The organism is Alistipes sp. An116 (genome assembly GCF_002161005.1).
GTDB lineage: Bacteria > Bacteroidota > Bacteroidia > Bacteroidales > Rikenellaceae > Alistipes > Alistipes megaguti.
In genome coordinates this window covers 1-57,671 of sequence record NZ_NFLR01000016.1, presented here as the reverse complement: position 1 = coordinate 57,671, position 57,671 = coordinate 1, and the positions used below count along the sequence as shown (strand labels likewise).

Genomic DNA, 57,671 nt, shown 5'->3' with positions numbered 1-57,671 from the left:
CTTCTCGTTCATCTCCTTGTTGAGTTCGTCGCCCTTGATCGTGTAGAAGACACCCAGGTAGTAGTTACCCTCGAAGAGATCGGGCTTCAGCTCAACGACCTTCTCGAACGATTCGATGCTCTTGTCGTAGTCCTTCAGAGCGTAGAAGATACGGCCGCGGCCGAACCACAGGTCGACATTGGTCGGGTTGTCGGCAATGGCCTTGTCGATCAGTGCCACCAGGTCGGCGGGATCGCCCACACCCTCTTCCGAGGTGTAGAGCTGCATCAGGCCGTCGAGGATCCGCTCATTCTTCGGGAACTTCTCGATACCGGTCAGCAGAGCCTGCTTGGCCTTCATGATATTCTCCTTGTCGGCCTCGCGCTGACCATAGTAGCAGTGGAAGAGGTAATAGTAGATGTTACCCTCCTCATCGGCATAATTCTTCTCGATGGCCTCCTGGAGATATTTGCCGCCACGGACGAACGATTGGGGATTGTTCGAACCGTCGACCGTCAGCAGATAGCCGGCATAGTAGAGCAGTGCGGGGTCGGCCTCGCCGTAGGCGGGATTCGACTGAGCCTCGTAAGCCGTAGCATAGGCGTTGGCGGCGCCCACATAATCCCCGGCATCAAGACCGGCATTGCCGACCTGCGAGCAGAAGTCGCTGATCTGCTTCAGACCCTCCTTGACCTTGCCGGCACTCTTGGGGTCGAGTTCATAAGCCTTGTTGTAGGCTTCGATGGCCTTTTCGGGGGCATCCTTGATCACCCAACGGGTCTGCTTCCACGTAGCGACCTTGTTGTCCTTGATGTAGGCCGTGAACCAGGGATAGACCCATGCGGTATACTCCACACCGTTGAGCGTCTCCTGAGCGGTCGACTTGGGGTCTCCGACCGTCAGTTTGAGCATCGTAGCCTCCATGTTGACGAAGAGGTTCTTCGTCGGCTCGGCGGCCACCTCATAGAAAGCCTTACCGCGGTTGATCCACGTTGCGGCCTTTACTGACTTCTTCTCGTTGGCGATGTCGGCATCGCTCTTTTCGATCTTGGCGAGAAGCGCTTCCTTGTTTACCTTCTGGGCCTCGACGGCGGGAATCGCTACGAGCAGCGCCGCAAAAGCCGTCAAAATCGTCTTTTTCATACGAATTGGTTATTATTAAAAGTTCGGTTGTTACTCTCTTTTTCAATCAGCGTTCCTGTCATCAGTTTTCCGACTCGGGAGTCTGCGTGCCATCGGTCGGGGCATCGGTCTCCGGAGCCGAGGCATCGGTTGCGGAGGTGGCTCCGGCCTCGGCCGTTGCGGTCGCCTCGCTGCCTTCAGCTCCCTCGGATTGAGGATTCTCCTCCTCACTGGCAGCCGGTACGGCCATCACCGAAGCGATGGCATCGCCCTCACGCAGGTTGATGATGCGCACACCCTGCGTGGCGCGGCCTGCCAGACGGATCTGCGACACGGCCGTACGGATCGTCAGACCCGAGCGGTTGATGATCATCAGATCGTTGTCGTCCGTGACGGCCTGGATCGAGATCAACTTGCCGGTCTTCTCCGTGATGTTGATCGTCTTGACGCCCTTTCCGCCGCGGTTGGTGATGCGGTACTCGTCCAAATCGGTGCGCTTGCCGTAACCGTTCTCGCTCAGCACCAGCACATCCTGCTTCGAATCGGGTTCGATGCAGATCATGCCCACGACCTCGTCGCCCTCGTCGAGCGAGATGCCGCGCACTCCGGCGCCGACACGTCCGATCGGGCGCACCGTATTCTCGTTGAAACGAATAGCCTTGCCGTCGCGGGCGGCGATCATCACCTCGGCATGACCGCTGGTCAACTTGGCCTCGATGAGCTGGTCACCTTCCCGGATAACGATGGCGTTGACGCCGTTCTGACGCGGCCGCGAGTAGGCTTCGAGCTTCGTCTTCTTGATCGTACCGTCCTTCGTGCACATGATGATGTAGTTACTGTTGACATACTCCTCATCATTCAGGCGCTTGACGTTGATATAGGCGCGGACCTTGTCGTTGGGTTCGATCTGGATGATATTCTGAATGGCGCGGCCCTTCGACGAACGGGTTCCCTCGGGAATCTCGTAGACCTTCAGCCAGTAGCAGCGGCCCTTCTCCGTGAAGAAGAGCATCGTGTTGTGCATCGAGGCCACGTAGATGTGCTCGATGAAGTCCTCGTCACGCGTGGCGCTGCCCTTGGCCCCCACGCCGCCGCGGTTCTGCGTGCGGTATTCGGCCAGCGGCGTACGCTTGATGTAGCCCAGGTGCGAGATGGTGATCACCATGTCGTCGTCGGCGTAGAAATCCTCGGGATTGAACTCCTCCGAAGCATAGACGATCTCCGTGCGGCGCTCGTCGCCGTACTTCTCCTTGATCTCGATCAGCTCGTCCTTGACGATCTGCATCTGCATCTCGACGCTTCCCAACACCTCCGTCAGATGGGCGATCAGCGCCTGCAGTTCGTCGCGTTCGGCGACCAGCTTGCCGCGCTCCAGACCGGTCAGGGCCCGCAGACGCATCTCGATGATGGCCGAAGCCTGCAGGTCCGAAAGTTCGAAACGCTCCATCATGGTCTGCTTGGCAGCATCGGGGGTCTGCGACGAACGGATGATATGAACGATCTCGTCGATGTTGTCCTGGGCGATCAGCAGACCCAGCACGATGTGCAGACGCTCCTCGGCCTTGCGCTTGTCGAAGCGCGTGCGGCGTACGACCACGTCGTGACGGTGGTCGATGAAGTAGCGGATCAGGTCGCGCATCGACAGCAGCTGCGGGCGGCCGTTTACCAGCGCGATGTTGTTCACGGCGAACGACGTCTGCAGCGGCGTATTCTTGAAGAGCGTATTGAGCACCACGCTGGCCACGGCATCGTGTTTCAGAATGATGATGATACGCAGACCGTTTCGGTCCGATTCGTCGTTGATGTAGGAGATGCCTTCGATCTTCTTTTCGTTGATCATGTCGGCGATCTTCTTGATCATCTCGGCCTTGTTGACCATGTAGGGGATCTCCGTGACGACGATGCATTCACGGCCGCTGGGCGTATGTTCGATTTCGGTCTTGGCGCGCATCATCACGCGGCCGCGGCCCGTGAGCATGGCCTCCTTGACCCCTTCATAGCCGTAGATGATACCGCCCGTGGGGAAATCGGGGCCCTTGACGTAGTGCAGCAGCTCCTCGCCCGAGATCGCGGGATTGTCGACATAGGCACAGCAGGCGTCGACCACCTCCGAGAGATTGTGCGGAGCCATGTTGGTGGCCATGCCGACGGCGATACCGCTGGCACCGTTGACGATCAGCAGCGGGATGCGGGTCGGGAGGACCGTCGGTTCGGGGATCGTATCGTCGAAGTTGAGCGTCCAGTCGACGGTCTCCTTGTCGATATCGGCCATCACCTCGTCGGTGATCTTCTTCATGCGGGCCTCGGTGTAACGCATGGCGGCCGGGGAGTCGCCGTCCATCGAACCGAAGTTACCCTGTCCGTCGACCAGCGGGTAACGCATCGACCAGTCCTGAGCCAGGCGGACCATGGCGTCGTAGACCGACGAGTCGCCGTGGGGGTGGAACTTACCGAGCACGTCGCCGACGATACGGGCCGACTTACGGGTGGGTTTGTCGGAGTAGAGGTTGAGCTCCGCGCTCATATCGTAGAGGATGCGTCGGTGAACGGGTTTCAGGCCGTCCCTCACGTCGGGCAGGGCGCGCGACACGATGACCGACATCGAGTAGTCGATGTAGGCCGACTTCATCTGCTCTTCGATATTGATGGGGATGATCCGTCCCACCAAACCGGCATTCTTTTCTTCTTCTGTAAGCATCTATCTCTTCTGTATAACCGGATTTCCATGCGGGTCGTCAGTGCGGCCCGCCAAATAACGAACAAAAATAGTAATTTCTTGCGATCCGGGCAACTTTGGGCGCAGAAAAACGCACGCGCGTGGGATATTTTTTCAGGGGACATACCGTTTTTTGGCCCTTTTCGGGCGATTTGAGGCCCAAAAAATTTTCACCCGACAGAGGGTCGGACAAAACGGTCCGGGAGGATGGTCCGATTCGCACAAACCATCGGCCTTTCATCCAACCAACGACTTAAACCCCGGAGGCAGTTTGCAGAAAGAACGGTAGTTTTTGCCGGAAAAAAGAAGGTTGTCACGTTTTTTTCGCTATCTTTGTCGTAGGGCCATACCTGACCCGGACATACTGAAAGAAGCGTTATGCTTATCTTGTAGATGAAAACCTGAGAAATTTTCAAATGAGCAAAGATAGCATAGTGGCTCTCACGCTATGGCGTGGGCTGCTGTTGCTACATCTGCTCATTAGGTTTTCTCAGGACCTTCATCTAAGACGTGGCATTTGCGGCACCACGCTTCTTGTTTACAAATGACCGCCGGAGGAGCCGCCAGCGGGACAAAACGACAACACCCATGAAGAAATTTTTATGCGTAGCCATTGCTTTCGTCTGCACTACGGCTTTGCAAGCGCAAGAAACGGAAAAAGACGTCACAGAATTTCTCGGTATCCCGGTCGACGGATACAAGCCCGCCATGATTGAAAAGCTGAAAGCCAAAGGATTTCGCTATATACCTAATGAAGATTTGCTGGAAGGAGAATTCAATGGAACCGAGGTATATGTCGGTGTTGCTACAAACAACAACAAGGTCTATCGAATTGGATTAATAGATAAAAATAACCAAAACAAGACTGATATCAGAATCCGATTTAATTTGCTTTGTCGGCAATTCGAAAACAATCCGAGATATACATCTTTGAGTGAAGACCAAACTATACCTGAAGATGAAGATTTCGCCTTTGAGATGGCCTTCCGCAATAAACGCTATGAAGCCATATTTTACCAGAATCTTCTGACTGATTCACTATCGCTCGCCAGAAGAGCCCAGTTTATCACAAAAAAAGTTCAATCAGATCTATTACATAAATACACTCAAGAACAGATAGATAACCCGTCAGAAGAAATTCAATCAGAAATTTTCAACTTAACGGCAGAATATACGGCAGACATGCTGACCAAGAAATCTGTTTGGTTTATGATTTTAGAACATGCCAGGGAATATTACATTTGCATGTTCTACGATAACGAGTACAATAAAGCCAACGGAGAGGATCTCTAACGCTCTATCAACAACAGACGACGTGCCGCCATATTTTTAACGAACCAACTGACAATCCGCTCCGCCATTCGACAAGATTAACGGAAGTCGATGAACTCGTACCCCTCGAAGCGGCTCCGCTCGAAGCGGGCAAGCGGTCCCGCCAGCGGCGCGACACGCCGCACCACAACCCGGATGCGTTCGCCGTCATAGTCGTAATCGAGCTGCTCGGGACGCATCGTGGCGGTCGAGACCGTCACGGCGACCGTTCCGGCCGAGGCACCGCTGCCCTCCACCGGAGTCAGCCGGACCACGGCCTTGCCTCCCGTTTCGGAGAGGAGTTCGGCGCGGTAATCATCGCCCAGAAAATCGAACGCCCGCACGGGGTTGTTCAGGATGTTGCGGCTCGTGGAGTCGACTCCGGCAATCGTCACCTCACGCCGGTCGTTGTCGACCTCGTAGCGAACCTTTTCGTCGCCGTAGACCTCGGCATCGCCCAGCGAGAGGGCATACCCGGCCCCCTGCACGGCATAACTGCCTTCGGCACGGTAGTCGCCCGCCTCGATCACAAAGTCGACCTCATACCCCTTCATGGCACGGAATCCGGCCGCCAATCCTTCGAGAATCTCGGCGGCGCGTCCGGCCGCCGACACCGTCCCGACACCGGCAGCCATGGCCAGCAACAACAACCAGCGTTTCATATTTTACACGTTTGATTTATCCTTTAAACGATTTCCGCCCGGGTTTGATTGCCTGACTCCCCGCTTTTTCGGACTTATCCTTTTGAACCCCGCCATCCCGGCATACCCGATACTCCCGGCACTCACGGTTCCAACGCCGCACACTCCCGCTCCACTGCACACGGTTCCAACGCCGCACACAACTCCACACCAGACACAGTTCCACCACCAGAGGCTCCCGGCCCCGGCTGCCGACCCTTACGAGACGCCCAGATCCTGCAGTTTGGCTTCGAGCGAAGGCAGGTCGTAGAAGAGAATATCGCGGGGTTTGGCACCCTGCTGACGGCCGACGATACCGGCTCGCTCGAGCTGCATCATGATACGGCCCGCGCGATTGAATCCCACCTCGTAGTTGCGCTGAATCATCGACGTGGAGATCTGGCCGCTCGAGACGGCATCACGGGCAATCTCGGCAAAGAGCGAATCGTACTTCACCGGAGCCGACGACTCTTCGCTGCCCATCTGGCCGCCGCCGTCGCTGTCGGGCGTATAGTCGGGCAGCGCATAGGCCTCCGTATAACCCTGCTGTTTCGAGATGTAGTCGACGATGCGCTCGACCTCCTTGGTTTCGACCAGCGCACACTGGATACGGGTCAATTCGCCATCCTTCGAGATGAGCATGTCGCCGCGGCCGATCAGCTGGTCGGCACCCGGACGGTCGATGATCGTCCGCGAGTCGATCATCTGCATCACACGGAAGGCGATACGGGCCGGGAAGTTGGCCTTGATCTTACCCGTGATGACGTCGACCGACGGACGCTGCGTGGCGATGATCAGATGAATACCGATGGCACGGGCCTTCTGGGCCAGACGCGTCACGGGCGTTTCGACCTCCTTGGCGGTCATGATCAGGTCGGCGAACTCGTCGATCACCACCACGATATAGGGCATGTAGCGGTGGCCGTGCATCGGGTTCAGCCGCCGGGCCACGAACTTGGCGTTGTATTCGGCGATGTTGCGCACCTCGGCCTTCTTGCAGAGTTCCAGACGCATGTCCATCTCCGAGCAGAGGGCGTTCAACGTGTAGACGGCCTTCTTGGGGTCGGTGACGATGGCCTCGTCCTCGGACTGCATCTTGGCCAGGAAGTGGCGTTCGATCTTGGCGTAGAGCGAGAATTCGACCATCTTGGGGTCGATCATCACGAACTTCAGCTGCGCGGGGTGCTTGCGGTAGAGCAGCGAGGTGATGATGGCGTTCAGCCCCACGGACTTGCCCTGGCCCGTGGCACCGGCCACCAGCAGGTGGGGCATCTTCGTCAGGTCGAAGACGTAGTTTTCGTTCTGGATCGTGCGGCCGATGACCACCGGCAGTTCGGCCTTCGACTCCTGGAAGCGCAGCGAACGGATGGCCGAATACATCGAAACGATCTGCTTGTGGCGGTTCGGGACCTCGATACCGATCGTACCGCGACCCGGGATCGGGGCGATGATGCGAATGCCCGATTCGGCCTTCAGACTCTGGGCGATATCGTTCTGCAACCCCTGGATCTTCGAGATCTTGACCCCCTGGGCCTGGACGATCTCATAGAGCGTGACCGTAGGGCCGACCGTCGCCTTGATACGCTGGATCGGGATGCCGAAATACTTGAGCGTCTCCTCGATGCGGGTCTTGTTTTCGTAGATCTCCTCGTCGGAGACCCCTTCATCCGAAATGTAGTCCTCCAGCAGCGTCACGGGCGGCTTGTGGTAGTTCATGAGATCCTTCAGCGGGTCGTAGCTCTCCGTGGGGATCGACTTTTCGTCGACGAGTTTGGCCTCGCGGGACTCCACCGTCACCACAACCCCCTCCTTGGCGCCTTCCGCCGCCGAGACTCCGGCCGCGGCCGTCACTCCACCGGCCACCCGCGCATCGGATGCCGGCAGACCGGTCTCCGTCCCGGTCCGAACCGCCTCCTCCGGCGCCACGTCCGTCGCTGCGGCGGGCATGCGCTCCGACAGGGGTGTCTGTACCGCTTCGCCCGACGTTCCGGGATGCTGCTCCGGGGCCGACCCGGCAGCCGGCTCGATCGTCCGCTCGACGAACGGTTCGTCGGATGCCGCCTCCGTTTCGGGGCTCTCCTCCCCGACCGTAATCTCGATAAACGGATCGTCGCCCGCACCGCCTGCACCGACCGAGGCCGTACGCCGCGGCTGGGGACGCTCCAACTCGATCAATCCGCCGCGACCCATCACCACACGCCCCTCGGGACGGGAGAGATCCACCTCCGTGAACTCGTCATCCTCGTCCGTCATGACGGCAGGCTCGATCGGGCGTCCGTCGGGAGTCAGCTCCACAAAGGGGCTCTCCTCCTCACCGGATTGCCGCTGCACCCCGCTTCGCGGAGCCGGCACGGGCTGTTCCGTCGCTCCAGGCCGGGGCTGCACATACGACGTCCGCACCGATTCCGACTGCGCCCCGAAGGCTCCGGAATCCCGCACGTCGCGCGTACCTTCGGCCCGTACATCGTTCTGCAACGCCGAGGCCCCTCCCATACGCTCCGCCACGGCTTCGCGTCCGGTCGCAACGCCCCGTCCGGTTTCGCGGTCCACGGTCCGGTCGTTCTCCATCGCGGCTGCACGCCCGGTCTGAGCCTCGCGTCCGGACTCGGTTCTCCGGGTCTCCCCGCGACGCGTCTCCGGGCCTCGCCCCGCGGCTGCCGCAGCAGGAACCGCCGATTCCGACGCCTCACCCGGCACATCCCCGGACTCTTCGTCGAACGCCGTATCGGCCTCCGCCGCATGGGCATGTACGACCTTGCTGCGGACCGTATCGACGATCTTTTCACTCTGGCCGACGAGGACGTTCCCGGCCCGGTTGACCTTGTTGATGAAATTGCGGTTGATGAAGACCCCGGTGAGAATCCAGCCGCCGATCAGGACAATCAGCGTTCCGAGCGAGCCGATGGCGCCGGGCAGCACTCCGATGGCAGCCGTCTGGCCGACCGCATGACGGCTGGCCAGCAGATTGCCGAATGCGCCGCCCCACCCGGTGCTCGAGCAGAGGCTCCAGCGGGCATCGAAGAGATAGCCCAGCGAGAGCGATCCGAGAATCATGATGAAGCAGAGCGAGAGGATCGACTGGTTGATCCGCAGGGGTTTCTGACGGATGATCCGCACCCCCAGGAGAATCAGCATCACGGGAATCAGGATACCGAAGACGCCGAACGAATTGTCCACCAGCAAACGTCCGAGCCGGGCGCCGAGAGGGCCGCAGGGATTTTCGACCTCCGCACCGACCCATTCGCGCTCCTCGGTCGACTTCTGGAGCACGCTCTGATCGTCGGCCCAACTGAAAAAGGAGAAAAAGACCGCCGCCGCGACAAAGATGCCCACGCACAGCAACAACAGACCCGCAATCCAGCGGGCGCTGTCGCGATTCGAGCGCTGAACGTTCTGCCGAGCGTTGGAAGAGGTATTTCGGGATGCCATTGCCGTTGAATTCTTACACCTGAAAGATCGAGCGAAGTTACGAATTTTTTCCGAGATTCCGGGCCTCGCGCGGGTGAAAAGGGACAAAAAGGGACAAAAAAGAGCGGAAGCCGATCTTCGGGCCGCAGGCTGAAACGGCCAAACGCGGCCCGGCGGTTTCAGGCGCCCCGTTCCAATGCGCCCGAACTACAAGGATTCCAGTGCCTTGCGTTCGAGACGTCGGCGATAGGCCTCGTCGGCGAACGTACGGAACTCAAACGTCGGACGGTGCATCCGCGAAGCCCTCAGACCGTTTTCGTCAAGCAGTTGCTCAACCCGCCGCGCCACGGCCGGCGACGGATCGACGATCGTCACCCCGCGCCCGGCGACCACCCGCTTCAACACGGGCAGCAGGAAGGGATAGTGCGTACATCCGAGCACAATCTGGTCGGCGCCCCGCTCCAGCATCGGCTCCACGGCGGCCCGCACGCAGGTCTCGGCCTCGGGCGTCGATTCCCGGTCCGACTCGACCAGTTCGACAAAGCCGCGCCCCGGAACCGTCAGCATCTCAATGCCTTCGCCATACCGGGCCGCCGTATGGCGGAACAGCTCGCCGTCGAGACTCCGCTCCGTGGCCAGCACACCCACCACCCGGCTGCGCGTGGCCAGACAGGCGGGTTTCACCGCAGGCTCCATGCCGACAATCGGCACTCCGGCATACTTCGCCCGCAGAGAGTCGATCGCCGCGGCCGTCGCCGTATTGCAGGCCACCACCACCAGTTTGCACCCTTCATCGTGCACGAGCCGTCCGACCGCCTCGTCAGCCAGCGCGCGGATCTCCTCTCCGGGACGCGAACCGTAGGGACAATTCTTGCCGTCGCCCAGATAGACCAGCGATTCGGCAGGCAGCAACCGCCGGATCTCGCGCCAGACGGTCAGCCCGCCCAGCCCCGAATCATAAACACCTATGGGAGAATCGTTCACTTTGTTTCGTTGTTTACTCTTGCCCGGATGCCACGTCGGGTTCCGCGCCTCCGGCCCCGTACTTCCCGTTACGCCTCCGGCCCCGTACTTCCCGTTACGTCTCCGGCCCCGTGCTTCCCGTTAGCCTCCGGCCCTGTGCTTCCCGTTATGCCTCCGGCCCCGTGCTTCCCGTTACACCTCCGGCCCCGTGCTTCCCGTTACACCTCCGGCCCCGTGCTTTCCCCCCCCCGTTAGCCTCCGGCCCGGAGCACCCGTCATTTTTCCGGTTCCGCCCCGTCGCCGAGGATGCGGGCCACAATCTCATCGTCCGACAAGCGGTCGCACTCGATCGCCAGCGTCGCCCGTCCGTAGAAGGGGTCGCGTTCGGCCATGTCCCGCGTCATGAAGGCTACGAGCTCCTCATCATTGAGCCCCTGCAGCCGCGGACGTTTGCGCCGTCCGTAGGGGCTCAGCCGCCCGGCGATATTCTCCGCCGAACGCCGCAGATAGATCGTCCGCCCGGCAGCATTCATACGCTCCATGTTGTCGCGCCACACCGGAAGACCGCCGCCCGTGGAGACAACGGCCGATTCATTCCCGGCAATGGCCTCTTCGAGCACCGCACGCTCCACCTCGCGGAAATGCGCCTCGCCCTCGTAACGGAAGAGATCCGAAACCGAAGCCCCTTCACGGGTCTCGATCAGCGTATCCGTATCGAGAAACGGGACCCCCAGGCGCCGGGCCAGCCGACGCCCCAGGGTGCTCTTGCCGCAACCCATGTACCCAACCAGAAACAGCAGCCCCATCGTTCGTTTTTTTGTCAGAAAAGATTCAACTGTTCGGGGTCGATCATCTGGTCGGCATCGCCCTTGGGCCGTTCGATCTCAAACTCCACCCCGCCGGCATTCGAGCCCGAAGGCGGAAGCCCTGCATCCGACAGCGTCGGCACCGGTTTTTCCCCACCGGAAGCTCCGTCGGATGATTTTCCGGACTTTGGATCAGCCGTTTGAACGTCGTTATCTGAAGTATCCGTCAAGTGATCGCCGTCAATCGCCTCATCGTCCGAAGGTTCCGGCCCGGGAGTCAGCTCCGGTTCGATCATCCGCAGTGTATCCACCTCGTAAGTGGTCAACCGCTTGCCCTTGGCGCGATGGCTCTTCACGCCGACAAATTCGTCGACGTCGATCAGATCGGCCGGCCGCGAGGCGTGCGCCCCCCTGTAGGTGATCTCCAGTTTGGCCCCCGCCCGCTCGGTCACACAGACAAAGCGGTCCTCCGGATCGAGGAACTCCTGCATCTTGTCCGACAACTCGGCCGTGAAACGTTTCAGATAGTAGTATTGCTGCTCCTGATCGTAGTAGCAGAGGCTGTAGACCCGGTGGGCCGAATAGCGGCCCACATAGGTCGTATCGTCGGGGAAGTGCTGTCCGAGGTCGTAGCCCGTAATGTAATACTGGTTCTTGGCCGTCCAGACGATCAGTTTGTCGTCGCCCTTGAACTCGCCCAGCAGGCGGCCCCGGCCGTCGGCATTCAACCTCCGCACATCCTCGTCGTACCAAATATCCTGACCGCCCAGCGTCGAGGTGCCCCGCTCCTTGAGGACGATCTTGTGGATGCCGTAACGCGAGAAGAGGTTGCCCTGGCTCTGGCGGCCCTTGATCGCAAGCGTCGAGAAATCCAGGTCGACAATCACCTTCTTCAGACGCGGACGCGGCTTGAAGTAAACCTTCAGCACCTCGGCCTCACCGTTCGGATTGACAGACATATAGAGAATCTCACTCTTCGGCGTTCCCTTCGTGATGTTGTACTCCTTGTCGCGCGTGATGCCCTTGATGGCGCAGCGCTTCATCATGATCGGTCCGTTCTTGCCGTCGCGGTAGAGGACGTTGTAGATCGTCCGCTCGTCGTTGCGCTTGAAGATGCCGATGTAGTAGATCCCCTTGTCGAAGAAGGCCTTCTCGCTCACCTTCGTGATGATGTAGCGTCCGTCCTTCGTGAAGACGATCACGTCGTCGATATCCGAGCAATCGCACACGAACTCCGCATCCTTCATCGTCTTGCCGATGCCGAAGAAGCCCTCCGCCCGGTCGACGTAAAGTTTGGCGTTCGTCACGGCCACCTTCGTCGCCTCGATCGAGTCGAATTCGCGCAGCTCCGTGCGCCGTTCGCGCCCCTTGCCGTACTTGTCGCGGATCCGCTCGTACCACGCCACCGCATAGTCGGTCAGATGGTCGAGGTTGTATTGCGTCGTCTTGATATCCTCCTCGATCTGGCGGATCTCGTTGTCGGCCTTCTCCGAATCGTAGCGCGAAATGCGGATAAATTTCAGTTCCGTCAGGCGCTGCACGTCTTCAAGCGTCACTTCACGTCGCAGCTGTTTCTTGAAGGGTTCCAGCCCCTTATCCACGGCCGCATAAGCCTCTTCGCGAGTCTTGCACCCCTCGATCAGCTGGTAGAGCCTGTTCTCGATGAAGATCCGCTCGAGCGACGCCGCATGCCACGCCTCGTTCAGTTCGCCGAGGCGGATCTGAAGCTCCTGTCCCAGCAGCGCGCGCGTATGGTCGGCCGAGCGGCGAAGGATCTCCGACACGCCCAGAAAGTGCGGTTTGTCGTCCCAGATGACGCAGGCGTTCGGCGCAATCGAGACCTCACAGTCCGTAAAGGCGTAGAGGGCGTCGATCGTCTTGTCCGACGACTCGTCCGGCGCCACCTGGATGATGATCTCCACCTTGTCGGCCGTATTGTCGTCCACCTTGCGGATCTTGATTTTCCCCTTGTCGTTGGCCTTGATGATCGACTCCTTGATCGACTCGGTGGTCGTCGTGTAGGGGATTTCGGTGATGGCCAGCGTCCGCTTGTCGATCTTCGAGATCTTCGCTCGCACCTTCACCGTACCGCCCCGCAGACCGTCGTTATAGCGGCTGACGTCGGCCATGCCGCCGGTCGGAAAGTCCGGGTAAAGCTGAAACTCTCGACCCTGAAGATGGGCGATCGCAGCGTTGATCAGTTCGTTGAAATTGTGCGGCAGGATCTTCGACGCCAGACCCACGGCAATACCGTCCGAACCCTGCGCCAGCAGCAGCGGGAACTTCACCGGAAGCGTCACCGGCTCCTCCTTGCGGCCGTCGTACGAGAGCATCCACTCCGTGGTCTTCTTGTTGAAGACCACATCCAGCGCGAATTTCGACAGCCGCGCCTCGATGTATCGGCCCGCGGCCGCCTCGTCGCCCGTGAGGATGTTGCCCCAGTTACCCTGGCAGTCGATCAACAGATCCTTCTGTCCCAGCTGCACCAGCGCATCCTTGATCGAGGCGTCGCCGTGCGGGTGGTACTGCATGGTCTGGCCCACGAGGTTGGCCACCTTGTTGTAACGGCCGTCGTCGACCACCTTCATGGCGTGAAGAATGCGTCGCTGAACGGGTTTCAGGCCATCCTCGACGTGTGGTACGGCACGCTCCAGAATCACGTACGAGGCGTAATCCAAAAACCAGTTCTTGTACATGCCCGTCAGTTTGCGCACGTCACCCTCGTCGTGTGTCAGGCGGTCGAACTTTCCCGAGCGCCGCACTCCGCCGCCCGACGCTCCGTTCGCGGCGGAATCTCCGGCAGCCGTTGCGCCTTCGGCCCCCTCGGCCCCTTCAGCCCCCTCGGCCTCCTCGTCTGCACCGTAGTCCGATTCGGGCGTCGAGGCATCCTCGTCGAAGGCCTCCTCCGGAAGCAGCGTCTCGTCGTCTCTATGTTTGTCTCTTGCCATAATTCGTCAGTTGATTTTCAGATCCTGCTCCACGAGGTCCTCCTCGATACGCAGATTGTCGATGATGAAGCCCTGCCGCTCGTAGGTGTTCTTGCCCATGTAGAACTCCAGCAGGTCGTGGATCGGGTCGTCCTTCGTGATGCGCACCATGTCCAGGCGCATGTTCTCGCCGATGAACTCCCGGAACTCGTCGGGCGAAATCTCGCCAAGACCTTTGAAGCGCGTGATCTCGGCACTCGTACCCAGTTTCGCAATCGCACGCAGCCGCTCCTCCTCCGAATAGCAGTAGATCGTCTCCTTCTTGTTGCGCACGCGGAACAGCGGCGTCTGCAGCACGAAGAGGTGCCCCTGACGGATCACGTCGGGGAAGAACTGCAGGAAGAAGGTCATCATCAGCAGCCGGATGTGCATGCCGTCGACATCGGCATCCGTCGCGATCACCACCTTGTTGTAGCGCAGGTTGTCCATGTCCTCCTCGATATTCAGCGCCGCCTGCAGCAGGTTGAACTCCTCGTTCTCGTAGACCACCTTCTTCGTCAGCCCGAAGCAGTTGAGCGGCTTGCCGCGCAGCGAGAAGACCGCCTGCGTACGCACGTCGCGGCTCTTGGTGATCGAACCCGACGCCGAATTGCCCTCCGTGATGAAGATCATCGACTGCTCGGCCAGTTCGTTCTTGTCCGTGCGGTGGATCTTGCAATCGCGCAGCTTGCGGTTGTTGAGCGACACCTTCTTGGCCGTTTCACGCGCCTTCTTCTGTACGCCCGAGATCGCCTTGCGCTCCTTTTCGTTCTCGACGATCTTCCGCTGCAGGATCTGAGCCGTCTCGGGGTGTTTGTGCAGGTAATCGTCGAGGTGTTTGCCCAAAAACTCCATCACGAAGTTGCGGATCGTCGGGCCCGACTTCGACATCTCCTTCGAACCGAGTTTCGTCTTGGTCTGCGACTCGAAGATCGGGCTCGAAACCCGGATCGAAATGGCCCCGATGAACGACGTGCGGATGTCCGACTGGTCGTAGTCCTTGTGGTAGAACTCGCGGACGGTCTTGGCAAAGGCCTCGCGGAAGGCCGCCTGGTGCGTGCCGCCCTGCGTCGTGTACTGTCCGTTAACGAACGAGTAGCAGCTCTCGCCGTAGCCCGTGCCGTGGGTGATGGCCACCTCGATGTCCTCGCCCAAAAGGTGAATCGGCGGATAGAGCGGCTCCTCGGACATGTTCTCGTTCAGCAGGTCGAGCAGTCCGTTCTTCGAGGCGTACGACTTGCCGTTCAGGCGGATCGTCAGCCCCCGGTTCAGGTACGTATAGTTGCGCACCAGCTGCTCGACATACTCCAGATTGTAGCTGTAGGGGCCGAAGACCTCCTCGTCGACCCGGAAACGGATCTCCGTGCCGTTCTTCTCCGTGAGGCCGCTCTCCCAGCGGTCGCTCTGTTCGAGGCCCTTCTCGAAATAGACCGTATGGGCCTCGCCGTCGCGCACCGACCGCGCCCAGAACTGGCTCGAAAGGTAGTTCACCGCCTTGACGCCCACACCGTTCAGACCCACGGTCTTCTTGAAAGCCGCGCCCTCCTCGTCATCGTCGTACTTGCCGCCCGTATTCATCACGCTCACCGCCGCCGAGAGCGACTTGAGCGGAATGCCGCGCCCGTAGTCGCGCACCGTCACCAGACCGTCCGCAACCGTGATGTCGATCTGGTGGCCGAAACCGTTCATGTACTCGTCGATCGAGTTGTCGGTCACCTCCTTGATCAACACGTAGATACCGTCGTCGGGCTGCGTGCCGTCGCCCAGCTTGCCGATATACATGCCCGGACGCAGCCGCACGTGCTCACGCGGGGTGAGCGTCCGGATCGCGTCGTCGCCGTAGTTGTTCTGATTCGTATTGAGTAAATCTGCCATAGTCTATCGTTTTTGCCGGATCTCGGCCAGCGCCGCGCACATCGAGTCGTGGACCTCCTCCATCAGTTCGTGCGGGTCCGTCGCCGCCACGCGCTCCGCCGGAATCGGCGGCAGAACCCGGATCGTGATCCGGTTGCCCCAGTTGAAGAGCAGATTCCGGCGGACCAGCGTCCGCGTGCCGTCCATCACCACCGGCAGGATATCGACCCCGGCCTCACGCGCCAGCGTGAAGGCCCCCGGCTTGAAACGGTGGATCTCCCCGTCCTTCGAGCGCGTCCCCTCGGGGAAGATCGCAATCGACGCCCCGCGCGAGATCCACTCCTTGCCCTGGTGGATCATCTGCTCCAGCGCCGCGGTCGCACGTCCCCGGTTGATGCAGATGTCGCCGTGAAGCACGAGGTACTGCCCGAAGAAGGGAACCTTGAAGACCTCGCGCTTCGATACCCACCGGAAATTGAGCGGCAGGTAGTACAGCGTCGGAATGTCGATCACCGTGTTGTGGTTGATGACGATCACGTACTGCTTCCGCCGGTCGATCAGCTCACGGCCCTCGACCCGCTGGCGCCAGCGCAACGGGATGAAGAAAAAGATCCGCACCAGAATGCGCGACAGTTCGTGGACCACCCGACGACCCCGGTCGAACGGGTAGCAAACGACCAGCGCTACGGCCGACAGAATCATGAACACGGTGCACAGCAACACCAGAAATACGTAGTACAATGCGCTCAACATAAGGCTCTTGATTTCCGTTCGGGAGGGCCGCAGAAAAGCGCCCGCAACCCTATCAATCTGCAAATTTAGTGATTATTTCCCGGCTTTCCTACCCTACCGCCGATCGTTTTTTCAACATTTTTTCCCGGGCCTTCCCCTTTTTATATATGTATCCACTTTTTTCAAAAAAAATTAGTACTATGCATTGCAAAGTATAAATATTTTTACATATCTTTGTGGTGTAAACAAATCGGCCTCGTGCCAAAAACCCGATACTTCCCATGAAAAAGTGGATCATTTGGATCGTGATGATCATCTGCGCCATTGAGGCTTCGGCCGCCAGACTCTGCCCGGCTCACGGGCGCGTCGTCAATGAACAGGGCAAAGCCATCGAATATGCAACGGTCGTCCTCCTCAGGGAGGGACGCCAGGTGGCCGGCATGGCTACCGATGCCGACGGACAATTCCAACTGGAGGCCGCTCCCGGCCAATACGACCTCCAGATTCAATACCTCGGTTGCGAACCCCTCAAGCAGTTGATCCGCGTCGAAGAGAACAACGATCTGGGCGACTTTGTCCTCCGCAGCTCCCCGACCCAAATCGAGGGGGTTGTCGTCTCGGCCCGGCTCGTCCGGCGCGAGGCCGACCGTTTCGTCGTCGACGTGGCAAACGCCCCTGCAGCCATCGGAAAGGACGGCATCGATCTGCTCGAACAGGCCCCGGGCGTCTGGATCGACGGCGAGAAGATCTCCATCAACGGCAAAAGCGGCTCGAAGGTCTACATCAACGACCGCGAACTGAAGATGGACAACACGCAGCTGCTCACCTATCTGCGCTCGCTGCGCGCCGAGGAGATTCAGAAAATCGAGGTCATACCCGTCACCGGAGCCGACTACGACGCCGATTCCGCCTCCGGCGTCATCCGCATCACCCTCAAAAAACGCCGCGAAAACGGCCTGAACGGATCCGTCGCCTTCAACACCTCGCAAAGCCGATACATCCACACCTACGACCCCTCGGCCAACATCAACCTCCACTCCGGAAAGGTCGACTTCTACTCCTCCATCTGGGGATCGCTGGGTAACCAGAGGTTGATATCCCGCGAAAACACCCGCTACAACGCCTCGGGAAAGAACCTCCAGGCAATATCCAACGCACGGCACAACCAACGCAACTACGGCATCAATGCCGGCAGCCTCTTCGAAATCAACCCGAAGAACAGCCTCGGCGCCGAATTGTCCGTCTGGCACAACGGTTCGTGGGGGCCCACCTCCACCTCGACCGACCTCATGGATCAGCAGGCCACGGTCAACACCCGCAGCCGGTTCGACAACCACGACCGCGGAAACAACTACACGGCCACGTTCAACTACATCCTCAAACTCGACACCCTCGGCTCAACCCTCAAGCTGCTGGCCGACTACACCCGCCGGGATGCCGACTCGGGCAACGACAATTCAAGCCGCATCACCTCAGGTCCCTCCGTCGTCGACTCTCTCTACCGGGATGCCGCCACAAGCCAATACGACATCATGACCGCCTCTCTGGCCCTCGAAAAGAACTTCTCTCCCCGCTGGACACTGAAGGCCGGAGCCAAGTACACCTTCAACGACATGCGCAACGACGCCCTCTACGAATACCGCAAAGCCGACGCCTGGCTGCGAAACAACGGGCAGAGCTATACGGTCAACTACACCGAAAACATCGCCGCGCTCTATGCAACCGCTTCGGCCCGGCTCGGACGCTGGAGCCTCGTGGCCGGTCTGCGCGGCGAGTACACCCACACCCACGGCAAAAGCGGCGGCCTGCGCCAAAACTACTTCTCGCTCTTCCCCAATGCCAACATCTCCTATACGCTGGCACCGGAAAAGGGCCACTCGCTCATCCTGCAGTATGCCCGCACGATCCAGCGCCCGAACTTCTGGTGCCTCAACCCGCAACGCTCGCAACTCTCCGACTACACCTATCAGAGCGGAAACCCGTCACTCGATCCCGCCTTCCAGCACGACGTGAATCTCACCCTCGTGCTGGCCAACAAATACTCACTCACGGGAGGCGTGCAGATCATTGACGGTGAGATTCTGCAAACGATGCTCTCCGACCCCCAGAACCCCGACATGCTCCACATCAACTGGGTCAACTTCGACGCCACGACCAGCTACTACGCAACGGTCAACCTCCCCTTCCAACCCGCCAAGTGGTGGCAGATGAACCTCAATGGCGTCTACATGCGCCGCGGCCAGCGCATCGAACAGCACGGTGAGCAGCACTTCTGCAACTGGGTCTTTGCCAATGTCTCGAACACCTTTTCGCTGCCCGCCCGGTTTTACATCGACTGCGCCTACTTCTACCAGGGGCGAATCGACCTGGGGACCGTCTGGGTCCTGCCCAGCCACTCGCTGCAGGCCGGCATCAAGAAGCGTCTCGGCGAGCAGTTCCTCCTCTCGCTTTCGGTGCGCGGCATCCTCGACCAGGACCAGCGGATCGGGGCCAGCGGCGACAACGAGGACTTTGTCCGCATGATGCACATCAGTCAGGCGTGGGGCAAGATTCAGTTCCGATTCGGCGTGACGTGGAATTTCCAGAGCGGAAAGGCCTTCCGAAAACGGGCCGTCGAGGCGGCATCCGCCGAGGACCGGGAGCGGCTCTCGAAAGGGTCCGGGACTGGATTCTGACCCCAAACGAAAACGGCTCGGCAAAGGGCTCCGGGAGGGGGGGGGAGAGAGAGAGAAGAGAAGCGGGGATTTCAGACGGATCCATGCCGGTGGTGGCGAGGGTGCGGCAGCGGAAGGCGCCGCGCCCAGCGGTGGGCCCACCGCGGCAGGTGAGGCCGGCGCATCCAGTGGGCCAGATGGGTCACCGCGTTGGGGACCGGAAGCGACTGTCCGGCGATGATCAGCGTCACGGCCACCAGAATCAGCACCACCCCCACGCCGATCCGCAGCGTAAAGGCCTCCCCGAAGACCACAACCCCGAAAAACAGCGCCGTGACCGGTTCCAGCGCCCCGAGGATCGCGGTCGGTGTCGAACCGATGCGGCGGATCGCCCCGGCCATCGTCACCAGCGAAATAATCGTCGGAAAAAGCGCCAGCGATATGGCATTCACCCACAGCAGCAACGTGGGGATGGCCTGCAGGTCGGCGCATCCGCGAAGCCGGACCACGTAGACCAGCGACCCGAATACCAGACAGTAGAAGGTGAGCTTCTCGGTCGGCAGATTCCGCAGCGACGAGCGGTTGATCGCCACGATATAGATCGCATAGGAGAGCGCCGAAAGGAAGACCAGCAGGACACCCGTCAAGTTGAGCGTCGTACCGTCACCGCCCTTGTAGAGCAGCGAGATGCCCGTGCAGGCCAGCACGATCGACAGCACCGTGGAGACGGTGACCCGCTCGTGAAACCCCACGGCCATGATGACGGCCACCATCACCGGATAGACAAACAGAATGGTCGAGGCAATGCCCGCATCCATCAGGTTGTAGCTCTCGAAGAGCAGCAGCGACGAGGCCGAAAAAAGGAGGCCCATCACCGCCAGCGGCACAATGTCGCGCCGGTTCAGAGCAAACGACTGCCGCCGGAAGAGCATCAGCGCACCCAGCATCACGACCGCCAGCACATACCGATAGAACAGAACCGAATCGGCCCCCATCCCTGCACCGTAGAGTGGCAGCGCAAAGAGCGGATTCAGGCCGTAGCTGGCGGCGGCTATCGCTCCCAGCACATAGCCGCGCGTACGTTCGCTGAGCATCTCAGAACTTCACCTCGGGGACCGTTTCGCTCCCCTCCGAAGCCTCGAAATAGGGCTTGCGCTCGAATCCGAACATCCCGGCAACGAGATTCGTCGGAAAACGCCGAACCGTCCGGTTATAGCTCTCGGCCGCCTGGTTGAAATCCTGGCGCGCTACCGAGATCCGGTTTTCCGTCCCCTCGAGCTGCGCCTGAAGCTCCAGAAAATTCTGGTTTGCCTTCAGGTCCGGGTAGTTCTCCGCAACGGCGATCAGACGGCCCAGGGCCGAACGGACCCCAGCCTGCGCCTGCTGGAACTCGGCCAGCCGTTCGGGCGTCAGGTCGTCGGCCGAAAGGTTGATCGACGTGGCCCGCGTCCGCGCTTCGGTCACCTCCGAGAGCGTCTGCTGCTCGTGCGCCGCGTACCCCTTGACCGTATTGACCAGGTTCGGAATCAGATCCGCACGGCGCTGGTACTGCGTCTCCACGTTCGACCACGCACTCCGTACCCGCTCCTCCTTGTTTACCAGCCCGTTGTAGGAGCTGTAAAGGAAGAGGACCACAACGGCGACTACGCCGATCCAAATCCATTTTTTCATTGTTCCCGTTTGTTTACTTATTTATTATTATTCCTGTTTTCCCGTTTTCATGCGGCTTCTGCAGGCCCGGATTATCAGGGCTCCGGCTTGAGAGGGTCGCTCCGGCGTGAGAGGGTCGCTCCGCCCGGTGTCACCCGCAAGGTGCAGGCCAGACCCCGGCATCATCCGCAGACCGTCCCCGGCCCGAGAGACAAATCCTGGCCGGCGTCACCAGCTCGAACCGGCTCCGCCGCCACCGAACGAACCACCGCCAAAGCCGCCACCGAACGAGCCCCGGCCGCCGCCGAAGCCCCCCAGTCCGCCGCCGATGAACACTCCGCCACCCGGACCTCCGAAATGATCATCGCCGTAGGAGCGGAACCGACGACGGAACCGATGTCCGCAATGCCGGCACTCATACTCGCACTCCTCGACCCGATAGGCCGGTGTCACCTCCAGCGTCTGCTCCGACACCTGGCGCAGCGCACGGTGTCCGCAATTCGGGCACGGGGTGCGCATCCGTTGCCGGCCCAGCCACACCAGCAGCGGAAGGCCCACGAAAACACCTCCGATCAGCGCCAGAATCGCCCACCACGGAAGCTCTCCGTCGGACGCCTCGCTCAAATCCGGATCGCCCCCTTCAAGCACCCGGGCCGCAGCCTCCACACCGCTGACCATGCCCGCACTGTAATCCCCCGTACGGAAGAAGGGAATCATGCGCTGCATCTGGATCCGCTTGCAGAGGGCGTCGGGAAGGATGCCCTCCAGTCCGCCTCCCGTCACGAAGCGAATCTCGCGCAGATGCTTCACCAGCAGGATCCCCAGTCCGTTGTTGCTCCGCGAAGAGCCCACGCCCCAACTCCGGAAGAGTTCGATGGCAAACGAAAAGGTATCACCGCCGGCAATGTCGTCAACGACCACAACGGCCACCTGCGCCAGTCCCCGCGTGCGAAGCGACGCGCAGATCGAGTCGATCCGCCGGGTCGCATCCGCCGTCAGGATCCCGTCGGGGTCCGACACGTAGCGCCGTGCATCGAGCCGCTGCACGTTCGGAATCTCCCCGGGACGGTACGTTCGAGCCTGCGCAGCGGTCAAACTCAGCAGTCCGAGCATCAGTATCACTATGATTCGTCGCATCGTCATATCTCAAGCGCAAAGATAACGAAATATTCTCCCCGTGCAATCCCGGATCGGCCTTGAAGCCGTCCCGACCGCAAAAAAAACGGCCCGCATCCCTGCAGGCCGTCCGTTTCCGCGAGCAAAACCGCCGATCAGAAGCGGAAGCTCAGATAGATTCGCATCGACGAGGTCTTCAGCTTGCGCTTCGGCGCCGACATCTGATCCATCACATCCCCCATCGACGGATTGTCCTCCTCGCCGAACGAATCCTCGTCGAAATCCAGCCCGTCAAACGTCAGACCATTGTATTTGGCCGATCCCCAGCGCCATTCGACTCCCAGCGAGATGGCCTTCCACGCCACGGCACAGCCCGCATTGAGCATCGTCACGTAGTGGTGATGAAACGTCTCGTCCATGTAGAGCATCGAATAGGAGGGCGTCACCCGGAAATAGCCGCTCACCTTCAGGTGGTGCACCGGATTGATCGTCACCGACGGTCCGAACTGCATGCCTAATTCCGCCTGATGCATATCCGACGACTCCGTCGTCCCCGACTCCTCGTCGCCATAGTCAATCGACGACTTCGCGTAGTTGATGTCCAGCCACGTCCAGTCCAGCCCGAACTTGATCATCCCCGCAATCGGTTTCTTGTGCAGGTAGTAGGTCTTGCCGTTGCTCAGCGACACGCCGAAGTCACTCGTGATGTCGCCGCCAAAGGTCTTGTCCGTCAGCGTCTGCTTCACATAGCCGATATTGAAATACTTCGCCCGGTCCTTCCAGATCGCCTGATTCAGGTTCTCCTTCTCGAGGGTCGCCACATTCGTCGTCAACTGGTCCACGACCTGCTGCAGCGAATCCAGACGCTGAGCCGTCGCCTCTTTCGTCTGCTCCTGGGCCCGGACCCCCGAAACCGCAAGAGCCAGAATCATCAGAATGTAAAATTTCTTCATGCCTTTGCTGTTTATTGTATGTTTGGTAAATGAATGTTCCGTCTCCGTTCCACCGCCCGGCTCCTCGACTGCAGTCAGGCCACCTCCATGCACACAATTTTGACAAAGATAGATTATTTTTTCCTTCCGGAAAAGTTTTTTCCCCGATCTTTTCTGTTCATCGCGTCAGAATCCGCCAGCTCCACGGCTCCATATCCTCCTCGACCCGACCCCGGAGCTCATAGGCACAGCCCGTCATCGCATCCGTATACATCCCCGCATAGATCCCCGTATAGTAGTCGGCGTGGATCCGGTAGGGCGACAGATTCATCACCGCAATCACCCGATTGCCCGAAACTTCGCGAACCAGAATCATCAGGCAGTCCTCCGCATTGTTGCGGATCTCCAGCAGCTTGCCCCCGCGACCGCCCGACGCCAGCGCCGCATTCGCATGGCGCAACGACGTCAAACGTCGCAAAAACTGCGTATGTTCGTTCTCGTGGTAGCGCTCAGCCGGGATCGGATCCCGGTCGAAAAACGAAAACGAATGGTCGTAACCGATCTCCTGTCCCGTGTAGAGCAGCGGCAGCCCCCGCGGCACGACAAACGTGAAGAGCGTCATCACGGCCCGTGCCGCCCCCAGACGCGCGAACTCCGTACCGTTCCAACTGTTCTCGTCGTGGTTGGTCGTGAAGCTCAGGCGCATGGCCCACTCCGGATAACGGTGCTGATCGGCGTAAAGGTAGTCCCGCAGCGAGGTCACACGGACCCGTTGGGCCGCCACGTCGTTCATCAAATGGTGCATCTCCCACGCATAGCACGCATCGAAGGCCCCCTGTTCGAAGAGGTTCGGCTGCTCGGCCTCGGCCAGCAGAAACAGATCCGGTTTCAAGGCCCGAAGCCGCCGGGCCGTCGCATTCCAGAAGGCAATCGGAACCAGCATCGCCATGTCGCACCGGAAACCGTCGACGCCGTGTTCCCGGATCCAGAACTCCATCGCCGAGGCCTGGTCCTCCCACACGCCCGGCTCCGCATAGTTGAGTTTGGCCGTGTCGCTCCAGTCGCACGGGATGACCGCCGCGCCCGACGAATCCCGCTCGTACCACGACGCCGGGCGTTCGCTCAACCACCGCGCATCCCGCGACGTGTGGTTGGCCACCCAGTCCAGCAGCACCTTCAGTCCCAGCCGGTGCGCCTCCGCAACAAAGGCATCGAAATCGGCCAGCGTCCCCAACTCCGGATTCACCGCACAGTAGTCCCGGATCGAATAGTAGGACCCCAGCGTCCCCTTGCGCGACTCGACTCCGATCGGACAGATCGGCATCAACCACACGGCATCAATACCCAACTCCTTGAGAAACGCCAACTTCGCAGCTGCCGCACGGAGCGTCCCCTCCGGCGTCAACTGACGCACGTTCATCTCATAAATCACCGCCTGATAACTCCATTCCGGATGCAACATGTATCTTACCGCTTTTTCGTTTATGATTCCTGTCCGGATTCGGTCGCAGCAACGCGTGGATGCCTCAAAAAAGAGAGGAGAGTTCTCTCGCAAAACAGAGCCGCTCCCTCCCTAACTCCGCCCGATCGGAACATGCTCCGAATCCGATTTTTTTCGTTTTCGGACACCAAAGATACAATTTTTTCCCGAATCGCCCGCTTCAAATCCTCTTCCAATGTGAAATAGCTCGCTCCGGAAAACAAAAATACCGGATTTTTCACTATCTTTGCAAACCGAGTCACACCAAATATCTATTTTTTTAGAAATGAGCAACCTATACCGTCTCGTCGGATTCGCACTGCTGGGGCTTCTCCTCGCATCGTGCTCCGCCCAGAAACGTGTCTGGTACCTGCAGGATGTCCAACCAGCTACCCCCGAGCAGATCGTGCAGAACGGGGAGATCCGGATCAAACCCCTCGACCGTCTGATCGTCGTCGTAAACAGCAAGGACCCCGAACTCGCCGTACCGTTCAACTCCTCGACGGCCATGAACTCCCTTTCAACCAACGGATCCAGCTCTTCATCGAATATCGAGTCGCTCCAGACCCGAACCGTCGATGAGAACGGATGCATCCTGATGCCCATCATCGGGACCGTCAAGTGCGAGGGCCTCACCCGCAACGAACTCGCCCGGCTGATTGCCGACAAGATCGTCGAGGGCGGCTACATCAACGACCCCTCGGTAAACGTACAGTTCTCCGACATGAAGTTCTCCGTCATCGGAGAGGTCGCCCATCCCGGCAGCTTCGAGATCGACCGCGACCGGATCTCGATCCTCGACGCACTGGCCATGGCCGGCGACATGACCGTTTACGGCATGCGCAACGAAGTCATCGTTGCCCGCGAGGCAGACGGCAAACGGACCATCGAGGTACTCGATCTCACCTCGAAAGATGTCTTCAGCTCCCCGGCCTTCTACCTCCAGCAGAACGACGTCGTATACGTCAAGCCCAACAAGTACAAGGCCCAGTCGGCCGAGATCAGCCAGAACCGAAGCTTCTATCTCTCGCTCGTCAGCACGGCGATCTCCGTCATTACGCTCACCGTCTCCATCATCTCCCTCGCCAAATAAACTCCGATCATGATCGAACAGCAACCGAACAACATACCCCAACAAGCCTTTAACGACGACCAGGCCGGGGCCATCAACCTGCACGACATCATCCGCATGATCCTGATGAACTGGTACTGGTTCGTCCTCTCGGTTCTCGTCTGCCTCGGTGTGGCATACTACTACCTGGCCAAAACCCCGAAAATATACAGCCGGACAGCCACCATCCTCGTCAAGGACTCACGGAAGGGCGGCGCACCCGAGCTCTCGGCCTTCAGCGACCTGGCCAGCTTCCAGACCCAACGCAGCGTCGACAACGAAATCTATATCCTCCAGTCTCGCCGGCTGATGTCTGAAGTCGTCCGACGCCTCAACCTCACCGAAGCGTACTCCATTCACGAACACCTCCGCGACCGGGACCTCTACGGACAGTCACCCATCGACGTGGACTTCATCAACGGCGACGACAACCAGACCCTTTCGATGACCATAACGCCCCGCGGCGAACAGCAGATCGAAATCTCCCAGTTCCAGGACGGCTTCGTCTCCAAACAGGAGAGCCGCTCGGTCGTGACCGCTCAGTACGGTGACACGATCCCCACGCCCATTGGCGAAATCGTCGTCCACAAGACCCTCTACATGAATCCCGAATTCAACGGCGTCCCCATCCGGGTCGGGAAGAGTTCGCTCAAGGCCCTGACCGACGCCTACCGCGGAGCCATCAAGTGCGATGTGGCCAAGCAGGGATCCGTGGTCACCATCTCGATGAGCAACTCCGTCGCCAAACGCGCCGAAGATGTCATCAATACCCTGATCGACGTCTATGAAAAGGACGCCATCGACGACAAACGCCGCGTTTCGGTCACAACGGCCGAATTCATCAAGTCCAGACTCGAGGTCATCGGACGTGAACTCGGCGACGTGGATCGCGACATCGAAAACCTCAAAAAGGACAATCAGATGGTCGACATCGCCTCTGAAGCCACACGCAGCGTCACCGAAAGCTCGCAGTACAAGGCCGAAGGACTCTCGCTCGACAATCAGATCAATGTCGCGCAGTTCATCCGCAGCTATCTGAGCGACCCCTCCAAAGCCGGAGAGTTGATCCCCGCCATGGCCTCGGTCACCAATGCCGCCGTCTCGGCTCAGATCGACGAGTACAACACCGCGATCCTCCAGCGGGAAAAACTCCTCGAAAACAGCTCCGAAAACAGCCCCGTCATCCGCGATCTGGACAACCTGCTCGCCGCGATCCGCCGAACCATCATCGCTTCGCTCGACTCCCACATCTCGACTCTCGAGATCCAGCGCGATGCCATGCGGCGCGAAGAGGAGCTCGCAAACCGGCGCATCTCGACCATGCCCTCCCAGGAGAAGGTCATCCTCGGAATCACCCGTCAGCAGAAGATCAAGGAGGAGCTGTTCCTCTACCTGCTCAACAAACAGGAGGAGAACCAGCTCAACTATGCCGTCGCCGAGAGCAACTCCCGGACCATCGACGCCGCCTACGGCAGCAACGCACCCATATCGCCTCGGCCGATGATGATCCTCGGCATCGCCGTCGTCATCGGTCTGGCCATCCCGTTCGGTCTGCTCTTCCTGTTGAGCATGCTCGACACCACCATTCGCGGCCGCAAGGATATCGAAGACCACCTCAGCGCACCGTTCCTGGGCGACATCCCCTACCACGAGGGTGAAAGCCAGGATGGAGTCGTCGTCCGTGAAACCGGCCGCGACGCCATCTCCGAGGCCTTCCGCATCCTCCGCTCGAACATGTCGTTCATGAGCGTTTCGGCCGGAAACGAAATGAGGTCCATCCTCTTCACCTCGTCGAATCCCCACGCCGGAAAGACGTTCATCGCCATGAACCTCACCATGACGCTCGCCATGGCCGGCAAACGCGTCGTGCTGGTCGATCTCGACCTGCGACGTCATACCCTCTCCACGCTCATGGGACACGGGAAAACCCGAAACGGCGTCACCGGCTATCTCGCCGGATCGATCGCCGATATCGACTCGATCATCAACAAAACCTCCTACCACGAGAATTTCGACGTCGTATATGCCGGGGTTCAACCACCCAATCCCACCGAAATGCTCCTTTCCGAGAAGCTCGACCGGCTGATCGGTGAACTGCGCAGAAAATACGACTATGTCTTCATCGACAGTACTCCCGCCATGTCGGTGGCCGATGCCGTGATCACCGACCGGCTCTCGGATCTCTGCATCTACATCGTCCGCGAAGGCGTCCTCGACCGCCGGCAGCTCCCCGACATCGAGCGACTCTATCGCGAAAAGAAACTCCACAACATGTGCATCGTCCTCAACGGTGCCCGCACCCGCCGTCACGGGTATGGCTACGGGTATGGTTACGGATATGGCTACGGATACGGGTATGGGTATGGGTACGGCGACGACTATCACGACGAAAGCTATCGCAAACGCATCAAGGATTTCCTCCTCTCGCTGACCCGCCGTCACCACAAGGACCACGACCATAAACACAAACACTGATCCGTCCGACCATGGCCATTCATCACGCTGTCATAGCCGTCGATTTCGACGGTACGGTTGTCACCCACGCCTATCCCGAGATCGGTGAAGATGCCGGTGCGGTCCCCGTACTCAAGGAGCTGGTCGAGAACGGCTGCCGGTTGATCCTCTACTCGATGCGGCACGGCAAACTGCTCGATCAGGCCGTGGCCTGGTTCCGCGAAAAGGGAATCCCCCTCTACGCCGTAAACGAAAACCCCGAGCAGAAACGGTGGACCTCCTCGCCGAAGGTGCATGCCGATCTCTACATCGACGACAGCAACCTGGGTTGTCCCCTGCGATTCATCGACGGGGAAAAGCGTCCCGTCGCCGATTGGGTACGCATTCGCGAACAGCTCGTCCGCGAAGGATTCCTCGACTGACCGGGGGGGGTGAGAGCGGCCGGAGAAGTGAGGGCGGCCTGAAAAGAGAGGACAGCCGGAGAAGAGAGGACGGCCGGAAAAGAGAGGACGGCCGGAAAAGAGAGGGCGGCCGGAAAAGAGAGACTGACAGGCAGGTCAAGCGGGCGGAGGTCCGACCAGGACAGCGGTCCGATCAAAACAACAGTCTGATCAGGGCAGAAGTCCAGACAAATCGGCGACCCGACCTGAGCGGCGGTCCGACTAAAACGGCAACCCTGCCAAGATGAGGCTCAACGAAGGCGTCAACCCTACCAAAACCAACGGCCCTAACGAGAAAAACGAACCGCTGAAGACGAGTGACATAACGTCGCAGGCAAGGTCTCCGACATCCGTTGCATCCAACCCCGATTTGGCAAAATCGGGGTTTTGTCGTACCTTTAGGAGAAAATCCAGACTCTACGAACGTGCCAACCGCCCTCTCCGTTTTCCTGCACCGTGTGACCGGCCTGCTGCTGCTCACCGGAATCTTCGCTTCAACACTTCCCCTCGCGGCCGCCCCCTACGAAAGAATCCAGACCCTTTCAATGGACGACGGTCTCCCTCACAGCGACGTGAATGCCATCGTTCAGGATCCCGACGGCTATCTCTGGTTCGCAACCTTCAGCGGTCTGTGCAAATACGACGGTTACCGGATCCAAACCTTTCGGACCGACAACTCAAACCTCTCGAGCGATCGGGTCCTCACCCTCTTCATCGCCCGAGACTCCTCGCTCTACATCGGAACCGAATCCGGAGGCCTGAACTGCTACAACCCCGCCACCGAATCCATCACGCCGATCAACGATGAGTCACACGCCTCGGCCGATCAGGTTGTGAACGACATCTTCCAGGATCACGACGGAACCATCTGGGTCTGCCGCAACGACGGCCTGGCCTGCCTCGATACCCGAAACGGCGGCAGGTTCGCTCCGCTCGAAACCCCGATGGGGAGGTTATTACATCCAGTGCGGCACCGTCCTGGAGGACGGGCGGCTGCTCCTCTCCACCGACGCAGGTCCCGTCATCTACAACCCCGAAACCGAAGAGATCCAGAACGTGCTCCGCGACGAGATCCGCGCCCGATGCCTCTCGATCCGAACCCTCCGCGACGGGAAAATCGCCCTCTCGGGCGGTTGGGGCGTGAGAATTCTGGATCCCGAAAGTTGGAAAGTCAACCGAATCTGCGACTTCTCATCCCGCATCGTCTTTCAGGACAGCCAGGGTGAACTCTGGGTCGGAGCGTTCAATCAGGGCCTCTACAAATACGATGCGAACGGCGCCCAACTGGCACACTACCACCCAAAACTACCCATTCCGCACGCCATCAGTTCGTTCGAAATCAGCGCCCTGTTCGAGGATCGTTCCGGCGTACTCTGGATCGGAACCATCGGCGGCGGTCTGAACCGACTCAACATCGTCGAAAAACACATCGCCTGTTTCACCGAAGCGCAGGGGCTGAGCGAAAACCGCGTCATCACCTTCCTCGAAGCCCGCGACGGCACGCTCTGGGTCAGCACCCACGGGGGAATCGACCTCTTCGACCGACGGTCGGTGTCGTTCCGCAGACTCCGCATCAACGGAATGCCGAGCATCCGATTCGCCACCGTCTCGGCCTTCTTCACCGCGCAGAACGGCGACCTCTGGATCGGAACCTGGGACAAGGGCCTCTGGATCGTCCCCCGCAAAGAGGTCGAACAGGCTCCGACAAGCGGCGAAGTCCAGGCCCGGCAACTCCGTCATCCCGTCATCGACGGCGCCCTCTCCGTCTTCCGAATCGTCGAGGACCGCGACCGCCATCTCTGGATCAGCTCCAACCGCGGCTGTTTCGAGTACATTCCGGCGGCCCCCGGCGGCGTCGACCGCTGGATCAACTATGCTCACGACGTCAACGACCCCAATTCGCTCTGCTCGGACTTCACGACCGACATCTGTCCCGATCCCGCCACGCGCGAGAAGACCATCTGGATCGGAACCCGCTCGGGATTGAACCGGATCCGCTTCGATGCCGGAGGGGGGGGGAAGGCCAACTGCCAGCGCATCGAACTCGGAAACGCCGGCAACACCGCTAAACGCCGGAACCCCTTCATCTCGACAATCCACTGCGACCGCCAGAACGGGGACCTCTGGATCGCAACCATCGGCGAAGGGCTCTTCCGCATGTCCGAAGGCCGGAACGGCGGGGAAGCACCGCGTTTCGAGGGCTTCGACACCTCGAATACCCGACTCTTCAACAACGAACTCGAAAGTCTGCAGGAGGATGATCACGGCACATTCTGGATCGGTGGATACGGAATCACACGCTTCGACCCACGCACACGCTCGGTCCGGCACTTCACGGTCAAGGACCAACTCCAGAGCAACTCGTTCAAGATCTGGGCCTCGTGCCGGCTGCGCGACGGGCAGATGGCATTCGGCGGCGTGAAGGGTTTCAACATCTTCCACCCGGACAGCATCACCGACAACAACATCCGACCCCGTGCCGCCATCTCCCGGCTCAGAATCCGAAACCGCGCCGTCCATGCCGGCGACTCCATCCGCGGTAAGGTCGTCCTTCGCAAGGCCGTCAACCGCCTCGAACGCCTCGAACTCTCCTACCGCTGCAACAACCTCACCTTCGAATTCTCCGCATTCGCCTACGTCGACCCGCAGTACAACACCTACAAGTACCGCATGGAGAATTTCGACCACGACTGGAACTACACCGGAGGAATGTCGCCACAGGCCGTCTACACCAGCCTCCGCCCCGGAAACTACCGGCTGGTGGTCTATGCCGCCAACGAAGACGGATATTGGTGCGATGAGCCGGCCCGACTCGAAATCGTCATCCATCCGCCGCTCTATGCCACCCGGGTCGCATACCTCCTATATATATGTATGGCCGCCCTGGGCATCTACGCCTGGCACCGCCGATCGCTGCGCAAACTCCAGGAGCGGCACCAGATCGAACTCGAACGCAATAGATACTACGAAGAGCAGAAAAGCAGCGCCAACATGCTGCAGTTCTACACCGACATCGCCCACGAACTCAAAACCCCGCTCTCGCTGATCGCCGCACCTGTCGAGGAGCTGTTGATGAATCCACACATCGGCGAAACCACCCGAAAACGACTCGAACTCGTCAGCCGCAACACCGCGGCCCTCACCACCCTGCTCGAACAGATCCTCGACCTGCGGAAATACGAAAACCACAAGATGAATCTGGTCGCCGTCCAGACCGATCTGACGCAGTTCCTGCGCCGTGTGGCCGAACTCTTCAGACCGCTGGCCGACAACCTCCGGATCAGCTTCTCGATCGAGCTCCCGGAAACGCCGATCTTCGTCCGGATGGATCGCGACAAGATGGAGACCGTCGTCGTCAATCTGTTATACAACGCCTTCAAGTACACCCGCAAAGGTTCGGGCAAGGTGACCCTCTCCTGCGAAGAGCGGCAGCACGAGGTCGCAATCCTCGTCGAGGACAACGGAATCGGCATCGCCCGCAACGAACAGACCCGCATCTTCGAGCGTTTCTATCAGGCCTCGAACAACAACGCCGCCCAAAAAAGCGTCGGCATCGGTCTGGCGCTCTCCAAACACATCGTCGAACTGCACCACGGAACCATCGAGGTCGAATCGGAACTCAACGTCGGTTCGCTCTTCCGGGTCCTGCTGCCCAAAGGGTCGGCCCATCTCTCACCTGAACAGATCAAGGAGCCCGACGAGGTGCCGGACCACAGACTGCAACGGCTCCCGGCGCAGATCGAGGAGGAGTTGACCGCAGCTTCGGCCGGGATGGAGGCGCAGACGCCAGACGGTCGTTCGGCCGAAACGTCCCGGGATGGAGAGGCGTCCGGGGTGTCAGTTCCCTTCGCCGGAGCGGACGGGAGAGCGGCAGCCGGAACATCCGGAACGTACAGCGCGACTGCCGGGACAACCGGGACAACCGGCGCGGGAAGCGCAACGGCCGGGCCGGGAAGGTTTGCGGCCGAAGATGCAGTTGGGACCGGCAACGCGGCTGCCGGACCAGCCGCGCAGGGGCACGTGACCGCCGGGCCGGGAAGCTCCGCGACCAAAACGTCCGGATCAGCCCGTGCCGAAGCCGGATCGTCCGGATCGGAGAAAGCCGCCGGAGGTCGGGGTGAATCCGCCGCACGGCAGGCTCGAAGATCCGGTATCGAAAAAGGGTCGGGGCGAAGCGTCTCGATCCTTGTGGCCGAGGACAACCCCGCCCTGCGCGACTATCTCCACGCGGCTCTTCAGGGCCGATACGACGTCATCACGGCCTCAAACGGTCAGGAGGCTCTCTCGCTGGCGGTCGAACAGCAGCCCGATCTGGTGCTCACCGACATCGTCATGCCCGGAATGACCGGTATCGAACTCTGCCGCCGTCTGAAAACGGAACCCCAAACCGCTCAGATCGCCGTCATCCTCCTCACGGCACACAATCTTCAGGATTACGAAATCTCCGGTTACAGAGTCGGCGCCGACGGCTACATCGCCAAACCCTTCTCCCTGGAGGTGCTCTTCTCACGGATCGACAACCTCGTGGCCCGGCAGGAGATGATCCGCAGAACACGACTGCCGCACGCCGAAATCCCCGTCTCGGAGGTCTCCGTCGAAAAGAGCCAGGACCGCTTCCTGGTCAAATGCACCGAAACCGTCGAACAGGAGATGGCCGATCCGCAATTCGACGTACAGCAGCTGTGCCGCAAAACCGGCGTCTCCCGATCGCTGCTCTACAGACGGCTGCTCGCCCTGACCGGGCTGACCCCCGTACAGTTCATCCGCAACATCCGCCTCCGGCACGCCGCACAACTCCTGTCAAAGGACGGCTCGCTGCCCGTCAGCGAGGTGATGTACCGCGTCGGATACACCAACCTCAGCCACTTCGCCAAAATCTTCCACGATGAATTCGGGCTCCTGCCCAAGGAATTCGCCCTCCAAGGCCGGAACCGGGAGGAAAACGACCATAAAAAGACGAACAGCTGAGAGTCTGAACCTTAACTGATCCCGGATGCCATTTTTCAGATAAATTAATAAATACTTTTTCCGACAACCGCATATTTTGCAACATTTGCGTTAATTTTTCAGGTTCCGATCCCCTTTCTTTGTATTGGCTGCCCGAAATACGGCAGTCCCGAAACCTAAAATCAACGCCAATGAATCCCTTTACACCTCTATCTCACGCCCAGTCGGACGGCTCCCGCCGTGCCCGACCGATGGCGCACGACCCGGACCGACCCGACCGGTGACCCCTCACCTGCAAACCTTGTCTCTTTAACGATTTTTTTCGCCATCCTTAAAACCACGAACCATGAAACACGATTTACTCCATCTGCTGCCGGCCCTCGCACTCGCCTGTCTGACCGTGGCCTGCGGCAACGATTCGAACGGGTGGTCGCAACCCTACGAACTGGCCTGGCGCTACGATACCCAAACCCAGATCAGTGTCGGCAAACCTGCCACCTTCACCGACCTCTCGCTCGGCGTCAAAACCCGCCAGTGGAGCTTCCAGGACGCCACTCCCGCAACTTCGACCGAGCCCGAACCCGCCGTCGTCTTCAACTCCATGGGCACGAAGACCGTCTCGCTCACCATTCACTTCCTCAACGGCGAAAGCCAGACCCAGTCGTTCGACGTCGAGGTATTCTACCCCCTGAACGCCAAAATCAGCCCTCAGAACCTCACCCCGAAGGGCTGCATACGGCTCAATACCCCGATGACCTTCGGTCTGTCGGAGGTCGAGGGCGATCCGACCTCCTACGAGTGGACCTTCGAGGGCGGAACGCCGGCCACCTCGACCGAGGCAAATCCCCAGGTCGTATGGTCGTCGCCCAACAAGAAGGGCGCACGCGTCACCTGCCGCCTGAAACGAGCCGACGACGGCAAAACCACCGACCTGGCCGAAACCTATATCGTCGGAAACTACCCGCTGCTCTACCCCATTGCCGACAAAGACTACGACCCCTGGCAGTTCGAACTCGCCTCGCGCGGCAAATGGACCTTCTGGAACACAACGACTGGCACGGATGACATCACGACCAACACCGCGATCGTGACAGGCGGCGCCGATCAGACCAAACAGGCCCTCAAGGTGACCATCCAACCCGGAATCATCTACCAGCTCTTCACGCGCGACAATTGGGTCAACAACGCCCAACTCACGGCCGGCAAAAAGTACGAAATCTCCTTCTGGCAGAAGACCGATGCCCCGCAGGGTACGCTCATCGTCCTGCTCGGCGTCTACAACTACCTCCCCTCGTGGTCGTGGAACGACGTGCTCGGAACTCTGGCCAGTGACCACTGGAGCACCTATTTCCCCAATATTCCCTTCCAGGAACAGCCCGAAGAACTCCTCTCCATCTGGAGCAACGTCGAATACCCCCTTACCGAGGAGATCACCCTCCCCGCTACACCCGAGCTGATGCCCTCGTCCGAATGGAAGCAGGTGCGCTTCGAATTCACCGCCGCAAGCGCCAAATGCACCGACCTGCTCAACACCTATCCCCAGTTCGCGTTCCTCTCCTCGAACGGCGCCGACGTAAACTGGTATCTGGACGAAGTGCAGATCAACCTCATCGAAGAATAAACCAGCTTAAACCTTGAACCATGAAACGTTTCGTTCCCATATTGACCGCCCTGCTGCTCGTCGTGTCGGGGCTCCGGGCCCAAACCTCCGTCAGCGGCACGATCACCTCCTCGGACGGCAAACCCGTCGCCGGCGCTTCGGTGATCATCGACGGCACGACCGTCGGCGCAACGTCCGATGCCAGCGGCGCCTACCGTATCCAGGTCCGCTCGTCGAATGATGTCCTCGTATTCAGCTTCCTCGGGTACAACTCCGTCCGCGAAACCGTCGGACAGCGTACGCGCATCGACGTCTCGCTCGCTCCCTCCGATCTGAAAATCGACGACGTCGTCGTGGTCGGTTACGGCTCGCTCCGCAAAAAGGACATGACCGGGGCCGTCTCCTCGATCAAGGGCGATGCCTTCGAAAACCGCGTCCTCTTCTCGGTCGATGACGCCCTGGCAGGCGGCGTGGCCGGTCTGATGGTCAACTCCTCGTCGGGTAAACCCGGCTCGGAGTCCAACATGCTCATCCGGGGAGCCAACTCGCTCACCGGCTCGACCGCCCCGCTGATCGTCCTCGACGGATTCCCCCTGTTCGACGTCAGCACCTCCACAGGCGGCGGTATCGACGGCTACGACACCGGCATGTCCTCCCTCTCGATGATCAACCCCGACGACATCGCCTCGATCGAGGTTCTCAAGGATGCCTCCGCTACGGCCATCTACGGAAACCGCGGCGCGAACGGCGTCATCCTGATCACCACCAAGCGCGGTCGCGGCGACAGCGGCAAGATCCAGTATAACACCTACTTCGGTTTCCAGCAGATGAACCGCCGATACGACATGATGGACTTCCGCCAGTATGCCGCCTATCAGGTCGACCGGAACCCCTCGAACAACCATCTCTTCACCGACCCCGTCACCCAGCTGCCCCGTCAGATCGGGGACGTACAGTCGCGTGACTGGCAGGACGAAATCTTCCGTACGGGATTCATCCAGAACCACTCGCTCTCGGTGTCACACTCCAGCGACAAGACCAGCATGTTCTTCTCCGGATCCTACATGCAGAACAAGTCGGTGCTGATCTCCACCAACTGGCAGAAACTCACCGCGAAGGCCACCATCGACCACCGTTTCACCGACTTCCTCCGCACGGGCGTCGACATCGGATACAACCGCATCGTCGATGACGGCGTCCCCACCGGCGGCGAAGGAACCGCCCAGGTCGCCGGTATCATCACCTCGGCGCTCACCGCCCTGCCCTTCGAATTCGACGAAACCACGCAGGCCTTCTTCCGCCGTGCCGGAGTCTCGCAGTCCACGCTCGACTCCTACATCGACGGCTATCACGGAAACCCCGTCAACATCGCCAACCAGACCGAACTCTCCAAGCGGATCAACCGCATGATGCTCAACGCCTATCTCGAAGCCGACATCCTGAAGGACCTCACCCTGCGCGTCACGGCCGGTTATGACAACTACTCGCTCAAGGACCGGCAGTTCTACCCCACGTCGACTCCCCGCGGATACTTCTACAAGGGACAGGGCATCATCGGAAGCTCCGAGTCCGGCAGCTGGATCAACGAAAATACCCTCACCTGGAAACCCGTCTTCGGAAAACACCGCCTCAACGTGCTGGTCGGCATGACCGAACAGGGCTACACCACCTTCTACGACCGCAGCGAAACAACTCAGTACGAATACGAGGATCTCGGATCGAACAACGCCCAGATGGCCAAGGTCTTCAACGTCTTCTCGAGCAAGGAGCAGATCCGGTATGTCTCGCTCATCGGCCGTCTGAACTACTCGTACGACAACCGATACATCGCCACCTTCACCGTCCGCCGCGACGCTACCTCGCGCTTCATCAACAACAAGTGGGGTACGTTCCTCTCCGGTGCCCTGGCCTGGAACATCGACAGCGAAAAGTTCATGCAGAACCAAAACACCGTCAGCACCCTCAAACTGCGGCTGAGTCTGGGCGAGGTCGGCAACTCGAACGTCCCCACGGCCGGCTCCTACTCTCAGCTCTACGGCACAAACTACTCCTTCGGTAACATCGAATCCATCGGCCAGTCGTCGATGTCGATCGCCAACGAGGACCTTTCGTGGGAGACTACCCGCGAGGTGAATGCCGGTCTGGAGATCGGTCTGTGGAACGACCGGCTGCGCTTCACCGCCGACTTCTACGACAAGGTCACCCGGGATCTGCTGCTCGAGGCGCCGGTCATCAACATCGTCGGATTCGACAAGGCCTGGCAGAACATCGGCCGCATGCGAAACCGTGGTGTCGAGCTGAGCCTCAACGCCCAGCTCGTCAACCACCGGAACTTCAAATGGGACTTCTTCGCAAATTTCGCACTCAACAAAACCAAAATCCTTGAACTGGGGCAGGGCGGAGCCCCCATTCTGCTGGGTGTCACCTGTCTGGGCGGCCAGAACGCCGTGATCCTCCAGGAGGGCGGCCAGATCGGAGACATCTACGGATATGTCACCGAGGGCGTATACGGCCTGAACGACTTCGAAATCGACGGTATCACCCCCAAACCCGGCGTAGCAGTCGAAACCGGCGCCGAGGAGCCCGGATCCATGCGCTTCGCCGATCTCTACAAGGACGGCAAGATCACCTCCGACGACCGCACCGTCATCGGAAACTCCTCGCCCGACTTCTACGGCGCTTTCGGCACGAACTTCTCCTGGAAGAACCTCGATCTCAACCTCTCGTTCCAATACTCCTGGGGCGGCGATGTCTACAACGCAAACTACAACCAGCTGGCCGCATTCTCCGGCACCACGAACAACCAGATGGCCTTCTTCGAGGAGCGATGGTCTCCTCAGAACCTCTCCAGCACGCAGTACGCCCGGATGACCAACAACCAGGTCTGCTCGGCATTCGTCGAGGATGCCTCGTTCCTCCGACTGCGCTCGGCACGCATCGCATACACCTGTCCCCACAAGTGGTTCGGCCCCAACAGCCACATCGGAACCATCAAGTTCTATGTCGCCGCCGAAAACCTCTTCGTCCTGACCCGATACTCGGGATATGACCCCGAAGTATACTCCAAACAGGGATCCGGAAGCATGAGCAACATCCTCACCTCAGGGTTCGATTACGGCTGCTTCCCCCGCCCGCGCACCTTCACCGTCGGTCTCAACATCCTGTTCCAATAAAACGATCCGTATCATGAAAAATCTCATTCATTCAGCATACTCCATCGTCGGCGGGGTCTCGCTCGTCCTGGCCGCCGGCGCCACGACGGTCTCCTGCAGCGACTTCCTCGAAGTCCCGCTCGAAAGCACCGTCGCCACCTCCAACTTCTACAAAACGGCCGAAGAGTTCGATCTCGGTCTGACGGGCGTCTACAACATGCTGCTCTCCGCAGAGTGGGCCAACGGGGACCGTTACGGCTCCTATTTCCAGGGGTTCCTGATCCTCGGACGCGTCGGTACCGACGAGATGATCATCCCGAACAACATCGACGGCAACGAAACCGAACTCTGCAACTACACCTACACCCCCTCGCACCGATACATCTCCCGTACGTGGTATGTCCAGTATCGCGGCATTCAGCGCGCCTGCGTCATCATCGACCGGCTGACGAACACCGACATCGGCAACGAAAGCGAGAAAAACCGAATCCTCGGCGAGGCCTACTTCCTGCGCGCCTTCTACTACTTCCACCTGGTACGGCTCTTCGGCGAGGTGCCCATCATCAACCATGAGGTCACCGATCTGGAGATGGTCCGCACCGAAAAGGCCTCGATCGCCCAGGTCTACGAACAGATCGTCAGCGACCTGAAGCAGGCCATCGCCAAACTCCCCGTCTCGAATGCCAACGGCCGCGCGCACTACTACGCCGCAAAGGCCATGCTCGGCAAGGTCTATCTGCAGATGGCCGGCCAGCCCCTGCAGGACCCCAATGCCGCCGCACTGGCCGAAACCGAACTCCTGGACGTGATCCAGAGCGGACGATTCGCCCTCGTGACGGACTACTTCAGCCTCTTCGACGCCTCGAACGAATACAGCTCGGAGTACCTCTTCGACGTCGAGTTCGCCAACAACGGTACGACCACCTACGGCGGACAGGTCGGAACCACCGACGGCGTCCAGACCCCCAACAACCTCTACTGGACCGCCGTGTGGAGCACCCAGGAGTTCTACGAAACGTTCGACCCCAAGGACCTCCGCCGCGACAACATCGCCCGCTTCAAGTATGTCTACGACGACAACCAGAATCTGGTCAAGGAGGATCTCAGCGCCGAGCCCATCTACTACGCCTACAAGTTCCGCCACGCCCTGACCGAAGAGGGCCGCGGTGCCGGTTGGGCCAACTGGGCCAACCCGATCAACTTCCCCATCATCCGCTATGCCGACGTGCTGCTGATGTATGCCGAGGCCGTATGGCGCGCTCACGGAGCACCCTCGGATCAGGCCCTCGAATATGTCAATCAGGTGCGGCGCCGCGGCTTCGGGGTCGATATCCACACCCCCGATCCGGAGGTCGATCTCAAGATGATGAGCGGCGACGAGTTCGGCGAGGCCCTGCTCGCGGAACGCAGCTTCGAACTCTGCTTCGAAGGCCAGCGCTGGTATGACCTGGTTCGATTCGGCAAACTCGAGGAGGGCGTGAAAAAGTTAGCCAAGTACTCGAGCGCCGCCACCTCCCAGGCCCAGAACTTCCAGCCCAAACACCTCTTCTTCCCCATTCCGCAGGACGTCATCGACGCCTCGAACGGAAAGATCGAACAGAACCCCCTCTGGAAATAACCGCACCGGTTGCTAATACGACGTTATCATGAAAAAATTCGCTTTATATACGGCCGGAGCCGTGCTGATGCTCGCGGCTGCAGCCTGCGACCGGGACCTCGATCTCGCGCACGCCTACGACAACTCCTCCAGTTCGAAACCCTACGAGTTCGACAAGGACTTCAACTTCGACGACTACATCGACTTCGGCTCGTTCGTCGTCAGCGACCGCGTCGTCTGTGAACAACAGCCCGACATCCCCCGCTACTCGTTCTGGCTCGACGGAAAGATCTCCGTGGGCAAGTACGACGATTCGGGACGGTTCACCCTCTACTGGTCGGCCGACAACTCCCTGAGGCAAACCTCCGACTCGCCCTGGCTCGAGGAAAATGTCAACGCCCTGAGCGCGGAGATGGAGGTCTTCGGAAAGGATCTCGAGCCCGTCGACGGCTTCTACGACGGCGGTGCCTGGTTCATCGGCGTTCACAAGCTCCCGGACGGCCGTCTGGCCGGATTCTTCCACGCCGAAAGCCACTGGACCGGGTCCAACTCCGCCTACAAGTCCATCGGTGTCACCTACTCCCGGGACAACGGCCTGACCTGGGAGAAGGGAAGCCGGATCCTCGCCGGTACGGACCCCAAACCCGAAAACCCTGCCGGACAGGGCGTTTCATACGGTCTGGGCGACGGCTGCGTGGTCTGGAACGAGGCGCTCGGCGCCTGGATCTGCTACTACTCGGGATACTGCAACGACCCCGGAAACTACATGATCACGATGGCCCGCTCGACCGACCCCGCCGGTGCGGCCGGCACCTGGAAAAAGTGGGACGGCGAGGATTTCACCATCGAGGGCTGCAAACGGCAGTCGCAACTCGGCGGCGAAAACTTCAAGATCGCCAACCTCGACGCCTATGCCGGCGGAAACCCCTCGGTCATGTGGAACCACTACCTCAACAAATGGGTCATGGTCTTCCACTCCTGGAGCCAGCGCATCTGTCTGTCGACGAGCAGCGACGGTATCGTCTGGGAGGCCCCCAAGTCACTCGACCTGGGCGAGGAGAAGGCCATGTATCCCAATCTGATCAGCGAAGAGGGTGATCTGACCGGCGGGCAGGCCGTACGCCTCTACTACGCCGCCGACATGAATGATCTCGGACAGCGCTCGCTGGCCTGGAGAAAGGTCGTATTCTATTGATAAGGGGCATGTCGGGTAGAAAATTCCTTCTGTTGCTGACTCTGATCGTTTCCGGCTGCGTCACGCAGCCGGAGACGGTCGTCGTCGAGGCCGATCCGGCCATCGGCGACTTCACCCCCGTCGTGCGCGAGATCCTCGAAAACCACCCCGACGGTGAGGTCACGATCCGGTTCGGCGAGGGGTGCTTCGACTTCTTCCCCGAACGGGCCGCCGGAAAGTACCTCTGCATCTCGAACAACGACAACGGATACAAGCGTTGCGCCTTCCTGCTCGAGGGGATGAACCGCGTACGGATCGAGGGGCTGGGCGACGGAACCCGTTTCCGCTTCCACGGTGCGATGGTCCCCTTCCGCATAGAGCGCTGCAGCGAGGTGCAGTTCGGCCGTTTCGCGGTCGAATACGACGCCTCGTTCATCTTCGAAGGGCGGGTCGTCGCCAACGATCCCGCAACGCGCAGCATCACCCTGCGGCTGCTCGATCCGGAACGCTTCCTGATCCGCGACGGCGAGCCCCGGTTCTCGGGATACGACTGGGAGAGTCCCTTCGGCGAAAACATCCTGTTCGATCCCCAAACCCGTTCGCCCTACTTCGACGCCGAACGCTACGGACACAACCCGAGCATCGCCCTGAAGGCCGAACGGCTCAACGACTCGCTGGTGCGGCTGAGCGGATATGCGGCCCGGGAGCTGCCTCCGGTCGGCAGCGTCTATACGGACAAGGGCCCCCATTCGACCAACCGCCGATATCCGGGATTCTCGCTCTACGCCAGTTCGAAGATCGAACTCTGCGACGTGACGCTCCACGATTCGGGCGGAATGGCGCTGATTGCCGAACGCTGTCGCGACGTCGTCTGCACGAGGTATTGCGTCGAGGTACCCGCCGGAAGCGGTCGGATGGTCTCGGCCTCGGCCGACGCAACCCACTTCGTCGGGTGCTCGGGGCGCATCGAACTTCGCGACTGCCGGTTCGAAAGCATGCTCGACGACGCCACGAACATCCACGGCGCCTACATGAAGATCGTGGACCGACTCTCCGGCCACCGTTTCGGAGCCAGCTTCGGACACTTCCAGCAGGAGGGATACGACTTCGCCGAAGAGGGCGATTCGCTCGTCTTCGTCGACCGCGCCGACCTCTCCGTAGTCGGCGTCGGAAAGGTCGCGAAGATCGACTGCGTCAACGAAAACTACTACTCGATCCAGACCTCGTTCGACCTCGGGAACATCCCCGACTCGATACAGCTGGCCGTGGCGAACCCCACGTTCGACACCCGCGTCCGCATCTCGGGTTGCACGGTCCGGTACAACCGCGCCCGCAGCCTGCTGATCTCAACCCCGGGTGACGTCTGCATCGAAGATTGCGACCTCTCGTCGATGATGGCCGGCATACGCATCTGCGGCGACGCCAACTACTGGTTCGAATCGGGCCGCACGCAGCACATCGTCATCCGAAACAACCGCTTCGGCACGATGGCAACAGGCGGCGTTTCGCCCCAGGCCGTCCTGCAGATCGATCCCGTCATCCCGCACCGGGCCCGCGCCGGCCGAAAACCCTATCACGGCTGTATCCGCTTCGAGGGTAATCTCGTCGAGACGTTCGACAACCAGGTAATCTATGCCCTGTCGGTCGATTCGATGGTCATCCGATCGAACCGCTTCGTCGACTCGCGACGTTTCGAGCCCCGTTTCAAAGGGCTGTCGGTCATCGACGCCCAGAGCTGCCGCAGCATCACGATTCAGGACAACGACTTCTCGGCCTGGAAAAAGGATGCGTCGATCAGTCTGGTCGACTGCCCCGAACGCCATCTGCAGGGAGACGGAATGCCTCCCGTAACCGAAAATCCAAACCCCTATTTCTATGAAAATTAGTCGATACCTCTTGCCGGCCGTCGTCGGGACTGCGATTGTCGGGGCGCTGGTCGGGACCTGTCGGGTCCCGGCCTCGCCGGGTATCGTCATCTCCGAGGGCGCACTCTCCGAAGCGCAGATCGCCGAAGACAAGTCCGGGAACGGCATGCAGGCCCCGGATTCAGCCGGCACGGCGGTGCGCGACACGGTCCGCATCAGCGAGTTCGGACTCCGCCCCGATACGGGCGAAGATGCCACCGGGGCCCTGCGCCGCGCCATCGCCGCCATCGCACGGAGCGGCCGCCCCACGGTGCTCCGTTTCGAAGAGGGACGCTACGATTTCCACGCTCCCCGGGGGCAGGACGACCGGGCCAGTGTCGCCGCCCGTCTCTGCGGGCTGCAGAATCTGGTGATCGACGGCGGCGGTGCCCGCTTCATCGGCCACGGCCGCCTCACGCTCTTCGCCGCCGAGGAGTGCCGGAACCTCACCTTGTGCAACTTCTCGCTCGACTGGCAGCGCCCCTACATCACGCAGGCCACGATCACGGCTATCGGCGACGGGCAGGTCGATCTGGCTATCGACCGGGCTCGCTACCCCTACCGCATCGAGCGGGGACGGATCCGCTTCCTCGGAGACGGTTGGGTCCGGGAGGTCGATCCCGAAAGCTACTCCACGGCCTACGATCCGAGGAGCGGCGCGGTCCTCTACGGGACGCGTGACTATCCGCTCTCGGAACGCAATGCGCTCTTCCGCGGCGAGGTCCGTGAGGTGGCGCCCGACACGGTGCGCTTCTTCGGCCGCGTCGACCGCAAACTGCCCGTCGGAACCCGGATCGCCCTCTATCACGGTCGCTATCTGGCGCCGGCCATAACGCTGGGCAGCTGCCGCAACACCCGTCTCGAACGGATCGATCTGTTCCATGCCCCCGGCATGGGGGTCTATGCCCTGCGCTGCGAGGGACTCCTCCTGCGGGAGGTTTCCACCCGGCCGAACCGCGCCGAAGGGCGCTGTTTCAGCTGTGTGGCCGACGCCCTGCACTTCACCTCCTGCCGCGGGATGATCGAACTCGACGGCTGCCGGTTCGACGGTCAGGGCGACGACGCACTCAACATCCACGGCGTCTACATCCGCGTGGCCGGTATCTCGAAGCAGCGGCGGAGACTCCGGCTCGAAGGCGACCGGTTCCCGGCCGACAAGGTCTTCGGCGTCGGTGACGAAATCTGGCCCGTCCACAGGCTGACGGTTGCCCGCGGGGAGTCCCGGCGCATCACGCGGATTGTCGGCCGCAAGGGACAGCAGCTGGAGATCGAACTCGATCGGCCGCTCGACGGGGAGTTCGCGTGCGGCGACTTCGTCGAAAACGCCTCGTGGACGCCCGACATCAGGATCCACAACTGCCGGTTCGGCCGCGCAAACCGCGCCCGCGGCATTCTGCTCACCTCACCCGGGCGGGTCGAGGTCTTCGACAATCGCTTCGAAACCGCCGGAACGGCCATCCTCATCGAGGGCGACGTCAACTACTGGTTCGAATCGGGAGCCGTGCGCGACATGGAGATCCGCAACAACCTCTTCGACAACTGCGGCACCTCGGCCTCGAACAACGGCGGCACCGGGTGGGGCGAAGCCGTCATCAGCATCACCCCCTCCTTCCGTCCCGACTCGGAGACGTCGCCCGTCTACCACGACCGCATCCGGATTCACGACAACCGCATCCGGACCTACGACCGGCCTCTCATCCACGCCCGTGCGGTCGGTCATCTGCAGTTCGTCGACAACCGCATCGAGCAGACCTCCGACTTCCCGTCATCGGCCGCTCAGCGCGAATCATTCCGACTCGACGGGTGCCGGGATGTCCTCATCGCCGGAAACCGCTATGTCGGGTACGACAAGCCCGACGTCAAAACCTTCCACATGAAACCGAAAGATCTCACCTATGAAAAAGAGTAGAAAAAGAATCATCGTCACGGCAGCCGTAATCGTCGGCCTGCTCCTGGCCGCGCTGGTGGGCGGAAGCGGCTACTTCTGCTACCGGACGCTCAACCCCGACAGGATGAACGACATCCACTGGCTCGAGGAGCAGTATCCCCACGTCGTGGGATGGATCGACAGCATCCGCCAAAACGACCGGCTGCACGACATCTACCGCCCCAACGCCCGCGGCGAACAGCTCCACGCCCTCTGGCTCCGGGCCCCGCAGCCGACACCCCGCACCGCCGTGCTGCTGCACGGATACGAAGGGGCCGCCGAGGCCATGTTCATGATCGGATATCTCTACAACCACGATCTGGGCTACAACGTCCTGATGCCCGACCTGCGCGGCCACGGCAAAAGCCAGCCCCGGGCCGTGAGCATGGGATGGACCGAACGCGGCGAGGTGCTCGACTGGATCCGGACGGCCGACTCGCTCTTCGGCCCCAAGGCGCGGGTGGTCGTTCACGGCATCTCGATGGGGGCCGCCGCCACGATGATCGTCTGCGGCGAAGAGTCGCTCCCGGCATCGGTCCGCTGCGCCGTCGAGGACTGCGGATACACCTCGACCTACGACATCTTCCACGATGCCTGGGGCAAGCAGTCGCGCATCCCACGCTTTCCGCTCTTCCAGCTCTCGGACCTCTGGTGCCGAATCCTCTACGGATGGAGTTTCCGGGAGGCGTCGCCCCTCGAGGCCGTAGGCCGAAGCCGCGTGCCGATGATGTTCATCCACGGCGATCGGGATTCGGTCGTCCCCGTGGAGATGGTCTACCGCCTCTACGAGGCCAAATCCGGAGAAAAGGTGCTCTGGGTACTCCCCGGAGTCGACCACGGCGCCGCCTATCTCGAAGATCCGAAGGAGTACACGCGGCGCGTCGGGGAGTTCGTCGGCCGCTGGATCGACTGACGCCTCCAGGCCATCGCGGCGAGGGGTCGTTCCGCCGGGACCTTCCGGCCGGCGGCGCAATCCGCCATCGAATCACCCATAAAACACGGAAAAACCAATGACCCGAAAACTGTTGTTCTCACTTGCGGCAGCTCTGCTCGCCCTGCCGGCCGCCGCTCAACGCTGGACGCTCGATCCCCAGGGTGGTATCGTCTGGCAGCCCCAGGGCGATATCCCCCACAAGGACCATCTGGAAATGACCGGCGAGCAGATCTCCGCTGTCCTCCGCTGGGCGGTCGATGAACGGGGGGCCTTCCACGTCGAACGGTCGCTCGTCTTCCCGCTGCTGCGCGTCAAACCCGACGACACGCACGCCAGCCTGATGTGCCGCGTGGCAACCGACATCCCCTCGCTGCTGGCCGTCAACACCTCGGCCGTGGGGTTCAACGCCTCGGCCCTGCAGTTCGAACGTGTCGAGAAGATGCTCTTCGACGGCATGCTCCGCGTGCAAAGCCTGTGGAGCTTCAACGGCGTCGGGGCCGGATACGACGAGGTCGAAAACCCCGCCCCGGTGCTCGCCATGGAGCGCACGATCTTCCCCTCGCCTACGCAACCCGCCCTCTGCGAACGTTACCTGCTCCGCAACATCGGGCCAAAACCCCTCGAAATCTCCGTCCCGGAGTTCACGCAGGAGTTCGTCACGCCGGCTCATCGCGGTATGACGGGCAGCTACCTCATCCGGGCCGAGATCGCCGATCCCGGGGTAAGAAGTCTCCAGCCCGGGGATTCGACCCTCGTCGAGACGCTCTTCCGCGCCTGCCGCGTCGGCGAATCCCTCCAGCCGACAGACGTCGGTGCGGAACTCGCCGCCCGGAAGGCCTTCATCAATGAGGTGACGCACAACCTCGTGCTCGAAACTCCCGATCCGGTCATCGACCGCGAATTCCGCTTCGCCAAGATCCGATCGACCGAAAGCATCATCAAAACCGCCGGCGGTTACATGCATGCCCCCGGCGGCGAGTGCTACTATGCCGCCATCTGGGCCAACGATCAGGCCGAATATGTCAACCCCTTCTTCCCGATGCTCGGCTACGAAATCGCGGACGAATCGGCACTGAATGCCTTCCGCCACTTCGCCCGATTCATGAACCCCGAATACCGACCGCTGCCCAGCTCGATCATCGCCGAGGGCCGCGACATCTGGAACGGCGCCGGAGATCGCGGCGATGCCGCCATGATCGCCTACGGTGCCGCCCGATACGCCCTGGCCCGCGGTTCGAAAAGCGAGGCCGAAGAGTTGTGGCCCCTCATCGAGTGGTGTCTCGAGTACTGCCGCCGCAAACTGACCCCGCAGGGAGTCGTCGCCTCCGATACCGACGAACTCGAAGGCCGCTTCCCGGCCGGTGAGGCCAACCTCTGCACCTCGACGCTCTACTACGACGCCCTGCGTTCGGCCGTCTATCTCGGACGCGAACTCAAGCGCCCCGCCGCCCGGCTGCGGCAATATGCGCATCAGGCCGACCGGTTGGCCGAAGCCATCGACCGCCACTTCGGCGCTACGGTGGGCGGGTATGAGACCTACCGCTACTTCGACGGCTGCACGAAACTCCGTTCGTGGATCTGCATGCCGCTGATCGCCGGACTGAAAAACCGCAGTCGGGGGACCGTCAGCGCCCTGCTCGGCAAAGAGCTCATGACGCCCGACGGCCTGCTCACCGAACAGGGAAGCTCGACCTTCTGGGACCGCTCGACGCTCTACGCCCTGAGGGGCATCTACATCGCCGGAGAGGCCGACCGCGCCACGGACGTCCTCGCCCGATACGCCCGCCGCCGGCTGACCGGCGACCATGTCCCCTATCCCATCGAGGCGTGGCCCGAGGGTTCGCAACGCCATCTGGCCGCCGAAAGCGGACTCTTCTGCCGCGTCGTGACCGAAGGGCTGTTCGGCATCCGACCCACCGGATTGCGGACCTTCGAATGCACCCCCTCGATGCCTTCGGGCTGGAAACGGATGGTTCTGCGGCACATCCGCGCCTTCGGAAACGACTTCGATCTGGAGGTCGAACGCATCGACAACGACCACCTCTCGCTCCGCCTCGCAGTGGCCGGGCAGCCGGCCCGAACCTTCCGGATCCGTCAGACAGAGACCCTGCAGATCCGTCTCCCGCAACATCCGTAATACACGTCCGATCATGAAATCTCTCCTCCGCGTACTGCTCCTTGGGGCCGCTGTGATCCTCTCGGCCTGCCGGACGTCGGCCTCCGGCGGCGACGTCCGTCTGAGCGACTTTCTCGATCCCCGGGCCGACAGTCTCGACGCCGGACCCGCCATCCGCCGCGCCCTGGCACACTGTGCCTCGACCCATGCCCGACGGCTCATCCTCCCCGGCGGCGAACTCCGCATCCGGGAAGATCTGCTCGTCGAAAAGTATCAGTTCATCAGCAACAACGACGAAGGGCTCAAGCGCATCGCCTTCGATCTGGACGGATTCGAGAACTTCACCGTCGAAGGCGCCGGAACAAGGCTCCTCTTCACGGGTTTCGTCTCGCCGTTCAGCCTCGAACATTGTCGAAACGTCCGGATCCGCAACCTCGAAATCGACTTCACCCGCACGTTCCACTCCGAAGCCACGGTCCGTGCCGCCGGCCCCGGCTGGCTCGATCTGGAGTTCCCGGCAACGTATCGCTGCGACCTCTCGGACGGCTGTCTGCGGTTGCTCGACGACGAAGGTCGCTCGTACCCCTACTCCAGTCTGCTGGAGTTCGACGCCCGACGCCGCGAACCCGCCTTCCACGTCGACGACTACTGGCTCCCGGCTCACACCATTCCCGCCGAGCGCCGTGCAGACGGTCGGATCCGCATCTTCCGCCCCGATCTGAAGGCCACGCCCGGAAATACGCTCGTCTTCGGCGCCGCACGACGGCTCAATCCCGGATTCGTCCTCTCCGATTCGCAGGTCGTTGAGATCCACGACGTCACGATCCACCACTGCGGCGGAATGGGCGTCATCGCCCAGCGGTGCAGCGACATCACCCTCGAAAGACTGCGTGTCGTCCCCGCTCCCGGCCGCATGATCAGCATCACGGCCGACGCCACCCACTTCGCCAACTGCTCGGGGAAGATCCGCCTGCTCGACTGCACGTTCCTCAACCAGAAGGACGACGCCACAAACATCCACGGAATCTACATGCCCGTCGTCAGATGCATCGGCCCGAAAACACTCCGGCTCCGGCTCGCCCACAGCGGGCAGTACGGCGTCGACTTCCTCCGCGAGGGCATGCAGGTCGAGGTGGTAGACAACCGCTCGCTGATGACCTATGCCCGTCGCACAGTCGGGCAGGTGCAACGCCTCAACAAGGAGTTCACGGAGGTGACCTTCACCGAACCCCTCCCCGACTCGATCCGAACGGGCCATCTGATCGCCGCCGACGAGGCCGGTCCCGACGTGCTGATCCGGGGATGCCGGATGTCCGGAAACCGCGCCCGCGGGCTGTTGATCGGTTCGCGCGGGAAGGTGGTCATCGAGGAGAACTACTTCCACATCGCCGGCGCCTCGATCCTCTTCGAGGGGGACGGCAACTTCTGGTTCGAACAGTCCGGCGTGCGCGACGTCACGATCCGGAACAACCGTTTCGAAAACGGAAACTACGGCAGTCTGGGCTGGGGCGCAGCCTGCATCGCCGTCGGCAGCGGAATCCCGGATCGCGCGGCGAGCCGATACCACCGCAACATCCGCGTCGAGGGGAACACCTTCCGCGTCTTCGACCCCCGCATCGTCAACCTCTACTGCGTCGACGGGTTCCGATTCGCCGACAACAACCGCATCATCCGCACGACGGACTATCCCGCACAGTTCGATCCGGAGCTCTTCTTCCGCTTTGCGGAGTGCGACCACGTCGAGGTGCCGGCACACGTCGTCTGGCAGGAAGAGTAGGTTCACCGAGTCCGCCCGGCACGAAAAAAACGGAGCCGCATCCCTGCTGAAACAGGAATGCGGCTCCATCTTCGCCGGAGAGGATTGCGTCAGGCCGTACGCCCGACGGTTCTTTCGCCCTTTCGGGCTCTCCTCATCTTAATTTTTCCCCCCCCCTCCTTCCTCGGAAGGTTATTTCCAGAGGTTGCGCGGGTATTTGCCCTCCGAGATCATCTTCTCGATGGCGGCCATCAGCGCCGGTTTGTCCTCCTTGTAGGTCACGCCGTGCCACTGGGCGGCCGAACGCAGCACGCGAAGCGTCGACGTCCCGTCACCGATCAGTTTGTTGACCATCGTCGGAATGTAGAACTCCGCCTTGATATTGTCTCGGTTGGCCTCGTACCAGGTTCGGAAATAGGCCTTCGTGTGGTCGAAATAGTCCGGCGTGAAGCCAAACAGGTTCATCGAAACCGGCGTATCCTCGGCCAGTTCCTCGTCGGCTCCGCCGTCGTGGAAGACGATCTTCCCGTCGGGCATCCGCTCGATCTGCGTCCGCTCGACCATCGACGAGAGGTTGCCGTCCTTATCCACGCCGCAGACCCCGCGCGAAACCGTGCCGTTCGCCGACAGCGTCCTGTTCAGATCGTAGGCCACCATGCAGTAGCGGTCCTTGCTGCCGTCGAGCTGCGAAAGGTATTCGCCGATGGTCTGGTATGCCTCGGCTCCGTAGAAATCGTCGGCGTTGATCACCGCAAACGGCTCGTGGATCGCATCGGCCGCCATCATCACCGCATGGTTCGTCCCCCACGGCTTCACGCGCCCCTCGGGAACGGTCAGCCCCTCGGGCAGGTAGTCCAACTCCTGGAAAACAAACTCCACGGCAATGCGCCCGCCAAACCGGTCGGCCGAAAAAATCTCCTGGAACTCCTTGGCAAAGGAGTGGCGGATGACGAAGACCACCTTGCCGAATCCGGCCCGGATGGCATCGTAGATCGAATAGTCGATGATCGCTTCGTTGTTCGGACCGACTCCGTCCATCTGCTTGAGCGACCCGTAGCGGGATCCCATGCCCGCGGCGAGTACCAATAATGTGGGTTTTACCATAATTTTATCGTGCTTTTGACGTTTTGTTCTCAACGAATTACAAAGTTAACACTTTAAGCGCGAATTGCCAACTTTTTTCCGCTATTCAAACACCTCGGGGCCTCGGGACGAGGACGAAGACTCAAATAAATTTGGCAGTCCCGGTCGCTTGTGCTATCTTTGCAAAGATAAACCCGGCCGGCCCCCGCTGCAGGACTCCCCGCCCCACCGTGCGGACCTCCGCCCCGGCTGACGACCCCGGCCCGGCTACGACTTAACCGACCCCGTCTATGAACTGGTTGAAAAAAATAAAGGCCTGGTGGCACGGATTCTTCCGCAAACGAAGATTCAACATGCTCAACGCCACGGACCTCTCCGAAGAGTGGCACATGCACCTCTCGCCGGCCAGCATCTTCGCCGGATTGATCGCATTCCTGCTCATGCTCTTCATCATCACCCTCTCGCTGGTGGCTTACACCCCCGTGCTGGAGTTCCTCCCCGGATACCGCACCGAGGCCGACCGCTCGCGCGAAAGCCTCATCCAGAACATCATCCGACTCGATTCGATGGAGCGCGTCATGAACGACATGATGACCTACAACGAAAACATCGCCCTGATCATGGAGGGCCGGACACCCGTATCACGCGTCCTCGCCTCCTCCGATTCGTCGCGCATCTCCAAGGTGCTCGTCGTCCCCTCGCGCGAGGATTCGATCCTGCGCGCCGAAATGGAGGGAAGCGGCCCCTATGCCCTCTCGGGCCAGGAGAACGGCTCGCGCCGACAGGTCCGTGAGGCCATCGAACTCGCCTCGCCCGTCGAGGGTATCATCACCGAACACTTCGATCTGAAGGAGAACCGATACGGCGTCAAGATCGCCGCCGCTGCCGCCGACCGCATCGCCGCCGTCGACAACGGAACCGTCGTCCAGAGCCTCTGGTCCCCCGACAACGGATACACGATCGTCATCCAGCACGCCGCTAACCTCCTCTCGATCTACCGGAACCTCTCCCAGTCGCTCGTCGCTACGGGTCAGACCGTCCGCGTCGGCGAACAGATCGGGTACAATGCCGAAGCCGAAAACGGAGAGGTCAAACTCTTCGAATTCGAACTCTGGAACAACGGGAAACCCGTCGATCCCGAAAGATACATCGTCTTCTGACCCTGCCCATGAAACAACGCCTCGCCATCCTCGGATCCACCGGCTCGATCGGTGTGCAGACCCTCGACATCGCCCGTGAAAACCCCGACCGCTTCGAAGTGAGGATCCTTTCAGCCCACCGCAACTGGGAACAACTCGCCCGTCAGGCCCGCGAATTCGACGCCGATACGGTGGTCATCGCAGACAAACAATACTACTCGCCGCTGTGCGAGGCCCTCGCCGATACCGACACGAAGATCTATGCCGGCGAGGAGGCCGTGGCTCAGGTAGCCGCCGGAGGCGATTCCGACGTGGTGGTCAACGCCCTGGTCGGATATGCCGGCCTCGCGCCTACGGTGGCCGCCGTCAGCGCCGGCAAAAAGCTCGCTCTGGCCAACAAGGAGTCGCTCGTGGTCGGCGGTGCGTGCGTCATGCCCCTGGCCCGCGAACACAAGGCCCCGATCCTGCCCATTGATTCGGAACATTCGGCCATCTTCCAGTGTCTGCTGGGCGAACACGCGCCGGTGCGCAGGCTCCTCATCACCTGCAGCGGAGGCGCATTCCGCGACCTGAAGCGCGAAGAGCTGGCCTCGGTCACCGTCGAGCAGGCCCTCCACCACCCCCAGTGGCACATGGGTGCCAAGATCACGATCGACTCCTCGACGCTCGTCAACAAGGGTTTCGAGGTCATCGAGGCCCACTGGCTGTTCGGAACCCCGCCCGAACGCATCGCGGTGGTGATGCACCCCCAGTCGATCGTCCACTCGATGGTCGAATTCGAGGACGGAGCCATCAAGGCCCAGCTCGGTGAACCCGACATGCGCATGCCGATCAGCTTCGCGCTGATGTTCCCCGACCGCGCCACGCGTCCCGACGCCCGATTCAGCTTCGCGGACCATCCCCAGCTCTCGTTCGGCCCGGTCGACGGCGAAAAATATCCTGCGCTGGGAATCGCCTACGAATGTCTGCGCCGCGGCGGAACGGCCCCCTGCACGATGAACGGAGCCAACGAGGTGGCCGTGGCCGCATTCCTCGCCCGGCAGTGCTCGTGGCTCGACATCGTGCGAACGATCGAACACACGCTCGACAAGGCCGCGTTCACGGCCCGTCCCTCGCTCGGGGACCTGGCCGAGGCCGACAGAGAAGCCCGGCAGCTGGCCGCCCGGTTCCTCGGCGTCGATACAACCCCCGCCCGGCGGGGCTAAACCCTTCACCCGGAAAAATACCAAACAAGAATGGACATACTCATCAAAATCATTCAGTTCTTCCTCTGCTTCACGATCCTGGTTGGAATCCATGAGTTCGGGCACTTCATCATGGCCCGCGTATTCCGGATCCGCGTCGAAAAGTTCTACATCTTCTTCGACATCGGTTTCTCGCTCTTCAAGTTCCGCCGCGGAAACACCGAGTACGGCATGGGCTGGCTCCCGCTGGGCGGTTACTGCAAAATCGCCGGCATGATCGACGAGTCGATGGACAAGGGTTATCAGAGTCAGGCCGTACAGCCCTGGGAGTTCCGCGCCAAACCCGCCTGGCAACGCTTCCTGGTCATGATCGCCGGCGTGGTGATGAACCTCCTGCTCGCCGTGGCCATCTACATCGGAATCAGCTACACCTGGGGCACGACCTACCTCTCGAACGAGGACGTCAAGTGGGGCTACAACTTCAACGAGGCCGGACACCGGCTCGGCTTCCAGGACGGTGACCGAATCCTGACCGTCGACGGCCAGCCGATCGACGACTTCCTCGACATCCTCAACGCCATGGTCATCGTCGACGCCGACCGAAAGATCGTCGTTGAGCGCAACGGAGAGCAGGTCGAACTCACCCTCCCGCTCAACGAACTGATCGCCATGCGCCAGAACAAGGGCTACGAAGGACTGCTCGTCCCGCGTCAGCCGTTCGTCATCGACAGCGTCGTGGCTCCGACGGTGGCCATGCTCCGCCCGGGCGACGAGATCGTCGGAATCGACGAACTGGCCGGCGTCGAATATCCCGCCTTCCGCGAGTACATCCAGTCGCATGCCGGCGATTCGGTCCGGCTGCACGTCGTGCGGCAGGGCGTCGCGCTGCCCGCCTTCGCCGTCCCGGTCTCCCAGGAGGGTACGCTCGGAGTCATCCGCGAAGGGTACACCCTCCGCACCCAAAAGTACACCTTCTGGCAGGCTATCCCCGCCGGATTCCACAAAACCGGAGAGGTCATCTCCTCCTACTGGCAGCAGCTGAAGATGATCGTGAAGCCCAAAACCAAGATGTACGAGGAGCTGGGAGGGTTCCTCGCCATCGGAAGCATCTTCCCCTCGTCGTGGGACTGGCAGGACTTCTGGCTCAAGACCGCATTCCTCTCGATCATCCTCGCCGTGATGAACATCATCCCCATCCCCGGTCTGGACGGCGGTCACGCCATCTTCACCTTCTGGGAGATGATCACCCGGCGAAAGGTCAGCGACAAGGTCCTCGAGGCCGCCCAGTATGTCGGACTGGTCATCATCCTCATGCTGCTGCTCTACGCCAACGGCAACGATATCTACCGATTCTTCATCAAATAGCTCCGCAAATATGACCGAAGTCGAAAAGATGATGCGCGGCGAGCTGTACGACTACAGCGACCCGGAAGCCATGGAACTCAACCTGCAGGCCCACGAGCGGCTCGAGAAGCTCAATACGGTCCGGTACCGGGATTTCGCGGCCTATCGCTCCGCCCTGCGCGAACTGATCCCCGGATTCCCCGACACGAGCTACCTGATCACGCCGTTTCGCTGCGACTTCGGGTTCCGGATCTCCGTCGGCGAAGGCGTCGTCATCAACTTCAACTGCACGTTCCTCGACGGCGGCGGCATCACGATCGGCAACCACACGCTCATCGGCCCCAACTGCCAGCTCCTGACGCCTCACCACCCGATCGACTATCTGGAACGCCGCAAACCCGTCGAAACGGGAAAACCCGTCCGCATCGGCAACGACTGCTGGCTGGGCAGCGGCGTGATCGTCTGCCCGGGGGTCACGATCGGCGACCGCTGCATCATCGCCGCCGGAAGCGTCGTGACACACGACATACCCGATGACTCGCTGGCGGCCGGAAACCCCGCCGTCGTAAAACGCAAACTCGAGAAACATGACGACTGAAAAGCTCAACACCTGCGCCGAAGCGCTCCGCCGCCACCATTTCGAAACCGCCGTCGTCGAAAACACACAGGAGGCCTTCGATCGGATCAAGGCCGTCGTCGAGGCCGAAGCGCCGAAGATCGTCTCGTTCGGCGACTCGAAGACCATGCGCAAAACCGGAATCATCGACTGGCTGCGCGATAACGGCGACTGGACGCTGCTCGACGGATTCAACCCCGACATGCCGCGTCCGGAACGCCTCGAAATACGCCGTCAGGCCCTGATGTCCGACCTCTTCATCACGGGCATCAACGCCGTGACCGAGGAGGGGACGCTCCACTGGCTCGACATGGTCGGAAACCGCATCGCTCCCGTGGCGTTCGGCCCCCGCAAGGTGATCCTCGTCGCAGGCCGCAACAAGATCGTCGCCAATCGCGAGGAGGCCGAAGAGCGCATCCGCCGCATCGCCGCCCCGCAGAACATCGCCCGCCATCCGGGATTCCGAACCCCGTGTGCCAAAACCGGCGTCTGCATGGACTGCAACTCCCCGGACCGTATCTGCAACACCCGCATGGAGATGCTGCGTTGCTACCCCGCAGGGCGTATTCTCGTCATTCTGATCGATCAGGAGCTCGGATTATGAAACACACAGTCATAACAGCCCTGCTGCTGGCCGCGCTCCCGCTGGCAAACGGCTGCAGCGACAATTCGGAGGTCTTCTACTCGATCTCCTACCCCATTGTGCGCATCGAGGCTCAGGTCACCCGTCCCGAGAGTGAACCGACGCCCGAAGAACCCTCGACCGGCGAGGGAACCGAAACGGGTGGCAATGACGGAACCGGCAGCGGAACGGGAACCGACGGGACGGAGACCGGAACAGGTACGGGCTCCGGCTCGGGTTCGGACACCGGAACGGGAGAGGGCGAAGGTACGGAAGAACCGGTCGATCCGCTGGTGGCACAGATCCAGGCCGAGGTGCTGGCCGAAGCCCCGGTACAGGTCGGCGGACGCTACGTGCTCGACTTCACCCGCTACAACCGCGGACCGCTGACGGTCGACACCGCCTCCGAGGCCGGAACCGTCCAGGGCGCCTTCTTCAAGGAGCCCGGAGCCTCGGAGATCAACCTCTTCTTCCTGGAAGACAACTACGCCTGCACGATCTCCTCGTACCGCGATACGGACGGCAAATACAAGGTCCTGCTGACGGTCGATCTGACCGAGATCTACCAGCAGCGTTACCCCTCGGCCGGCCTGACCAAGGTCGTCCGACAGGAATACACCTCGACCCCTTCAAACTGATACCACGATGGCTGCCAAGGTCAAAAAAGCCTACTTCTGCAAAAACTGCGGCTTCGAAGCCCCGAAATGGCTCGGGAAATGCCCCTCGTGCGGCGAATGGAACACTTTCACCGAGGAGATCATCGCCCGCGAAAGCGGTCCGGTGGCCGCAGCCGTGGCCGGTCCGCTCCCTGCGACGAAGCCCCAGCGCGTGCGCGACATCCGCGAAAGCGAACACCGCCGGATCGATCTCGGAAACCCGGAGGTCAACCGCGTACTGGGCGGCGGAATGGTTCCCGGTTCGCTGATCCTGCTCGGCGGTGAGCCCGGAATCGGAAAGTCAACCCTCTCGCTGCAGATCGCCCTGGCGGCAAACGGGCTGAAGACCCTCTACGTCTCGGGCGAGGAGTCGGCCGAACAGATCAAGATGCGCGCCCAGCGGATCGGCGTCGGAAACGACGAGTGTCTGATCTATCCCGAAACGCTGTTGGAGAACATCATCGCGCAGATGGCCGAGCAGAAGCCCGATCTGGTCATCATCGACTCGATTCAGACCATCTATACCGAGGTGCTCGACTCCTCGGCCGGCAGCGTCTCGCAGATCCGCGAGTGCGCCGCCTCGCTGCTCAAGTATGCCAAAACGACCGGTACATCGATCTTCATCATCGGACACATCACCAAGGACGGTGCCATCGCCGGTCCCAAGATCCTCGAACACATCGTCGATGTCGTCCTGCAGTTCGAGGGCGACAGCAACAACGTCTACCGCATCCTGCGCGGCATCAAGAACCGTTTCGGAGCCACGTTCGAAATCGGCGTCTTCGAAATGCTCGAAGAGGGGCTGCGCGGCGTCGACAACCCCTCGGAAATTCTGCTGACCCACTACGAAGAGCCGCTGTCGGGAATTGCCGTCGGGGCTTCGGCCGACGGCGTAAGACCCTATCTGATCGAGGTGCAGGCCCTGGTCAGCGGCGCCGCCTACGGCACCCCGCAGCGCTCGTCGACCGGTTACGACGCCCGGCGGATGAACATGCTGTTGGCCGTACTCGAAAAAAGGGTCGGCATGAAGATGTTCCAGAAGGATGTCTTCCTAAACTTCGCCGGAGGATTCAAGGTCGCCGATCCGGGGCTCGATCTGGCCGTCGTGGCCGCCGTCATCTCCTCCTACTACGATCGCCCCGTGGCCGACGGGGTCTGCTGCGCCGGCGAAATCGGCCTCTCGGGGGAGGTGCGTCCCGCCCCCCGCACGGAACAGCGTATCAGCGAGGCCGCACGGCTCGGATTCCGACGCATCGTCGTCTCGGCCTATCTGCCCAAGGGAACCAAACATCCCAAGGGGATCGAGGTCGTCCGAATCAGCAGCATCGACCAGCTTCCCAAGGCCCTCTTCGTGGAGTAGCGGTCGAAAGTAAGGGGGGGGGAGGCGGAGTCGCCGGAGCAAGAAAAACGAGGAAGCGCGAGAACAAGCATAGAGAAAATGTCGCACCGGAAAACGGTGGACAAGAAACGGCGTTACAAAAGAACAGCCCGTCTGTATGTACAGACGGGCTGTTTTGGCTTCGGGAGGGGGCGGCCGGCCGGAGGG

38 protein-coding genes (1 of these 38 running past the window's edge) are annotated in these 57,671 nt (G+C 60.9%); 23 read left to right on the top strand and 15 right to left on the bottom strand.

Translation table 11 applies throughout. From position 1 onward, the window contains the following. Together B5E60_RS10530 and gyrA are read right to left on the bottom strand one after the other, a co-directional pair. Positions 1-1,122 carry the 5' portion of a tetratricopeptide repeat protein gene (locus B5E60_RS10530; RefSeq protein WP_087311459.1) on the bottom strand. It extends 225 nt beyond the left edge of the window, so only the first 1,122 of its 1,347 coding nucleotides appear in the window; its start codon is at positions 1,120-1,122; its stop codon lies off the left edge, out of view. Positions 1,123-1,183: 61 nt separating this feature from the next. After that, positions 1,184-3,799, bottom strand: a complete 2,616-nt coding sequence (gyrA, locus tag B5E60_RS10525; RefSeq protein WP_087311458.1) for a DNA gyrase subunit A — start codon at positions 3,797-3,799, stop codon at positions 1,184-1,186. Between the two features lie 606 nt (positions 3,800-4,405). On the opposite strand from gyrA, the gene B5E60_RS10520 reads away from it, so the two are divergent. Further along, on the top strand, positions 4,406-5,110 hold the full coding sequence (locus B5E60_RS10520; RefSeq protein ID WP_087311466.1) for a hypothetical protein: 705 nt from the start codon (positions 4,406-4,408) through the stop codon (positions 5,108-5,110). A 77-nt stretch (positions 5,111-5,187) separates the two neighbouring features. Here the strand turns inward: B5E60_RS10520 and B5E60_RS10515 are convergent, their stop codons facing one another. The 7 genes from B5E60_RS10515 to B5E60_RS10485 all read right to left on the bottom strand — a co-directional run bounded on the left by B5E60_RS10515 (position 5,188) and on the right by B5E60_RS10485 (position 16,558). Then, entirely contained in the window at positions 5,188-5,790 is a 603-nt protein-coding gene (locus B5E60_RS10515) for a LolA family protein (RefSeq protein WP_239403310.1), read from the bottom strand. Positions 5,791-6,027: 237 nt separating this feature from the next. Continuing rightward, positions 6,028-9,237 (bottom strand): DNA translocase FtsK, encoded by a 3,210-nt coding sequence (locus B5E60_RS10510; RefSeq protein ID WP_087311457.1) that lies wholly within the window; start codon positions 9,235-9,237, stop codon positions 6,028-6,030. Positions 9,238-9,423: 186 nt separating this feature from the next. Then, entirely contained in the window at positions 9,424-10,200 is a 777-nt protein-coding gene (gene murI, locus B5E60_RS10505; RefSeq protein WP_087311456.1) for a glutamate racemase, read from the bottom strand. Between the two features lie 254 nt (positions 10,201-10,454). Next, positions 10,455-10,985, bottom strand: a complete 531-nt coding sequence (locus B5E60_RS10500) for a shikimate kinase (protein ID WP_087311455.1) — start codon at positions 10,983-10,985, stop codon at positions 10,455-10,457. Positions 10,986-10,999: 14 nt separating this feature from the next. Next, on the bottom strand, positions 11,000-13,933 hold the full coding sequence (locus B5E60_RS10495; protein WP_087311454.1) for a DNA gyrase/topoisomerase IV subunit A: 2,934 nt from the start codon (positions 13,931-13,933) through the stop codon (positions 11,000-11,002). A gap of 6 nt (positions 13,934-13,939) precedes the next feature. Then, on the bottom strand, positions 13,940-15,826 hold the full coding sequence (locus tag B5E60_RS10490) for a DNA topoisomerase IV subunit B (protein ID WP_087311453.1): 1,887 nt from the start codon (positions 15,824-15,826) through the stop codon (positions 13,940-13,942). Positions 15,827-15,829: 3 nt separating this feature from the next. Continuing rightward, a complete protein-coding gene (locus tag B5E60_RS10485; RefSeq protein ID WP_087311452.1) occupies positions 15,830-16,558 on the bottom strand; it encodes a lysophospholipid acyltransferase family protein in 729 nt (242 codons plus the stop codon). Between the two features lie 260 nt (positions 16,559-16,818). Here B5E60_RS10485 and B5E60_RS10480 point away from each other — a divergent pair, with 260 nt between their 5' ends. Beyond that, a complete protein-coding gene (locus tag B5E60_RS10480) occupies positions 16,819-19,212 on the top strand; it encodes an outer membrane beta-barrel protein (protein WP_087311451.1) in 2,394 nt (797 codons plus the stop codon). A 71-nt stretch (positions 19,213-19,283) separates the two neighbouring features. On the opposite strand, the gene B5E60_RS10475 is transcribed toward B5E60_RS10480, so the two are convergent. From B5E60_RS10475 to B5E60_RS10455, 5 genes are all read right to left on the bottom strand, one after another. Next, positions 19,284-20,285 carry a DMT family transporter gene (locus B5E60_RS10475; RefSeq protein ID WP_087311450.1) on the bottom strand — a complete coding sequence of 334 codons (1,002 nt, stop codon included), beginning with the start codon at positions 20,283-20,285 and terminating at the stop codon, positions 19,284-19,286. 1 nt (position 20,286) lies between these two features. Further along, the gene (locus B5E60_RS10470) at positions 20,287-20,862 is read right to left on the bottom strand and encodes a LemA family protein (RefSeq protein ID WP_087311449.1); all 576 of its coding nucleotides are present in this window, start codon (positions 20,860-20,862) and stop codon (positions 20,287-20,289) included. A 207-nt stretch (positions 20,863-21,069) separates the two neighbouring features. Next, positions 21,070-21,978 carry a TPM domain-containing protein gene (locus tag B5E60_RS10465; RefSeq protein WP_087311464.1) on the bottom strand — a complete coding sequence of 303 codons (909 nt, stop codon included), beginning with the start codon at positions 21,976-21,978 and terminating at the stop codon, positions 21,070-21,072. Between the two features lie 134 nt (positions 21,979-22,112). Beyond that, positions 22,113-22,910 carry a hypothetical protein gene (locus tag B5E60_RS10460; RefSeq protein ID WP_087311448.1) on the bottom strand — a complete coding sequence of 266 codons (798 nt, stop codon included), beginning with the start codon at positions 22,908-22,910 and terminating at the stop codon, positions 22,113-22,115. Positions 22,911-23,067: 157 nt separating this feature from the next. Further along, a complete protein-coding gene (locus B5E60_RS10455; RefSeq protein ID WP_087311447.1) occupies positions 23,068-24,351 on the bottom strand; it encodes an alpha-amylase family glycosyl hydrolase in 1,284 nt (427 codons plus the stop codon). Between the two features lie 304 nt (positions 24,352-24,655). Here B5E60_RS10455 and B5E60_RS10450 point away from each other — a divergent pair, with 304 nt between their 5' ends. From B5E60_RS10450 to B5E60_RS10385, 14 genes are all read left to right on the top strand, one after another. Further along, entirely contained in the window at positions 24,656-25,462 is an 807-nt protein-coding gene (locus B5E60_RS10450; protein WP_087311446.1) for a polysaccharide biosynthesis/export family protein, read from the top strand. Between the two features lie 9 nt (positions 25,463-25,471). Next, the gene (locus B5E60_RS10445; RefSeq protein WP_087311445.1) at positions 25,472-27,955 is read left to right on the top strand and encodes a GumC family protein; all 2,484 of its coding nucleotides are present in this window, start codon (positions 25,472-25,474) and stop codon (positions 27,953-27,955) included. Positions 27,956-27,966: 11 nt separating this feature from the next. Then, positions 27,967-28,356, top strand: coding sequence for a hypothetical protein (locus tag B5E60_RS10440; RefSeq protein WP_087311444.1), 390 nt, complete (start codon positions 27,967-27,969; stop codon positions 28,354-28,356). Positions 28,357-28,799: 443 nt separating this feature from the next. Next, positions 28,800-29,600, top strand: a complete 801-nt coding sequence (locus B5E60_RS10435) for a ligand-binding sensor domain-containing protein (protein ID WP_143260741.1) — start codon at positions 28,800-28,802, stop codon at positions 29,598-29,600. Further along, positions 29,515-33,342: a response regulator gene (locus B5E60_RS14280; RefSeq protein ID WP_087311442.1), complete on the top strand. Its 3,828-nt coding sequence runs from the start codon at positions 29,515-29,517 to the stop codon at positions 33,340-33,342. The genes B5E60_RS10435 and B5E60_RS14280 overlap by 86 nt, the downstream gene beginning before the upstream one ends. Before the next feature lie 325 nt (positions 33,343-33,667). Further along, on the top strand, positions 33,668-34,942 hold the full coding sequence (locus tag B5E60_RS10425) for a hypothetical protein (RefSeq protein WP_087311441.1): 1,275 nt from the start codon (positions 33,668-33,670) through the stop codon (positions 34,940-34,942). A gap of 20 nt (positions 34,943-34,962) precedes the next feature. Continuing rightward, on the top strand, positions 34,963-38,094 hold the full coding sequence (locus tag B5E60_RS10420; protein WP_087311440.1) for a SusC/RagA family TonB-linked outer membrane protein: 3,132 nt from the start codon (positions 34,963-34,965) through the stop codon (positions 38,092-38,094). Positions 38,095-38,107: 13 nt separating this feature from the next. Further along, positions 38,108-39,691: a RagB/SusD family nutrient uptake outer membrane protein gene (locus B5E60_RS10415; protein WP_087311439.1), complete on the top strand. Its 1,584-nt coding sequence runs from the start codon at positions 38,108-38,110 to the stop codon at positions 39,689-39,691. A gap of 28 nt (positions 39,692-39,719) precedes the next feature. Continuing rightward, complete coding sequence (locus tag B5E60_RS10410; protein ID WP_087311438.1) at positions 39,720-40,865, top strand: sialidase family protein; 1,146 nt, start codon at positions 39,720-39,722, stop codon at positions 40,863-40,865. A gap of 32 nt (positions 40,866-40,897) precedes the next feature. Continuing rightward, complete coding sequence (locus B5E60_RS10405; protein WP_087311437.1) at positions 40,898-42,730, top strand: alpha-1,3-galactosidase-related protein; 1,833 nt, start codon at positions 40,898-40,900, stop codon at positions 42,728-42,730. Then, positions 42,720-44,657 (top strand): hypothetical protein, encoded by a 1,938-nt coding sequence (locus tag B5E60_RS10400; RefSeq protein WP_143260740.1) that lies wholly within the window; start codon positions 42,720-42,722, stop codon positions 44,655-44,657. The genes B5E60_RS10405 and B5E60_RS10400 overlap by 11 nt, the downstream gene beginning before the upstream one ends. Next, entirely contained in the window at positions 44,644-45,588 is a 945-nt protein-coding gene (locus B5E60_RS10395; protein WP_087311435.1) for an alpha/beta hydrolase, read from the top strand. The genes B5E60_RS10400 and B5E60_RS10395 overlap by 14 nt, the downstream gene beginning before the upstream one ends. A gap of 97 nt (positions 45,589-45,685) precedes the next feature. Beyond that, positions 45,686-47,746, top strand: a complete 2,061-nt coding sequence (locus B5E60_RS10390) for a hypothetical protein (protein ID WP_087311434.1) — start codon at positions 45,686-45,688, stop codon at positions 47,744-47,746. A 13-nt stretch (positions 47,747-47,759) separates the two neighbouring features. Beyond that, positions 47,760-49,502, top strand: a complete 1,743-nt coding sequence (locus tag B5E60_RS10385) for a right-handed parallel beta-helix repeat-containing protein (RefSeq protein ID WP_087311433.1) — start codon at positions 47,760-47,762, stop codon at positions 49,500-49,502. Between the two features lie 171 nt (positions 49,503-49,673). On the opposite strand, the gene B5E60_RS10380 is transcribed toward B5E60_RS10385, so the two are convergent. Beyond that, on the bottom strand, positions 49,674-50,585 hold the full coding sequence (locus B5E60_RS10380) for a nucleotidyltransferase family protein (protein WP_197714869.1): 912 nt from the start codon (positions 50,583-50,585) through the stop codon (positions 49,674-49,676). Positions 50,586-50,854: 269 nt separating this feature from the next. Between B5E60_RS10380 and B5E60_RS10375 the strand changes: the two genes are divergently transcribed. The 7 genes from B5E60_RS10375 to radA are packed head-to-tail and all read left to right on the top strand — an operon-like array spanning position 50,855 to position 57,485. Further along, on the top strand, positions 50,855-51,724 hold the full coding sequence (locus B5E60_RS10375; RefSeq protein ID WP_087311431.1) for a murein hydrolase activator EnvC family protein: 870 nt from the start codon (positions 50,855-50,857) through the stop codon (positions 51,722-51,724). A gap of 8 nt (positions 51,725-51,732) precedes the next feature. Further along, on the top strand, positions 51,733-52,908 hold the full coding sequence (locus B5E60_RS10370; RefSeq protein WP_087311430.1) for a 1-deoxy-D-xylulose-5-phosphate reductoisomerase: 1,176 nt from the start codon (positions 51,733-51,735) through the stop codon (positions 52,906-52,908). 30 nt (positions 52,909-52,938) lie between these two features. Beyond that, positions 52,939-54,252 (top strand): RIP metalloprotease RseP, encoded by a 1,314-nt coding sequence (rseP, locus tag B5E60_RS10365; protein WP_087311429.1) that lies wholly within the window; start codon positions 52,939-52,941, stop codon positions 54,250-54,252. Positions 54,253-54,262: 10 nt separating this feature from the next. Beyond that, on the top strand, positions 54,263-54,829 hold the full coding sequence (locus B5E60_RS10360) for a sugar O-acetyltransferase (protein ID WP_087311428.1): 567 nt from the start codon (positions 54,263-54,265) through the stop codon (positions 54,827-54,829). Then, complete coding sequence (locus B5E60_RS10355) at positions 54,819-55,451, top strand: lactate utilization protein (protein WP_087311427.1); 633 nt, start codon at positions 54,819-54,821, stop codon at positions 55,449-55,451. Before B5E60_RS10360 ends, B5E60_RS10355 begins: the two co-directional genes overlap by 11 nt. Further along, complete coding sequence (locus B5E60_RS10350; RefSeq protein WP_143260739.1) at positions 55,448-56,107, top strand: hypothetical protein; 660 nt, start codon at positions 55,448-55,450, stop codon at positions 56,105-56,107. Before B5E60_RS10355 ends, B5E60_RS10350 begins: the two co-directional genes overlap by 4 nt. A 7-nt stretch (positions 56,108-56,114) precedes the next feature. Beyond that, positions 56,115-57,485 (top strand): DNA repair protein RadA, encoded by a 1,371-nt coding sequence (gene radA, locus B5E60_RS10345; protein ID WP_087311426.1) that lies wholly within the window; start codon positions 56,115-56,117, stop codon positions 57,483-57,485. Positions 57,486-57,671: the final 186 nt, after the last annotated feature.

What these genes read in the sequence shown, in the direction of transcription:
- gyrA (WP_087311458.1), bottom strand. Translation starts at nt 3,799, where the DNA reads ATGCTTACAGAAGAAGAAAAGAATGCCGGTTTGGTGGGACGGATCATC.
- B5E60_RS10520 (WP_087311466.1), top strand. Translation starts at nt 4,406, where the DNA reads ATGAAGAAATTTTTATGCGTAGCCATTGCTTTCGTCTGCACTACGGCT.
- B5E60_RS10515 (WP_239403310.1), bottom strand. Translation starts at nt 5,790, where the DNA reads ATGAAACGCTGGTTGTTGTTGCTGGCCATGGCTGCCGGTGTCGGGACG.
- B5E60_RS10510 (WP_087311457.1), bottom strand. Translation starts at nt 9,237, where the DNA reads ATGGCATCCCGAAATACCTCTTCCAACGCTCGGCAGAACGTTCAGCGC.
- B5E60_RS10500 (WP_087311455.1), bottom strand. Translation starts at nt 10,985, where the DNA reads ATGGGGCTGCTGTTTCTGGTTGGGTACATGGGTTGCGGCAAGAGCACC.
- B5E60_RS10495 (WP_087311454.1), bottom strand. Translation starts at nt 13,933, where the DNA reads ATGGCAAGAGACAAACATAGAGACGACGAGACGCTGCTTCCGGAGGAG.
- B5E60_RS10490 (WP_087311453.1), bottom strand. Translation starts at nt 15,826, where the DNA reads ATGGCAGATTTACTCAATACGAATCAGAACAACTACGGCGACGACGCG.
- B5E60_RS10485 (WP_087311452.1), bottom strand. Translation starts at nt 16,558, where the DNA reads ATGTTGAGCGCATTGTACTACGTATTTCTGGTGTTGCTGTGCACCGTG.
- B5E60_RS10480 (WP_087311451.1), top strand. Translation starts at nt 16,819, where the DNA reads ATGAAAAAGTGGATCATTTGGATCGTGATGATCATCTGCGCCATTGAG.
- B5E60_RS10475 (WP_087311450.1), bottom strand. Translation starts at nt 20,285, where the DNA reads ATGCTCAGCGAACGTACGCGCGGCTATGTGCTGGGAGCGATAGCCGCC.
- B5E60_RS10470 (WP_087311449.1), bottom strand. Translation starts at nt 20,862, where the DNA reads ATGAAAAAATGGATTTGGATCGGCGTAGTCGCCGTTGTGGTCCTCTTC.
- B5E60_RS10465 (WP_087311464.1), bottom strand. Translation starts at nt 21,978, where the DNA reads ATGCGACGAATCATAGTGATACTGATGCTCGGACTGCTGAGTTTGACC.
- B5E60_RS10460 (WP_087311448.1), bottom strand. Translation starts at nt 22,910, where the DNA reads ATGAAGAAATTTTACATTCTGATGATTCTGGCTCTTGCGGTTTCGGGG.
- B5E60_RS10455 (WP_087311447.1), bottom strand. Translation starts at nt 24,351, where the DNA reads ATGTTGCATCCGGAATGGAGTTATCAGGCGGTGATTTATGAGATGAAC.
- B5E60_RS10450 (WP_087311446.1), top strand. Translation starts at nt 24,656, where the DNA reads ATGAGCAACCTATACCGTCTCGTCGGATTCGCACTGCTGGGGCTTCTC.
- B5E60_RS10445 (WP_087311445.1), top strand. Translation starts at nt 25,472, where the DNA reads ATGATCGAACAGCAACCGAACAACATACCCCAACAAGCCTTTAACGAC.
- B5E60_RS10440 (WP_087311444.1), top strand. Translation starts at nt 27,967, where the DNA reads ATGGCCATTCATCACGCTGTCATAGCCGTCGATTTCGACGGTACGGTT.
- B5E60_RS10425 (WP_087311441.1), top strand. Translation starts at nt 33,668, where the DNA reads ATGAAACACGATTTACTCCATCTGCTGCCGGCCCTCGCACTCGCCTGT.
- B5E60_RS10420 (WP_087311440.1), top strand. Translation starts at nt 34,963, where the DNA reads ATGAAACGTTTCGTTCCCATATTGACCGCCCTGCTGCTCGTCGTGTCG.
- B5E60_RS10415 (WP_087311439.1), top strand. Translation starts at nt 38,108, where the DNA reads ATGAAAAATCTCATTCATTCAGCATACTCCATCGTCGGCGGGGTCTCG.
- B5E60_RS10410 (WP_087311438.1), top strand. Translation starts at nt 39,720, where the DNA reads ATGAAAAAATTCGCTTTATATACGGCCGGAGCCGTGCTGATGCTCGCG.
- B5E60_RS10400 (WP_143260740.1), top strand. Translation starts at nt 42,720, where the DNA reads ATGAAAATTAGTCGATACCTCTTGCCGGCCGTCGTCGGGACTGCGATT.
- B5E60_RS10395 (WP_087311435.1), top strand. Translation starts at nt 44,644, where the DNA reads ATGAAAAAGAGTAGAAAAAGAATCATCGTCACGGCAGCCGTAATCGTC.
- B5E60_RS10390 (WP_087311434.1), top strand. Translation starts at nt 45,686, where the DNA reads ATGACCCGAAAACTGTTGTTCTCACTTGCGGCAGCTCTGCTCGCCCTG.
- B5E60_RS10385 (WP_087311433.1), top strand. Translation starts at nt 47,760, where the DNA reads ATGAAATCTCTCCTCCGCGTACTGCTCCTTGGGGCCGCTGTGATCCTC.
- B5E60_RS10380 (WP_197714869.1), bottom strand. Translation starts at nt 50,585, where the DNA reads ATGGTAAAACCCACATTATTGGTACTCGCCGCGGGCATGGGATCCCGC.
- B5E60_RS10375 (WP_087311431.1), top strand. Translation starts at nt 50,855, where the DNA reads ATGAACTGGTTGAAAAAAATAAAGGCCTGGTGGCACGGATTCTTCCGC.
- B5E60_RS10370 (WP_087311430.1), top strand. Translation starts at nt 51,733, where the DNA reads ATGAAACAACGCCTCGCCATCCTCGGATCCACCGGCTCGATCGGTGTG.
- rseP (WP_087311429.1), top strand. Translation starts at nt 52,939, where the DNA reads ATGGACATACTCATCAAAATCATTCAGTTCTTCCTCTGCTTCACGATC.
- B5E60_RS10360 (WP_087311428.1), top strand. Translation starts at nt 54,263, where the DNA reads ATGACCGAAGTCGAAAAGATGATGCGCGGCGAGCTGTACGACTACAGC.
- B5E60_RS10355 (WP_087311427.1), top strand. Translation starts at nt 54,819, where the DNA reads ATGACGACTGAAAAGCTCAACACCTGCGCCGAAGCGCTCCGCCGCCAC.
- B5E60_RS10350 (WP_143260739.1), top strand. Translation starts at nt 55,448, where the DNA reads ATGAAACACACAGTCATAACAGCCCTGCTGCTGGCCGCGCTCCCGCTG.
- radA (WP_087311426.1), top strand. Translation starts at nt 56,115, where the DNA reads ATGGCTGCCAAGGTCAAAAAAGCCTACTTCTGCAAAAACTGCGGCTTC.